Source organism: Terribacillus sp. AE2B 122 (assembly GCF_902497585.1).
Lineage (GTDB): Bacteria > Bacillota > Bacilli > Bacillales > Amphibacillaceae > Terribacillus > Terribacillus saccharophilus_A.
This window is the reverse complement of the sequence record NZ_LR700943.1, coordinates 143,539-201,209: the sequence shown is the minus strand read 5'-3', so window position 1 is coordinate 201,209 and position 57,671 is coordinate 143,539. Positions and strand designations below refer to the sequence as shown.

At 44.4% G+C, this 57,671-nt stretch carries 51 protein-coding genes, 1 riboswitch and 2 other annotated features (1 of these 54 running past the window's edge); of the genes, 19 read left to right on the top strand and 32 right to left on the bottom strand.

Translation table 11 applies throughout. From position 1 onward, the window contains the following. The 5 genes from AE2B122_RS19495 to topB form a co-directional block, all read right to left on the bottom strand. Positions 1-374, bottom strand: the 5' portion of a protein-coding gene (locus AE2B122_RS19495) for a DUF6320 domain-containing protein (RefSeq protein ID WP_095219248.1). Its footprint begins 340 nt before the window's first position; the window shows 374 of its 714 coding nt (coding positions 1-374); its start codon is at positions 372-374; the stop codon falls past the left edge of the window. Continuing rightward, complete coding sequence (locus tag AE2B122_RS06270; RefSeq protein WP_095219247.1) at positions 374-1,627, bottom strand: alcohol acetyltransferase; 1,254 nt, start codon at positions 1,625-1,627, stop codon at positions 374-376. The genes AE2B122_RS19495 and AE2B122_RS06270 overlap by 1 nt, the downstream gene beginning before the upstream one ends. Before the next feature lie 206 nt (positions 1,628-1,833). Beyond that, positions 1,834-3,075, bottom strand: a complete 1,242-nt coding sequence (locus tag AE2B122_RS06265; RefSeq protein WP_175073403.1) for a cytochrome P450 — start codon at positions 3,073-3,075, stop codon at positions 1,834-1,836. Between the two features lie 104 nt (positions 3,076-3,179). After that, a complete protein-coding gene (locus AE2B122_RS06260) occupies positions 3,180-3,584 on the bottom strand; it encodes an NUDIX hydrolase (RefSeq protein ID WP_095219245.1) in 405 nt (134 codons plus the stop codon). A gap of 197 nt (positions 3,585-3,781) precedes the next feature. Beyond that, positions 3,782-5,962, bottom strand: a complete 2,181-nt coding sequence (topB, locus tag AE2B122_RS06255; protein ID WP_175073402.1) for a DNA topoisomerase III — start codon at positions 5,960-5,962, stop codon at positions 3,782-3,784. 299 nt (positions 5,963-6,261) lie between these two features. On the opposite strand from topB, the gene AE2B122_RS06250 reads away from it, so the two are divergent. The 4 genes from AE2B122_RS06250 (at position 6,262) to AE2B122_RS06235 (ending at position 9,720) form a co-directional block, all read left to right on the top strand. Beyond that, positions 6,262-7,881 (top strand): ABC-F family ATP-binding cassette domain-containing protein, encoded by a 1,620-nt coding sequence (locus AE2B122_RS06250; protein ID WP_038563882.1) that lies wholly within the window; start codon positions 6,262-6,264, stop codon positions 7,879-7,881. Positions 7,882-7,934: 53 nt separating this feature from the next. Continuing rightward, complete coding sequence (locus AE2B122_RS06245; RefSeq protein ID WP_175073401.1) at positions 7,935-8,390, top strand: methylated-DNA--[protein]-cysteine S-methyltransferase; 456 nt, start codon at positions 7,935-7,937, stop codon at positions 8,388-8,390. A 3-nt stretch (positions 8,391-8,393) separates the two neighbouring features. Then, on the top strand, positions 8,394-9,158 hold the full coding sequence (locus AE2B122_RS06240) for an NAD(P)-dependent oxidoreductase (protein WP_175073400.1): 765 nt from the start codon (positions 8,394-8,396) through the stop codon (positions 9,156-9,158). Positions 9,159-9,291: 133 nt separating this feature from the next. After that, positions 9,292-9,720, top strand: a complete 429-nt coding sequence (locus AE2B122_RS06235; RefSeq protein ID WP_175073399.1) for a VOC family protein — start codon at positions 9,292-9,294, stop codon at positions 9,718-9,720. Positions 9,721-9,804: 84 nt separating this feature from the next. Here the strand turns inward: AE2B122_RS06235 and AE2B122_RS06230 are convergent, their stop codons facing one another. The 10 genes from AE2B122_RS06230 to AE2B122_RS06185 form a co-directional block, all read right to left on the bottom strand. Further along, complete coding sequence (locus AE2B122_RS06230) at positions 9,805-11,064, bottom strand: ABC transporter permease (protein ID WP_175073398.1); 1,260 nt, start codon at positions 11,062-11,064, stop codon at positions 9,805-9,807. Next, on the bottom strand, positions 11,057-11,956 hold the full coding sequence (locus AE2B122_RS06225; protein ID WP_175073746.1) for an ABC transporter ATP-binding protein: 900 nt from the start codon (positions 11,954-11,956) through the stop codon (positions 11,057-11,059). Before AE2B122_RS06225 ends, AE2B122_RS06230 begins: the two co-directional genes overlap by 8 nt. A gap of 200 nt (positions 11,957-12,156) precedes the next feature. Continuing rightward, positions 12,157-12,936: a tryptophan synthase subunit alpha gene (gene trpA, locus AE2B122_RS06220; RefSeq protein WP_175073397.1), complete on the bottom strand. Its 780-nt coding sequence runs from the start codon at positions 12,934-12,936 to the stop codon at positions 12,157-12,159. Beyond that, positions 12,929-14,134, bottom strand: coding sequence for a tryptophan synthase subunit beta (gene trpB, locus AE2B122_RS06215; RefSeq protein WP_095268254.1), 1,206 nt, complete (start codon positions 14,132-14,134; stop codon positions 12,929-12,931). The genes trpA and trpB overlap by 8 nt, the downstream gene beginning before the upstream one ends. Positions 14,135-14,139: 5 nt before the next feature. Then, complete coding sequence (locus AE2B122_RS06210) at positions 14,140-14,748, bottom strand: phosphoribosylanthranilate isomerase (protein ID WP_175073396.1); 609 nt, start codon at positions 14,746-14,748, stop codon at positions 14,140-14,142. Beyond that, a complete protein-coding gene (gene trpC, locus AE2B122_RS06205; RefSeq protein WP_175073395.1) occupies positions 14,745-15,527 on the bottom strand; it encodes an indole-3-glycerol phosphate synthase TrpC in 783 nt (260 codons plus the stop codon). The genes AE2B122_RS06210 and trpC overlap by 4 nt, the downstream gene beginning before the upstream one ends. Beyond that, a complete protein-coding gene (gene trpD, locus AE2B122_RS06200; RefSeq protein ID WP_175073394.1) occupies positions 15,524-16,543 on the bottom strand; it encodes an anthranilate phosphoribosyltransferase in 1,020 nt (339 codons plus the stop codon). The genes trpC and trpD overlap by 4 nt, the downstream gene beginning before the upstream one ends. Further along, positions 16,524-17,126, bottom strand: a complete 603-nt coding sequence (locus tag AE2B122_RS06195; RefSeq protein ID WP_175073393.1) for an aminodeoxychorismate/anthranilate synthase component II — start codon at positions 17,124-17,126, stop codon at positions 16,524-16,526. The genes trpD and AE2B122_RS06195 overlap by 20 nt, the downstream gene beginning before the upstream one ends. Beyond that, a complete protein-coding gene (trpE, locus tag AE2B122_RS06190; RefSeq protein WP_175073392.1) occupies positions 17,107-18,510 on the bottom strand; it encodes an anthranilate synthase component I in 1,404 nt (467 codons plus the stop codon). The genes AE2B122_RS06195 and trpE overlap by 20 nt, the downstream gene beginning before the upstream one ends. 65 nt (positions 18,511-18,575) lie before the next feature. Beyond that, positions 18,576-18,818 (bottom strand) — a binding site (T-box leader). Between the two features lie 26 nt (positions 18,819-18,844). Next, positions 18,845-19,056: a binding site (T-box leader), on the bottom strand. Positions 19,057-19,110: 54 nt separating this feature from the next. Next, on the bottom strand, positions 19,111-20,262 hold the full coding sequence (locus tag AE2B122_RS06185; protein ID WP_175073391.1) for a DEAD/DEAH box helicase: 1,152 nt from the start codon (positions 20,260-20,262) through the stop codon (positions 19,111-19,113). A 109-nt stretch (positions 20,263-20,371) separates the two neighbouring features. Here AE2B122_RS06185 and AE2B122_RS19365 point away from each other — a divergent pair, with 109 nt between their 5' ends. Then, positions 20,372-20,500 (top strand): hypothetical protein, encoded by a 129-nt coding sequence (locus AE2B122_RS19365; protein WP_255248129.1) that lies wholly within the window; start codon positions 20,372-20,374, stop codon positions 20,498-20,500. 95 nt (positions 20,501-20,595) lie between these two features. On the opposite strand, the gene AE2B122_RS06180 is transcribed toward AE2B122_RS19365, so the two are convergent. Together AE2B122_RS06180 and AE2B122_RS06175 are read right to left on the bottom strand one after the other, a co-directional pair. Continuing rightward, positions 20,596-21,438 carry a 3D domain-containing protein gene (locus AE2B122_RS06180; RefSeq protein WP_095219230.1) on the bottom strand — a complete coding sequence of 281 codons (843 nt, stop codon included), beginning with the start codon at positions 21,436-21,438 and terminating at the stop codon, positions 20,596-20,598. A gap of 375 nt (positions 21,439-21,813) precedes the next feature. Beyond that, positions 21,814-23,391 carry a bifunctional UDP-sugar hydrolase/5'-nucleotidase gene (locus AE2B122_RS06175; RefSeq protein WP_175073390.1) on the bottom strand — a complete coding sequence of 526 codons (1,578 nt, stop codon included), beginning with the start codon at positions 23,389-23,391 and terminating at the stop codon, positions 21,814-21,816. A gap of 172 nt (positions 23,392-23,563) precedes the next feature. On the opposite strand from AE2B122_RS06175, the gene AE2B122_RS06170 reads away from it, so the two are divergent. The 4 genes from AE2B122_RS06170 to phnE (AE2B122_RS06155) all read left to right on the top strand — a co-directional run bounded on the left by AE2B122_RS06170 (position 23,564) and on the right by phnE (AE2B122_RS06155) (position 27,009). Further along, positions 23,564-24,493: a phosphate/phosphite/phosphonate ABC transporter substrate-binding protein gene (locus tag AE2B122_RS06170; RefSeq protein WP_095219228.1), complete on the top strand. Its 930-nt coding sequence runs from the start codon at positions 23,564-23,566 to the stop codon at positions 24,491-24,493. Between the two features lie 136 nt (positions 24,494-24,629). After that, positions 24,630-25,412 carry a phosphonate ABC transporter ATP-binding protein gene (gene phnC / locus AE2B122_RS06165; RefSeq protein WP_175073389.1) on the top strand — a complete coding sequence of 261 codons (783 nt, stop codon included), beginning with the start codon at positions 24,630-24,632 and terminating at the stop codon, positions 25,410-25,412. Beyond that, positions 25,409-26,200: a phosphonate ABC transporter, permease protein PhnE gene (phnE, locus tag AE2B122_RS06160; RefSeq protein WP_095219226.1), complete on the top strand. Its 792-nt coding sequence runs from the start codon at positions 25,409-25,411 to the stop codon at positions 26,198-26,200. Before phnC ends, phnE (AE2B122_RS06160) begins: the two co-directional genes overlap by 4 nt. Further along, complete coding sequence (phnE, locus tag AE2B122_RS06155) at positions 26,197-27,009, top strand: phosphonate ABC transporter, permease protein PhnE (RefSeq protein WP_095219225.1); 813 nt, start codon at positions 26,197-26,199, stop codon at positions 27,007-27,009. The genes phnE (AE2B122_RS06160) and phnE (AE2B122_RS06155) overlap by 4 nt, the downstream gene beginning before the upstream one ends. A 39-nt stretch (positions 27,010-27,048) precedes the next feature. Here the strand turns inward: phnE (AE2B122_RS06155) and AE2B122_RS06150 are convergent, their stop codons facing one another. Then, on the bottom strand, positions 27,049-27,612 hold the full coding sequence (locus AE2B122_RS06150) for a nitroreductase (protein WP_095268229.1): 564 nt from the start codon (positions 27,610-27,612) through the stop codon (positions 27,049-27,051). 226 nt (positions 27,613-27,838) lie between these two features. Between AE2B122_RS06150 and AE2B122_RS06145 the strand changes: the two genes are divergently transcribed. After that, on the top strand, positions 27,839-28,672 hold the full coding sequence (locus AE2B122_RS06145) for an ABC transporter ATP-binding protein (RefSeq protein WP_095219223.1): 834 nt from the start codon (positions 27,839-27,841) through the stop codon (positions 28,670-28,672). Positions 28,673-28,704: 32 nt separating this feature from the next. Here the strand turns inward: AE2B122_RS06145 and AE2B122_RS06140 are convergent, their stop codons facing one another. After that, entirely contained in the window at positions 28,705-29,037 is a 333-nt protein-coding gene (locus AE2B122_RS06140; RefSeq protein ID WP_175073388.1) for a helix-turn-helix domain-containing protein, read from the bottom strand. Positions 29,038-29,196: 159 nt separating this feature from the next. On the opposite strand from AE2B122_RS06140, the gene AE2B122_RS06135 reads away from it, so the two are divergent. From AE2B122_RS06135 to nhaC, 3 genes are all read left to right on the top strand, one after another. Beyond that, positions 29,197-30,192, top strand: coding sequence for an asparaginase (locus AE2B122_RS06135; RefSeq protein ID WP_095219221.1), 996 nt, complete (start codon positions 29,197-29,199; stop codon positions 30,190-30,192). A gap of 25 nt (positions 30,193-30,217) precedes the next feature. Further along, complete coding sequence (aspA, locus tag AE2B122_RS06130; protein WP_095219220.1) at positions 30,218-31,645, top strand: aspartate ammonia-lyase; 1,428 nt, start codon at positions 30,218-30,220, stop codon at positions 31,643-31,645. Positions 31,646-31,751: 106 nt separating this feature from the next. Then, a complete protein-coding gene (nhaC, locus tag AE2B122_RS06125; RefSeq protein WP_095268227.1) occupies positions 31,752-33,149 on the top strand; it encodes a Na+/H+ antiporter NhaC in 1,398 nt (465 codons plus the stop codon). Between the two features lie 42 nt (positions 33,150-33,191). On the opposite strand, the gene AE2B122_RS06120 is transcribed toward nhaC, so the two are convergent. The 5 genes from AE2B122_RS06120 to AE2B122_RS06100 form a co-directional block, all read right to left on the bottom strand. Further along, on the bottom strand, positions 33,192-36,746 hold the full coding sequence (locus tag AE2B122_RS06120; protein WP_254593433.1) for a 5'-nucleotidase C-terminal domain-containing protein: 3,555 nt from the start codon (positions 36,744-36,746) through the stop codon (positions 33,192-33,194). A 182-nt stretch (positions 36,747-36,928) separates the two neighbouring features. Beyond that, positions 36,929-38,329 carry an amidase gene (locus tag AE2B122_RS06115; RefSeq protein ID WP_175073387.1) on the bottom strand — a complete coding sequence of 467 codons (1,401 nt, stop codon included), beginning with the start codon at positions 38,327-38,329 and terminating at the stop codon, positions 36,929-36,931. A gap of 62 nt (positions 38,330-38,391) precedes the next feature. Beyond that, a complete protein-coding gene (locus tag AE2B122_RS06110; RefSeq protein ID WP_175073386.1) occupies positions 38,392-39,714 on the bottom strand; it encodes a Na+/H+ antiporter family protein in 1,323 nt (440 codons plus the stop codon). 139 nt (positions 39,715-39,853) lie between these two features. Then, on the bottom strand, positions 39,854-41,647 hold the full coding sequence (gene ade / locus AE2B122_RS06105) for an adenine deaminase (RefSeq protein WP_371809502.1): 1,794 nt from the start codon (positions 41,645-41,647) through the stop codon (positions 39,854-39,856). 190 nt (positions 41,648-41,837) lie between these two features. Next, positions 41,838-42,803, bottom strand: coding sequence for a ring-cleaving dioxygenase (locus AE2B122_RS06100; protein WP_175073744.1), 966 nt, complete (start codon positions 42,801-42,803; stop codon positions 41,838-41,840). Positions 42,804-42,922: 119 nt separating this feature from the next. Here AE2B122_RS06100 and AE2B122_RS06095 point away from each other — a divergent pair, with 119 nt between their 5' ends. Beyond that, on the top strand, positions 42,923-43,471 hold the full coding sequence (locus AE2B122_RS06095) for a histidine phosphatase family protein (RefSeq protein ID WP_175073384.1): 549 nt from the start codon (positions 42,923-42,925) through the stop codon (positions 43,469-43,471). Positions 43,472-43,477: 6 nt separating this feature from the next. Here the strand turns inward: AE2B122_RS06095 and AE2B122_RS06090 are convergent, their stop codons facing one another. Together AE2B122_RS06090 and AE2B122_RS06085 are read right to left on the bottom strand one after the other, a co-directional pair. Continuing rightward, positions 43,478-43,987, bottom strand: coding sequence for a GNAT family N-acetyltransferase (locus tag AE2B122_RS06090; RefSeq protein WP_095268221.1), 510 nt, complete (start codon positions 43,985-43,987; stop codon positions 43,478-43,480). A 20-nt stretch (positions 43,988-44,007) separates the two neighbouring features. After that, positions 44,008-44,760 (bottom strand): 2OG-Fe dioxygenase family protein, encoded by a 753-nt coding sequence (locus AE2B122_RS06085; protein ID WP_095219212.1) that lies wholly within the window; start codon positions 44,758-44,760, stop codon positions 44,008-44,010. Positions 44,761-44,867: 107 nt separating this feature from the next. Here AE2B122_RS06085 and AE2B122_RS06080 point away from each other — a divergent pair, with 107 nt between their 5' ends. Both AE2B122_RS06080 and AE2B122_RS06075 read left to right on the top strand, forming a co-directional pair. Next, on the top strand, positions 44,868-45,374 hold the full coding sequence (locus AE2B122_RS06080; protein WP_175073383.1) for a hypothetical protein: 507 nt from the start codon (positions 44,868-44,870) through the stop codon (positions 45,372-45,374). A 52-nt stretch (positions 45,375-45,426) separates the two neighbouring features. Continuing rightward, positions 45,427-46,656 (top strand): aminopeptidase, encoded by a 1,230-nt coding sequence (locus AE2B122_RS06075; protein ID WP_095268219.1) that lies wholly within the window; start codon positions 45,427-45,429, stop codon positions 46,654-46,656. Positions 46,657-46,694: 38 nt separating this feature from the next. Here AE2B122_RS06075 and AE2B122_RS06070 read toward each other — a convergent pair whose 3' ends face one another. From AE2B122_RS06070 to AE2B122_RS06060, 3 genes are all read right to left on the bottom strand, one after another. Then, positions 46,695-47,285, bottom strand: coding sequence for an NUDIX domain-containing protein (locus tag AE2B122_RS06070; protein WP_095268218.1), 591 nt, complete (start codon positions 47,283-47,285; stop codon positions 46,695-46,697). Positions 47,286-47,359: 74 nt separating this feature from the next. After that, positions 47,360-48,379: an LLM class flavin-dependent oxidoreductase gene (locus AE2B122_RS06065; RefSeq protein ID WP_095268217.1), complete on the bottom strand. Its 1,020-nt coding sequence runs from the start codon at positions 48,377-48,379 to the stop codon at positions 47,360-47,362. 103 nt (positions 48,380-48,482) lie between these two features. Then, a riboswitch (SAM riboswitch) is annotated at positions 48,483-48,594 on the bottom strand. 63 nt (positions 48,595-48,657) lie between these two features. Then, positions 48,658-49,656 (bottom strand): LLM class flavin-dependent oxidoreductase, encoded by a 999-nt coding sequence (locus tag AE2B122_RS06060; protein WP_095219207.1) that lies wholly within the window; start codon positions 49,654-49,656, stop codon positions 48,658-48,660. A gap of 103 nt (positions 49,657-49,759) precedes the next feature. On the opposite strand from AE2B122_RS06060, the gene AE2B122_RS06055 reads away from it, so the two are divergent. Then, a complete protein-coding gene (locus AE2B122_RS06055; RefSeq protein ID WP_095268216.1) occupies positions 49,760-50,620 on the top strand; it encodes an NAD(P)-dependent oxidoreductase in 861 nt (286 codons plus the stop codon). A gap of 306 nt (positions 50,621-50,926) precedes the next feature. Then, positions 50,927-52,360, top strand: a complete 1,434-nt coding sequence (locus AE2B122_RS06050) for an anion permease (RefSeq protein WP_175073382.1) — start codon at positions 50,927-50,929, stop codon at positions 52,358-52,360. Positions 52,361-52,395: 35 nt separating this feature from the next. On the opposite strand, the gene helD is transcribed toward AE2B122_RS06050, so the two are convergent. Next, positions 52,396-54,705: an RNA polymerase recycling motor HelD gene (gene helD, locus AE2B122_RS06045; RefSeq protein ID WP_175073381.1), complete on the bottom strand. Its 2,310-nt coding sequence runs from the start codon at positions 54,703-54,705 to the stop codon at positions 52,396-52,398. A gap of 234 nt (positions 54,706-54,939) precedes the next feature. On the opposite strand from helD, the gene AE2B122_RS06040 reads away from it, so the two are divergent. Continuing rightward, positions 54,940-56,163: an MFS transporter gene (locus AE2B122_RS06040; RefSeq protein WP_095219203.1), complete on the top strand. Its 1,224-nt coding sequence runs from the start codon at positions 54,940-54,942 to the stop codon at positions 56,161-56,163. Positions 56,164-56,198: 35 nt separating this feature from the next. Here the strand turns inward: AE2B122_RS06040 and AE2B122_RS06035 are convergent, their stop codons facing one another. Then, positions 56,199-56,585, bottom strand: a complete 387-nt coding sequence (locus AE2B122_RS06035; protein WP_095219202.1) for a RidA family protein — start codon at positions 56,583-56,585, stop codon at positions 56,199-56,201. A gap of 15 nt (positions 56,586-56,600) precedes the next feature. Beyond that, a complete protein-coding gene (locus AE2B122_RS06030) occupies positions 56,601-57,512 on the bottom strand; it encodes a DUF1002 domain-containing protein (RefSeq protein ID WP_175073380.1) in 912 nt (303 codons plus the stop codon). Positions 57,513-57,671 lie beyond the last annotated feature (159 nt).

The window sequence follows — 57,671 nt, the reverse complement described above, 5'->3', positions numbered from 1 at the left end:
CCAAGACATATTGTTATCAATATGACGATAATCTTATCTCTTTTTCCTTTTACATAACCAAAAGCAACGTACAGGAAGCTCCAACTTATAAGGATAGATAAGTTGCTATATAAAGACCAGGTCAATGATTTATTCAATATGATATCTATGAGTGTAGGAATGAGGAAACCCAGGATCATCAAAACACAGAGAACACGATACACAACACGTATGAAAAAGTTAACTAGGTTCTCATATAAACTATAATATGTTGGAAACCCGTTCGTATCTAACAACTCTTCATCGCTTACTATTTTTGGTATATAGGTAAAGCATAGCGGACAAGGAACTTGGTCCTTTTCAACACTCACCCCGCACTTAGGACAGTAGGCCATTAATATGCACTCCTGTTGGTTTCAATTTTAATTTGTACGCCTTCTTTAACTAATTTTCTAAAGAACATTCTTTCTACTAGCCGATCATTCGACAGATTACCAAATGTAATATACATATCATCTTTGTAGCTTATTACTCCTGCTTTTATCTTGTTACCGATACTTGGCGGGGGATAAAATTCAAACCGCTCCACATGTTTTTCTAATTCTTCTTCAAGTGATATTACTCCTAAATTGGAGATTGAGCTTGTATACAAGTTTTCTCCGAACCTGGCATGCACCATTGGAGAAATCCAATCCTTCACAAACAAAGGCAGCGCCCGAAGCAGAAAGTTCCTTTCTCCCCTCACCCCGCGGGCAATTAACCTTTTTAACTGTTTATCATTTAAATATCTTTTTAGCTCTATACTAATCGTTTCAATGATATCCTCAAAACTATATGTACCTAGACGAGGATCGATCGTTACCGGAACACTGACAAAGAAATTTTTTAATGTATTCGTTTCAAAGAAATTACGCAAGTTGACAGGTACATTTATTGTAATAGGTTTTCTTGTTTTCGAATTTTGTGCTTGAATATCAATCAATATTTCAACATATAACGCCAACAAATAAGTAGTGATACTTGTTTGGTATTGCTTTGCTATGTTCTTTAATACTTTGATCTCTAACTTACCAGTTGTAACATGATACACGCCTCTTTTGTCCAATCTTAATGGAAGCTTATATGCTTTATCCAAAGTGTCCTGCCAGTTTGGAACCATCTTTTCGTAATGGTGAAAAAAGGCGTTATCAAAGTTAAAGTCACTTATTTTTTTTCTTATACAGGGAACAATGACGCCTTCTTTTTTCAAGTAGTTGCTTATTAATAGCTTTAAAAATTCTATTCCTCCAGTACCATCCGTCAACATATGGGAAAGTTCTAAAGAGATTTTTTTATTATAGTAAAGCACTCTGTAAGGAAATGTGTTGCGACCTCTGAAAAATAGATTGGAACAAGGGTAATAATGCTCTTCAGATACAGTAGGAATAGTTGATGTTTTTTCGAAGTAGTACCAAAATACGCCTCTTTTTACGATAACTTTAAAAGATGATATCTCTTCTAATGTTTCCTCTAAAGCCTCTTGAAGAAATGCAGGGTTGATCGATTTGTACATACTTACAGAAAGACGAAAGACAGTGGATACCCTGGAAGAAACAGTAGAAGCATAAAGCTTACCAGCACTATCTAGTTTGTACCACTCTGTTTCCATGCTAATATCCCCTCTTTATGCTTGGTTTCTCAATTTTGTTCCTGAGTTTATATTGCAAATAGGACGATCTCATTTTAAACATAACCATAAAATTGTACTATATTCTAGATCATAATGTTTTATCTATTTATTTCAGGTTACCTTATATGAAGTTTTTTACAAACTAAAAAAGAACTCCACTGACAAAATCAACGGAGTTCTTGCTTTCAATTAGACGTTTTCTGAACATCAGACAGTATCATCTGACTCTTCGGCATGCTTGGCATGGAGGAATGACTATAGCTATAATCCTGTTCAGATACATTATATTGCAGGCGGTTTACAAGAAAATCAACGCACACTTCCATCACTTGTATTGTAACCCATTCTCCTGCACAGCGATGTCCCATGTCAAAGTCCCCGCCGCCCTGCGGGATAAAGTCAAACGGGCTTTCTTTCCAGTCAAGGAACCGGTCGGGACGGAATAGATCCGGCTGTTCCCATAAATGCGGATCATGATTATTACCATACAAGTCCAGCAGAGTCAGAGTGCCTTCCTTGAATTGATAACCTTCCCACTCGAAGTCCTGTTTCACTTTCGCCATGGTAGCCGGGAAAAATGGGTAGAAGCGGCGAACTTCCTGTACGAACCGACGGATGCTGCCATCTCCTTTTTTCAGCCGTTCTCTTTCTCCCGGAAACTGATGCAGGGCAAGTGCAGCAAATGCAATATAAATGCTAATGGCTACAATCGGCCGCAGGATATTCAGCACTTCTACAGCAACTACCCGCACCGGAAGCAGTTTCCCGTCACTATCCCGATGCTCGGAAAAGACACGGAGTGCACCTTCCTTCGTCGCATGCAGATTCCCGTTCCTTACCTGCTCGACAAGTCCGGCAATCCAGTCCTCTGCTTTAGAACGAGAGGTTCGTCCTTTCCAGTGGGCAGGTCCTACGGCTGCTGGCGATTCGAATAGGCAACGCATTTGCTCTGTCCTTTTGTTCGCATCATCCAGCGGAACCCCTGCCCAATCACATGCCACCTTCATCAGGATCTTCTGCGATTCTTCATATAACGTTAACTGATCGATTTTTTCCCACTGCTCGCTGGTCTTCTCCCATTCCGATTCCAACAATTTATCGAGCTGTTGCAAATGTGTTTTTGTCATGATAGACATGAACATCGCCTTGCGGTTACGATGCTGTTCCCCATCTAATGTCTGCACGCCACCTTCACCGAACAGTGTTTTGACAAGCCGATTTGGAGCAGCTCCACCACGAATGAACTTATCTGGGTCATAAAAGAGTGCTGCACCTTCCTTCCCACCAAGACAAATAGCCTTTTTCCCGAGCAAGGTAGTCTCAAACACATTTGATTGAAAACTTTTTCTCCGATGCAGAATGAACTCATAACCTTCCTTTAAAAATGCAAGACTATGATCTAATCCTTCTTCCTTCGGCATGGACATACAACGTCACCCTTCCCTGTTTTGCTTGTCTATTTCCCTGGTATCAGAGCTTAAAAACGAAAAGCACCATGCTTATTTTTCCTAAGCAAGGTGCTTCCTATGTATTAAAACGCTACATAAAATGGGTGCTGCTTCTCATCGAGACAGCTCTCGATCCGTTCTAGAAAATTCCCCCAGGTAACCATTGTTTTGACTTGTTCAAGCGGAAAATAGCCAACTTCCAGACTTTCTTCCGAAGGCGTACAAACACCGCCAATCTGTTTACCAAGGAAAAGTGTATTGCAAATACTTTTCTCTGCATTCTGATAGATACCGCAAAACTTGTTCACTTCAATATCGATTCCGCTCTCTTCCTTCACTTCCCGAATCACTGCCTGGCTTAGTGATTCTCCTTCTTCGACTTGGCCTCCCGGCATTTCCCAGCCTCGCCTTGGTCCCTTGATCAATAGGATATCCCCCAGTTCATTCCGTACGATTGCCGCTGCGGAAACAATATGTTTTGGTGGCATCTTCGTTCCCTCCCTTCTTGTTTCATTCCATTAAAAAGCTGTTGGCTCCTGCCTCCATAAAGATTTTTTATGCGCATTCTTTCTCTAGAGCAATATCTACGGCGGAAAAATTGTCTGGGATGATGTGATACCTAAAATTAGTCTTTCTGCTCGCTTGCAATAAAAGAAGCCCTACCTACTGGCAGGGCTTCCTTCATTTACTGTTTTTTGAATTTCGCTAAAGCGTCCGCTAATGCAGTATTGGCGAAGCTATCATCTTGCTGATTCTTCTTCAAATACTTCTGTACATCACGCTTACTCGCTTTATTGGTTTTCTCTTTCTTGCGGCGGTCGTTGAACGTACTCAATTTTTCACGGTGTCCGCACTTACAGAAGAAGATCTGACCTTCCCCTTCACCGCGCAGTTCCAAACGTTTATGACAGTTCGGACAGCGGGCATTTGTCGTTTTGGCGATATTTTTCTTATGTCCGCATTCCCGGTCTTGACAGACGAGCATACGACCGCGTTTACCATTCACTTCAAGCATCAATTTGCCACAATCCGGACATTGCGTGCCAGTCATATTATCGTGCTTGTATTTATGTTCGCTGTTCTTGATTTCGGTGACGACTTCTTTCGCATACTGCTTCATTTCGGAAATGTATTGCTGCTGGTTCAGCTTGCCTTCTGCAATAGCACTTAGCTTCATTTCCCACTCTGCAGTCAATGCTGGTGATTTCAAGTCTTCCGGTACGAGCTCAAGCAGCTGTCGTCCTTTGGAAGTCATTTTTAGATGCTTGCCTTGTTTCTCAATATAGAATGTATTGAACAGTTTATCAATGATATCAGCACGTGTCGCAACTGTTCCAAGTCCGCCAGTCTGGCCGATCGTCTTGATAAGGTCTTTGTCCTCACCAGCCATGAAACGGACAGGATTTTCCATCGCATGAAGCAAGGTACCTTCTGTGAATCGTTCCGGCGGTTTTGTCTCGCCAGTCGTCATCCGGTACGCAAGCGACCACTCTTCGCCTTTTTCGACGTTCGGCAATGTTTGATCGTCGTCAACTTCCTCGTCATCAAAGCGGTTTGCATAGACTTCTTTCCAACCCTGCTTTTGTACGATTTTACCTTTGGCAGTGAAGGTTTCCCCAGCTGCTTCAACTGTCAATGTTGTTTGTTCATATTCAAATGGCGGGAACAGGACGGCGAAGAAACGCTTAATCACCAAATCATAGATTTTCCGTTCCTTATCGGAAAGATCAGCGCCATACGCATTTTGATCGGTTGGTATGATCGCGTGGTGATCGGATACTTTCTTATCGTCTACGAATGCCTTTGTCGCTTTGATTGGTGCATTCGTAATTTTAGTAGCCAGTCGGCCATAGCTTCCCACACCCGCAGCTTTTACTCTGTCCTTTAGCGTTGGGACGATATCAGAAGAAAGATAACGCGAGTCCGTACGCGGATATGTGAGTAGCTTATGACGCTCATACAGCTGCTGCATGATATTAAGTGTCTCCTTACCGCCAAATCCGAACAGACGGTTTGCATCGCGCTGAAGCTCTGTCAGATCATACAACTGAGGAGCATAACTCTTCTTCAGCTTTTTCTCTACTTCTTTCACTATACCCTTAACCTGATTCAGCTTCTGAAGTACCTGCTCCGCCTTATCTTTGGAGAACGTACGCGTACTGTTATGCTTCTGATCCTTCCAGATTAGACGCAACCCTTTTTGAGTCTTCGCTTCAATTCCGTAAAATGTCTCTGGCTTGAAGTTCTTGATCTCTTCTTCACGCTCATGAATCATCGCAAGTGTGGGCGTCTGCACGCGTCCGCTGGATAGCTGTGCATTGAACTTTGTTGTCAAAGCGCGTGTCGCATTTAATCCGACATACCAGTCAGCCTCAGAACGGGCTACTGCTGCTTTATACAGATTCTCAAACTGCTTGCCACTCTTAAGATTTTTGAAACCGTCCTTGATCGCCTTGTCAGTTACCGAGGAAATCCAAAGCCGTTTCACAGGCTTATTTACACGAGCTTTTTCTAAGATCCAGCGTGCTACCAGCTCCCCTTCACGTCCGGCATCTGTCGCAATGACAATCTCGCTAACATCACTTCTGTTCATTTGCGTTTTCACTGTACTGAACTGTTTGCCAGTCTGCTTGATCACAACAAGCTTCAGTTTTTCCGGCAGCATCGGCAAATCTTCAATCTTCCAAGTTTTATATTTATCGTCATATGTCTCAGGGTCCGCCAATGTCACTAAATGACCAAGCGCCCACGTTACAATATAGTCTTTTCCTTCCATATAGCTGTTCGTCTTCTTCGTACAACCCAGAACACGCGCTATATCGCGGCCGACAGAAGGCTTCTCTGCCAGTACAACCGTTTTACCCATGAAAACATCCTTTCTCGAATCACTTCCTATAGTGTAGCACATGGAGGCTTTTTTCGGGAGCGAGCGGCATGACAAAGGCAGTGCCAGCGCACTGTCTCAACTTACTGTTTGCAGTATTGTTTTGTTGATTTCTTAATAAAGTAACTATCCATATCGCATCTTACATTATTATCTAATCAAGCGAATTCCATATCCAGTATTTTGATTTTTCTACAAAATATCCAACATTGACTTACACCTAAAATTCCCGTAAGCTTAAGGCATGCGTGACATTTTTGATCATGGAGGAAAAGGTATACATGATAACGGTAAATAATGTAGGTCTACAATATGGCGACAAAAAACTATTTGAAGAAGTTAATATAAAGTTCATTCCAGGAAACTGCTACGGTGTTATCGGTGCGAACGGTGCCGGAAAATCTACTTTCTTGAAAGTACTTTCTGGTGATGTCGAGCCACAGGTTGGTAACGTGGCAATCGGCGACGGAGAACGTCTAGCCTTCCTGAAACAGAATCACTTTGGTTATGAAGAGCACCAAGTTTTGCAAACGGTCATGATGGGTCATGAGCGTCTCTTCAAAATCATTGAAGAAAAAGATGCACTATATGCAAAAGCTGACTTCTCTGAAGAAGACGGTATGCGTGCTGCTGAACTTGAAGGTGAATTTGCTGAGCTGAACGGTTGGGAAGCAGAATCTGATGCTGCAGTTCTATTGAAAGGTTTGGGTATTCCTGAATCTTTGCATGATAAAAAAATGGCTGAATTGACTGGTTCCGAGAAAGTGAAAGTGCTCCTTGCACAAGCTTTGTTCGGCAACCCTGATGTTTTGCTTCTGGATGAGCCTACCAACGGACTAGATTTACAGGCAATTCAATGGCTGGAAGAATTCTTGATCAATTTCGATAACACAGTTATCGTCGTATCCCACGACCGTCACTTCTTAAATAAGATTTGTACACATATCGCGGATGTTGACTTTGGTAAAATCCAGCTTTATGTCGGTAACTATGACTTCTGGTATGAGTCCAGCCAGTTAGCTACACAAATGGCACAGGATGAGAACAAGAAAAAAGAAGAAAAAATCAAGGAATTACAAGCCTTCGTCGCGCGATTCAGTGCGAATGCTTCCAAATCGAAGCAAGCGACTTCCCGTAAGAAGATGCTTGATAACATTACATTGGAAGACATCAAGCCTTCTTCTCGCCGCTATCCGTATGTAGGGTTCCAACAAGAGCGCGAAATCGGTAATGATGTGCTGACTGTTAAAGGCATTACGAAGACAATTGATGGTGTCAAAGTACTGGATAACGTCAGCTTCACAGTCGGTCGTGAAGATAAACTAGCTCTAGTTGGCCGCGATGAAATCGCGAAAACAACTTTGCTTAAAATCATCATGGGTGAAATGGAGCCTGACGCTGGTGAGTACAAATGGGGTATCACATCTTCCCAATCGTACTTCCCGAAAGACAACTCCAAATACTTTGATGGCGTGAACTTAACTTTGGTTGAATGGCTTCGTCAATACTCTCCTGAGGATCAGACAGAGACGTTCTTGCGCGGTTTCTTAGGCCGTATGCTTTTCAGTGGTGAAGATGCACTGAAAGAAGCGAACGTGCTTTCCGGAGGAGAAAAAGTACGCTGTATGCTATCTAAGATGATGCTGAGCAAATCGAACGTTTTGGTAATGGATGAACCAACGAACCACTTGGATCTTGAATCTATCCAGTCTTTGAACGAAGGTTTGATTAAATTCAAGGGTGTGCTTCTATTCACTTCCCATGACCAACAGTTTGTGAACAGTATCGCTAACCGCCTGATCGAGATCACTCCGACAGGTATTGTGGATAAAGAAATGACGTATGATGAATATGTTTCTGACAAAAAGCTGCAAAAAGAAATTGCAGCAATGTACAGCTAATCAATCAAGCTCCAAGGCTTTCTGCTTTGGAGCTTGTTTCTTAGGAGGCAATAATGTCTTATTCAAGTAATATAGAGACGCCTTTAGGTAATGTACAGATCACAGCAACAGATCAATTTATAACAAGTATCTTATTCGGCGAGACGCTGCCAAATAATAACAATTCACTTACAGAACTGGCTCAAACACAACTAGAAGCCTACTTTTCTGGTAATATCACCAGTTTCCAGCTTCCGTTAGCAACCAATGGTACTGCCTTTCAGCAGCGCGTCTGGGAACAGGTCAATCAGATACCATATGGCAGTTCGGCTTTTTATAGTACTATTGCCGAAGATGCAGGAAATGGACGAGCCGTTCGGGCAGCAGCCAGTGCTGTTGGACGAAATACATTCGCCATTGTCGTCCCCTGCCATCGAGTGGTCGGCAGGAATGGGATTGTAACAGGTTACCGCTGGGAGCCGTGGCGTAAGAACTGGCTGTTGGATTTCGAACAACAAAGGAGCAGATGAAAGATGAAAGTACTTGTAACAGGAGCTGCCGGTCATATCGGCAAAAATCTGGTAAAAGCTATCCACCAGGATTACGAATTGGTTTTGACGGACATCAAACAGGATGAAGAGCTAGATAAACTCGGATTGTTTCAGCAAGCTGACCTCGCTGTCTTAGAAGAAGTCGAACAGCTGGCAAAAGGTGTGGATGCCATCGTCCATTTAGGCGGTATTGCCACAGAGAGCACGTATGAACAAATCAACCGAAACAACTTTAACGGAACCTACCATATATATGAAGCAGCCCGAAAGCACGGCATTAAACGTATCGTTTTCGCGAGCAGCAACCACGCTGTCGGCTTCCAACCTATCAACCAATCGATTGGTCCAGATGCGTCTCATTTGCCTGATACATACTACGGTTCCAGCAAGGCATTCGGCGAGAACCTGGCAAATATGTATCATAAGAAACACGGCATTGAAACTGCCAGCCTGCGTATCGGCAGCTATTTGGAGAAACCTTCTGAACACCGCAACCTGAACACATGGATCAGTGTCCGGGACATGAATCAGCTGATCGTCTGTTCTCTAGAAGCTAAGCAAATCGGTACGAGTGTCTTTTATGGCGTGTCTTCCCTGCATAATGATTACTTTGATAATCGGGACGCGGCGAAAATCGGATATGATCCGGAAGACAACCCTGAGGATTACCGTGAAGAAATTGAAAATGTGAAGATGGAAAATGTGACCGATTATATCGGTGGTATGTTCACCAACTTTGGAAGATAAGTTGAACTATCCTGCCAGTCTAATTGACAGACTGACAGGATAGTTCTTTTTTTTACATTGATAGTAAAGGAATCTTGTAACTTACAGCGAAATTCATACGAGAGCAAAATAAACAATAGATAGGATGTTGAAGATGGTACACGGAATCAATTCTTATATCGTTACAAATGGCAATGGACAAGAAGCAGTTAAATTATATGAGAATGCTTTGGGAGCTCAAGTACTAAGCGTAAAAACTTTCGGAGATATGCCGGAAGACCCTAACCATCCAGTACCGGCTGAAGGGAAAGATCTTGTTTTGCATGCACATTTAAAAGTGGGAGATAACGATTTGATGCTGTCTGATACATTCCCAGGTCAGCCTCTCGAGCTAGGCGATCAAGTAGGAATCGCTGTTCTTACCAGCACTCCGGAGGAAACAAAGGATGTGTTTGAAAAACTATCAGTCGGTGGTCAAGTAATTATGGAACTACAGCAGACTTTTTGGAGTACTTCGTATGGGCAGGTTAAAGATAAATTTGGTGTAACGTGGCAGATTAACACACAATCTGAACACAATTGAGCATGAGCTATTCTCTTATACAAAAAGGCTGTCGGAACTATTCCCGACAGCCTTTTTAAAATGTGGTACATTCACCTGAAGATGTTATTTACTCTTATTCTTTATATTTCCAGATAGTTTCAACGCTTCCTTCAGCTGATTGAACGAACCACCCTTACCATACATCAGAACACCTCCGCGATACACTTTGGCTGATATCCAGGCAATGAGAAGAATTGTTGCTACAAGGATGGCTATTGATAAAGCTATTTCCCAAGAAGGTACACCCAGCATGCCGATACGCAGGAACATGATCATCGGCGTAAAGAATGGAATGTAGGAGGCAACAACGATGATTGTCGAGTCTGGTGCGTTAAGTCCGTACATAGCAAGGAAGAAAGCACCCATCACCAAGAAGATAATCGGACTTACAAGCTGCTGGACATCCTCCATCCTGCTTACCACCGAACCGAGCCCGGCACAGATGATAGCGTATAGGAAGTATCCCAAAATAAAGAAGATCAATGCAAACGTTAATGTAACTGGCGAAGCATTCGCTATACCAATAAAATCGAAGAAACCTCCGCTTAATTCCTGACCACGAATCTGGACCATCACATACACAGCAACTGCAATCAATGCCAATTGAGTGAGCCCCATCATGCCAATGGCAAGAATCTTAGCGAACATTTGACTTACTGGTGAAGAACTAGAGATTAAAATCTCCATTACTCTAGATGATTTTTCATTTGTGATATCTGTTGCAATCATCATACCGTAAGTGATGACACTTATATAAAGCGCGAAGACTAAAATATAGACAAGTCCATATGATCCTGCCAGCTCTTCTTCTGTCTTCGCTTCTTTATCAAGCGACTGACGTTCAAAAGAAACCGGCGCATAAATTTCCTGCATGGCAGCTTCGTCCACACCGGCCTGCGAAGCAGCCTGGGCAACTTTGATCTGCTGCAACTGTGCTTCCATATCATCGCTAGTGCTGTTTGTCAGCTGCATACCGTAAAAGATGGCCTCCGGCAAGTTCTGTTCTGACTGATTCAGGACGAGCAGCCCTTCATATTCTTCATTTTCAACAGCCTGCTTGGCTTCGTCTTCATTACCATCGAAAAGAATAGGCTGATAGTCTTCAGCACCACTGCTCAATGCTTCGTAAAGCTGCTGGTTTTCTGTTTCATCAATTACCGCGACCACTGGTTCTTCACCTTCACCGGTAAAGCGTTCAATGATATCCGGTATATAAAAAATGCCGCAAATGATAAGCAAAAAGATCGCGCTGGATATAATGTAACCTTTTGTTTTCACGCGGGATAAATAAGTATGTGAGAATACAATCCAAAATTTACGCATATGATTCACCTGCCTTCTCGATGAAGATGTCATTCAAAGTAGGTTCTTCCACTTCAAATTTATTGACAAATCCCTTCTCCGTCAGCAGTTTCCATACGACAGGTGCATCCTCAGAAGAAGCAATCTGAAGTTTGCATCCCTGCTGCGTCTCCTGATATTTCACAACCCCTGCTGTTTCTGACAAGAAGGTCAAGTCATAGTCTGCTGAAATAGTTATATTCTTCTTGCGGAAAGAACGCTTGATCTCAGTCAAATCTCCCTCTACGACTGGTTTGCCATGCTTCATGATGCAAAGGAAGCGGCATAATTCTTCTACATGCTCCATGCGGTGGGAAGAAAAAATTATGGAAGTTCCAGATTGTTTTAATTCGATAACGGCTTTTTTCAGCATTTCCACGTTAACTGGATCCAGGCCAGAAAAAGGTTCATCCAATATCAAAAGCCGCGGATTATGCAAAACAGCAGATATGAACTGTATCTTTTGCTGATTCCCTTTGGACAGCTCTTCCACTTTTTTATTTTCGTACTCTGTTATGTTGAATCGCTCCAGCCAGCTTTTAAGGGCTTTAACACTGTCTGCCTTCGCCATGCCTCTAAGCTTGGCAAGATAGACGAGCTGATCCTTTACGGTAAGCTTTGGATAAAGGCCGCGCTCCTCCGGAAGATATCCTATCTCATTACTTTGTGCGTATGTAATCTTTTTGCCATGCCAAAATATCTCCCCCTCCGTATTCTCCAATAAATTAAGAATCATTCGGAAAGTAGTCGTTTTACCAGCTCCATTAGCACCTAAGAAGCCAAACATCTCCCCTTCTGGTATTGTCAGCGTCAGCTGATCCACTGCAGTATGTTTGCCGAACCTTTTGGTCACATTTTTCAATTGAAGCACCAGAACCATCCTTTCTTTCTCCTCTTATCTACATGTACGGATGGGAACTGGAAATGTTTCACTATATCTCAAGAATGAAACAAGTCGATATGATAGGCTTAACAGACCTATTATCTTTTTTAATGTTTTCCTAAGAAGCCAATAGAAAAGAGTGCAGAGAAATCGTGAATTTCTCTGCACTCCACATATAAGAAACAAGTGATTTATGCTTGCTTTCTTGACCTAATCAACTCTGCAACTTGCTTTCTGTCTCCTTGATGCAAAGCATCTACGATCTTACTTCCGACGACCACTCCATCACAATACTGGCTTAATTCCTTCACATGCTCTGGCGTAGATACTCCAAAACCGGCCAGCACGGGCGCCTTGCTAATTTCCTTCAGTTCCTGCAGATGCGTGCCCAGCTGATCGACGAAGGTTGCTCTCTCCCCTGTTGTACCTGCTACTGTAACCGCATAAAGGAAGCCTTCTGCGCGCTCAGCGAGTGCCCGAATTCTATCAGGCGTGCTTGTCAAAGCGACCAAACGGATCAGCGCTATTTCGTGCTTCTGAAGGGCTTCGACAACAAGTCCTTCCTCTTCAAGCGGCAGGTCAGGCAGGATAAGACCGGATATTCCTGCTGCTGCACATGCAGAAGCGAAGGCTTCCACCCCATAAGCGAAGACTGGATTCAAGTAAGTCATAATAACAAGCGGCACATTGCGGCTGGCTTTTTCCTTTGCAACCTCATCCAGTACTGCCTGAACAGTCGTGCCAGCTTCCAATGCGCGAATTCCGGCTGCTTGGATAGTCGGCCCGTCTGCGACTGGATCCGAAAAAGGCAGCCCCAGCTCGATAGCCGTTGCGCCGCTGTCCGCTAGAAAACGAATGCGTTCATTCAAGCTTTCCAAGCCACCATCACCTGCCATTATATATGGTACGAAAGCTTTCTCCCCAGCTTCAGATACTGTTAGAAATGCAGCATCGAGTTGCGCTTTAGTCATGAAGATTCCCTCCTGTTTCATGTGCTTCCCTGATCGTGTTCACGTCTTTATCACCGCGCCCTGATAAACAGACGACCAGCACATCCTCTTTATCCATCACTGGTGCCAGTTTTTTGCAGTATGCTACTGCATGCGCACTTTCCAAAGCAGGTATGATTCCTTCTGTCCTGGATAATAGACGTACAGCCTCCAGTGCTTCTTCATCGGTAACGGCATCATATGTTACTCGTCCAGCATCTTTTAAATAGCTGTGCTCTGGACCGACACCAGGATAATCCAATCCGGCTGAAATCGAATGTGCTTCCTGCACCTGACCATCGTCATTTTGCAGCAGGTAAGACAATGATCCATGTAATATTCCAGCTTTCCCTTCCGTAAGAGAAGCAGCATGCTTACCTGTCGGCAACCCCATACCTCCAGCTTCCACACCGTACATTTTTACATCACGATCATCAACGAACGGGTAGAACATGCCGATTGCGTTACTTCCGCCTCCAACACAAGCAACAATCGCTTCTGGCAGCTTGCCTTCTGCCTCGATAATCTGCTTACGCGTTTCATCGCCGATGATCCGCTGGAAATCTCGGACAATTTGCGGGAATGGATGCGGACCTGCAGCTGTACCAAAGATATAATGCGTATCTTCTACATTCGCTGTCCAGTAACGCATTGCTTCGTTCACTGCATCCTTCAATGTGCCGTTACCTTGATCGACTGAGACGACCTGTGCGCCCAATAGCTCCATCCGATAAACATTCAATGCCTGCCGTCTGACATCTTCTTTCCCCATGAAGATAATGCATTCCAATCCAAGCAATGCACTGACCGTTGCAGTAGCCACTCCGTGCTGGCCAGCGCCTGTTTCGGCAACTACCTTTTTCTTTCCCATTCGCTGCGTCAGCAATGCTTGCCCGATTGTGTTGTTGATCTTATGCGCACCTGTATGGTTAAGGTCTTCCCGCTTTAAATAGATTTTTGGTCCTCCAAGAATCGCAGTTAAACGTTCTGCATAATAAAGTGGTGTCTCCCGTCCTACATACTGTTTCAAGTAATAGCGCATCTCTTCTTGGAATGCAGGATCCTCTTTTGATTCTATGAATGCTTTTTCTAGTTCCAAGATAGCTGGCATTAATGTTTCGGGTACGAAACGGCCGCCAAAGCTTCCGTAATGTCCGGTTTCTGTCGGATATATTGCCATGTTTTTCACTGTCCTCTCTTTGCCGCTGTAATGAATTGTTTTATTTTAATTGGATCTTTTTGTCCCTCTGTCTCTACACCACTACTGACATCGACGCCGACAGGGCTTACTTCCCCAATTGCTTGCTGTACATTTCCGCTATGCAAACCACCTGCAAGAAAAAGCTTTTCTCTCGGAATTGTTTCTGAGTTAGCCAGGGACCAGTCGAATGCTGTGCCGTTGCCTCCCCTATACGCTTCTGCTGGACTATCCAGCAGATAGTATTCACATGTGTAATCACTCAGTTGCTTTAGGTCATCCTCTGAAGCTACAGAAAAAGCCTTAATGACAGGCTTGCCGATAGCTTTGATGTAGTCTGTTGTTTCATCACCATGCAGCTGAATGTAATCCAGTCCAGCCGTCTCAGCTATGTTCAGCAAGCTCTCGATTGGCTCGTTGACAAACACGCCTACTTTCTTCACCTGAGACGGAAGTTCTTTTCCGATTCCGGCTGCTTGCTCAGGCGATACCTTACGTCTGCTGTCCGCAAAAACGAATCCAATCATGTCAGCTCCTGCATCTACTGCTATCTGCCCAGCCTCCACCGACTGGATTCCGCAAATCTTGACGATCATGACTGCTCCGCTCCTACTGGGACCCGGAGTGTTTCCAATACTGCTCCTACATCGGTAGCTCGCATGAGCGTTTCACCTACAAGGATACCCTTTGCCCCTGCTTTCGCTACACGTGACGCATCAGATGGTACCGTTATGCCGCTTTCACTAATGACAAGCGTTGCGGAGGTATCAATCTTTTCTATTAATCGTTCCGTTACACCTAAATCCACCTCAAAGGTTTTTAGATTCCGATTATTGATCCCGATGATATTCGCACCAAGTTCTTGTGCTTGTTCTAATTCTTCTTCATTGTGAACCTCTACCAGCACATCCATCTCTTTGGATTTTGCATAGTGATAGAGAGCGTGCAATCGATCTTTCTCCAATGCTGCAACAATCAACAAAATCACATCAGCACCATAATCAGCTGCTCTATCGATTTGGATTTCATCTAAGATAAAATCTTTATTTACTATCGGCAGCTCCACTGCCTCCCGGACAGCTGCCAAATCATCCATCGTGCCTTTGAAGAACGGTGTGTCTGTCAGAACTGAAATGGCCCCAGCTCCTGCTGCTTCATATATATTTGCTTGGTCCGCAGGTACAACATCGGGATTGATTATTCCTTTGGAAGGAGAAGCACGTTTGATTTCTGCGATAACCTGCAGCTGTTTTTGTTGTTGAAATCGTTCATATAATGATATCGGATTACGCTGTGCTGCTGTCGGCCGGTATGTTTGTTTAAGTGTAGCAATTTCCGTCCGTTTTTCTTCTAGTATCCTTGCTAAGAATGTCATGAGGTCACTTCCCTTTGCTTATAATCGATCAAGTATTGCAGTTTCTGTCTAGCAGCTCCGCTATCGATGCTTTCCTTCGCAAGCTGGATGCCTTCATGGATAGAGGCTGCTTTTCCGTTAGCAAATATACCAAGACCTGCATTCAATACGACTGTATCTCTATGGACACCGCTCTCCCCATTCAATACCCGTAACAGAATGTCTGCATTCTCGGCAGCATCACCGCCCTTGATTGCTTCCAGCGGATAAACCGGCAGTCCGACCTCTTCTGGATGGAGAGTGAAGGCTGATTGTTTTCCGTTCTCCAGCAGGACAAGGTGATTCTCTCCTGCAAGGGATGCTTCATCCATAAACCCAGCCCCATTAATGACAATCGCCCTTTTGCGTCCCAATTTATGGAGTGCTTCAGTCATCATTTCGAGCATATCGCGTCGATAGATGCCGAGCAGCTGAGAATCAAGCTGGACTGGATTCGTCAATGGCCCAATTAAATTAAATATGGTTGGGATACGAAGCACTTTACGCAGCTGCATTACCTGCTTCAGACCAGGATGGACATGAGGTGCAAATAAAAAGGCGATGCCATTCTCCTCAAGCAAATGCGTCATCTCGGCTGCTGGCAGATACAAGGGGATACCCAGCTTCTCCAGGACATCCGCACTGCCTGTTCTGCTGGATACACTGCGATTACCATGCTTCGCAATCGTAATACCTGCCCCAGCAATTACAAAAGCTGCTGTCGTACTGATGTTGAAGCTTTGTGACCCATCTCCCCCAGTTCCACAGTTATCCATCACATTTGCTGCCTGAAGGGGAATCGTCTGGGCTTTTTCGCGAATTGCAGCCACCATACCTGCTACTTCATCCGCTGTTTCTCCACGGGTTTGCAGCATGGAAAGAAATGCTCCCGCCACAGCATCTGGCATACTGCCTTCCAGTAATTCCCGGGATGCCTGCAACGCCTCTGAATAAGTCAAAGCCTGCGTATTTGTAAGCTTAGCCAACAATGGTTCCATGACTTTCCCCTTCTTTCATGATTTGAATATAATGCTTCACAATTTCCTTACCAGCTTCTGTTCCAATCGATTCAGGGTGAAACTGTAGTCCATAAACTGGGTAACGGATATGCTGAACAGCCATGATTTCCTCATCATCTTCTGAATAAGCGGTAACTTCCAAATCATTTGGAACACTGCGCTTATCAATGACAAGAGAATGATAACGCATGATTGGCAGGTCCTTAATGATTCCTTCTATTACCGGTTCTCCCACATAGCGAAGTGTTGATGTCTTCCCATGCTTGATTTGTCCCGCTCGGATAATACTCGCGCCAAAGGCTGTACCGATTGCCTGGTGGCCGAGACAAATGCCGAGAATCGGAATATTGCCAGCAAAGTGACGGATTGCCTCAACGCATATTCCCGCATCTTCCGGTCTGCCAGGACCTGGGGAAACGATGATTGCATCTGGTTTCATCGCTTCCATGTCCTGGATGGAGATAGCGTCATTGCGGACAACCTGGACTTCTTCTCCAAGCTCCGCTGTATATTGGAACAGATTATACGTAAATGAATCATAATTATCGATCAGCAGAATCATGTAACCCAACCTCCGTTAACGATTTCGCTTTATGCAGCGTCTCGTGATATTCTGTCTCGGGATCCGAGTCATACACCAATCCGGCTCCCGCCTGTACATATGCTTTTTTGTCTTTTATGATCATCGTTCTGATAGCCAGTGCCAAATCAAGATCACCGTTCATATTTATATAGCCAACTGCGCCGGCATAGAGCCCTCGTTTTTTCTTTTCAAATAGATTGATCAATTCCATTGCACGTATTTTCGGGGCACCGGAAACTGTACCTGCCGGAAGAGCTGCAATCAGTGCATCCAATCCAGTCATATTATCTGCCAGTTCTCCTTGTACTTCAGAGACAATGTGCATAATGTGCTGGTACTTTTCTACTGTCATATACTTTGTCAGCTCGACCGTACCTACCTTACACACACGGCCCAAATCATTACGGCTTAAATCGACAAGCATCCGATGCTCCGCCAATTCCTTTTGATCTGCCAGCAGTTCAGTCGTCAGCTGTTCATCTTGCGCTAGTGTTTTACCGCGCGGTCTCGATCCAGCGATTGGGTTAGCCGTCACTTTATTGCCGCTTGCTTTGATCAAGCTTTCTGGGGAAGCTCCCAGTACTGTATAGTCCTCAAAATCGAGGAAGAACATATACGGCGAAGGATTGCTCGCCCGCAGCTTTCGGTAGAAGCTGAAAGCATCTCCGTTGAAGTTTGCTGTCAATCGCTGCGAAAGTACAATTTGAAAAACATCACCCGCTTTGATGTACGCCTTGGCGTCCTCCACCATCTGCATAAATGCTGCTTGATCCGTCTCAGGCTGGAAATGAACTGGCGGCAATACAGCATCAGGTATGTCCTTGAAAGATGTTATCTCCTGCTCCATTTCATCCAAACGGGCTTGGAGCATTTCTGCTGATCGTATTCCCGCGCCATCAAGGGCTAGTAAAGTGATCTGCTGATGCTTATGGTCGTAAACGATAATATCCTCATAGAACATAAAATGAACTTCTGGCATACCGATCGGATCCTCTGGCATCTCTCCAATTACTTCATACTGCCGAATTGAATCATATGCCATATAGCCGACGGCTCCGCCATAGAAAGGAAAATCGAGCGGTAATTCGACTCCGCTTATCTGTTTCTTCAAAACCTCTAATGGTTTTTCCTCCAGCTCCTCTTCCTTCTCTGGGAACTTCAGCAATGTTTTGCTTCCCTTACCGATCAATTCCTTGTAAGGATTAGCTCCAATGATGGAATAGCGGCCCTTTCCTGTATGGTGTACCGAACTCTCCAGTAAAAACTTCTTTTCACCTGCCAGCCGCTTGTAAATAACGACAGGTGTGAGCGTATCTCCGTTCAATTGTTTCTTCTGAAATCGTATGCTATCCGTTACCGCCATCTTTCTCGCTCCCTTTTCTTTGTAATAAAAAAACCGTCCCCTATGCACATGATTGGTTCATGTGCATAGGGGACGGTTTTACACCGCGGTGCCACCTCTATTGAAAGCTCTCGCTTTCCTCTCATTCGGATACGAAAGCTTTAGCCTTGATATCCTATCCCGGTAACGGAGGAAACCGGATTCCCCTACTATGTTTCAAGGAATCTCTCTGAAGTCCATTCCATGCTGCCGATTTGACCTGGATCTCACCACACCAGGCTCTCTGTACAAATCAATCAGCACGTACTCCTCTTCATCAACGATTTATGTGTATAAAAAAAGGGCAATCTCTCCAATAAAGGACGAGATTACCCGTGGTACCACCTTTGTTAGCTAGCGCACTAGCTCACTTTGCTCCTGCTATCGGGGGAGTTACCGCCACAGCCTACTACTAATTTCAGCTATGGTGCTCAGAAGTCCATTCACGTATGTGTCACACCGGTTTCCACCATCCACCGGCTCTCTGAAGTGACCACATAAGCTACTACTCTTCGTCTTCGCTCACGTATCAGTTATGTTGGATTCATTGTAGTACCCTTGTTTTCGTTTGTCAAGAGGTATTTATTCTGCATCTATTAAATCAGGCTTACCATTTTCCCCGAATACAAGTTCTTTTCGCGGCAGACGCTGTTTCGTTTCTCTTTCGATTTGTTTGATTTGATGGCTGTCCCGAGGAGTTACGAAGGCTACTGTTAGACCAGTGCTGCCCGCCCTGCCTGTACGGCCAATACGGTGGATATAGCTCTCTGTATCTTCTGGCAGATCATAATTGAATACGTGAGTCACACCTTCAACATCCAAGCCTCGAGCTGCCACATCAGTCGCAACAAGGAACTGTGTCTTGTACTCCCGGAAGTTCTTCATAGCACGTTCTCGTTTTGCCTGTGACAAATCTCCATGCAGTTCATCCGATTCAAAACCCTGCGCATGCAAATATCCATGCAGCTCAGAAGCACGTCTTCTTGTCCTGCAGAAAATAATCGCAGCAAACGGACGATACATCTGCAATAACACCTTCAATGCATTCCGCTTCTCACGGTCAGACATTTCTAGGACAATCTGCTTGATTTCCTTTAATGTCACATTGGTTGTTTGAATCGTGATTTCCTTCGGCCTCTGCATTTGGGTAGAAGCAAGCTGGCGAATTTCCTTCGGCATTGTAGCAGAAAACAGCAATGTTTGTTTCGAATTCGGCAAAGCATTTGCAACGTCCTTTACATCATGCCAAAAACCCATATGCAGCATCTGATCTGCCTCATCCAAAACGAAAGTCCGTACATGGGAAAGATCTACCGTGCCGCGGCGCATGTGGTCGAGCAGACGACCCGGCGTAGCGACAACGATGTCCACTCTGCCTTCGAGTTTTTTAAGCTGCTTTACAATATCCTGACCGCCATAAACGGCTAAGATGCCGATTTCTTCTTCCGAATGAATCAGCTTCGCTAGTTCATCATAAATCTGGATAGCCAGTTCCCGCGTTGGACTAAGTATAAGCGCCTGAATACCGTCGCTATCCATTTTTAGCATCTCCAATATTGGCAGCAAGAAAGCAAGTGTCTTACCGGTACCTGTTTGCGCTTTTGCAATCACGTCTTTTCCAGCCAGAATTTCGGGAATTGCTTGCTTCTGAACAGGCGTAGGTTCTGTCAAACCTAATTTATGTAGTATTTCCAAACGGTTATTTTGTAAGTTCAAATCATCGAACACATTCATGTTGTTCCCTCTTTCATACTTTTTCCATAATTATTATGTGAAGTTTCCATAGAAGTACGCGTCAAAAGTTTGTAAGATACTAGTATACACATAAAAAGGGGGAAATTATATGCAAAAATGGCTGATCGGCATTTTTGTCTTGCTGATCATCAGTTTCAGCGTTATCGGACTTTTTCGAGGTGGAGGAAATATCCAAAGCATCAACGAGACAAGCGAATCGTCTGTAAATTTAAAATAATATGCGTTTATACTGCACACACGTGGGTAAATAATAATATAAATAAAAACAGGCAGAGCAAACCGCCATTTGCTCCACCTGTTACGCTTTTTATATTAGTCTAGTACTTTTACTGTTACAGTTTTACGTCCCCAGTTCAATGCAGTTCCTTGATCTGGTACGTGTACATCGATTTTATTACCTTTGATTGCACCGCCAGTATCGCCTGCAATTGCTTCTCCATAGCCTTCAACCCATACTTTTGATCCTAAAGGAATAACACTAGGGTCTACTGCAATAACTTTCGCATTCGGATTAGCATTCAAATCGATACCAGTAGCTGTTACACCAGAGCATCCTTCACATTGACCAGTATATGCAGTTGCAGATACTGACAATTCTTTCGTTGCTTCTTGGCTAGTACTTGTAGCTGCTTTTTCTTCTTTGGCAGGAGCTGCTGCTTCTTTAGCAGGTTCTGCTTTTTGTTCTGTTTGTGCAGGTGCTTCCTGCTTTTCTTCTTGCTTAGGTGCTTCTTGTTTCGGAGCTTCTGTTTGAGCCGCTTCCTGCTTCACTGGTGCTGTTTCAGTTACAGCTCCGCCAGTCACCGCCAGTTGCTGACCTATTACAATCAAATCGGAGTTAAGGCTGTTCCAAGATTTCAACTCGCCTACCGATATATTGAACTTCCCTGCGATCTTAGAAAGAGAATCGCCTTTTTGTACTGTGTATGAGTCTGTTTGGTTTGTTTCTTTATCTATAGTTAATTTTTGATTAGGAAAGATTAGGTCAGAATCAAGTTGGTTAAGCTCTTTAAGCTGATCTACACTCACTTCGTATTTGTCTGCGATTTTCCAAAGAGAGTCCCCTGTTTGAACATTATATTCAGCAGCTGATGCTGTTGTACTGAATGCCCCCGCAATTACTAGTCCTGTAGCTAAAGATACGACTGTTTTTTTCATACGTCGTCTACCTCCTTAAATTTCTAACAGGACTTATGGTATCACATGGGCTTAGCCCAGTGGGTTACAGGAAGTTTAAGGTTATATTACAGCCCGTGCTCACAGCAATATTATTGTTACACTGTAATCTTTCTGTAACAAAACGAGTGATAACCAAGCTTAAAGGGGCTTTTTTGTAACAAAAGGGCTTGTTTTATTCCATTAATTGTAAGTTATTAAAGTTGAATTTCTTGTTGACTTTGTTTGCATTCGCTTTTTCTCATTCGATTTTTGTCGTTTTTCCGGCTTTATTAGGACAAATGTTACAAAACGAGCTCATGAATTCCCTTTTATATTCCAATTATATAAAAAAACAGGAGCAGCAGCTCCTGTTTTTCACTTCTTTACTCTCCAATTATGGTTGCAAGTTGCTTCAATTACACTACGCTCGCTGATGTAATCTGCAATCAGCTCTGTCATATCTGTTGTGATCTCCTTGACCACTTGCTTTCCTTTAAACATGACGTAGTCTCCCCCGCCAGCAGCCCGATAATTATTCATTACTACCTCATACATCTCACCTGCAATGACAGGGTTGCCCTTGATGGTTAATTCTTGTACTCGGTCTCCGACCTCACGGCTGATATCTAATGTATAGTCGATACCTTCCCACATATCGTAATTATAATGCTGTGGCTTAGGTTCCAGGAAGGAGCGGCTCACCTCAAGTTCACCCTCTTGGTCCAAATTGAAGTAAGTGGCAGAGAGTTCGAGTGCATGCTTCATATCTGCTCCAGAAATCTCAATCACCTTCAACGTGTTTGGATAGATATAATTGGAGACGATATCTCGCATCGTAATATTCTGTGGGAATCCAGGTGACGCATTATGAAACAATGCTGTACTGGAGATAGCAACATTCGCTGCATCCATCTGTACTTTATTGATAAATTCGATAAATGGTGTCTCCTTCACCCTCGTTTCAAATGCATCATGGATGATCATATCTCCATCTATTTTTCCGATCGGCTGGTCCAGCCATTTCTGTGTTTCTTCTTCATAGGAAGAAACTAGTCTCAAAATCGTTTTATCGGGCTCGATTTCATTCGTGATTGTATGTAATTTCGCCTCTGATATGACATGTTTCCTACTATTATATAGATGCTCGACAGTAATTGAAACTTCTCCAAGGAATGCACCATTGGATCCAGGCTGCACAACGGTCACATTATTCACTTTTTCAGCGAGTGATCGGTGCTGGTGACCAGTGACCAAAATATCAATTCCTTCTATTGAATGGCAAATTTCATAGCCTACATTTTCACCAGTGAGTGATTCTGTCGGCTCTCCTGTATCAAGGTCCCGTTCGAACCCGCCATGATAAGCGACAATTAGGACATCAGGCTGTTCTTTCTCCCGAACTTCCTTCACCCATCTCCTTGTCGATTCCAGGACATGCTCGAATGCAAGCCCCTCAATGTGATTCGGATCTTCCCAGTTTGGTATGAAATGAGTAGTAATACCGATGATTGCTAATTTAACACCATCTATCTGTTTGATTTCATACGGTCTGCCGAGTATAGGTTCCTTTTTCGTCTTATCAAGGATATTACCGCAAAGATACGGAAAGTCTGCAAGCTGAATTGCCGATTGCAGATACGGCATGCCATAGTTAAACTCGTGATTGCCTATTACCGCAGCATCATATTTTAGCTCATTCATACAGCGAATCAGCGGATTATCTTTACCTGCTTGGTATTTTGCATGGTGATACGTTAGCGGAGTACCTTGTATCATATCCCCATTATCAAGCAGAAGAACATGCTTCTTTTCTTCTCTTATTCTTTTAATTAAGGTAGCTACCCGTGCCAGTCCCTGGGGAGCTGGTTCGTGATCCCGGTATGTAGTAGGAAAGATATTTCCATGCACATCACTAGTAACGAGCATGGTGATATTTGTCACTTTATCAGACATACTTATGATTCCTCCGACCTCTTTTTCAGAATTAAAACAGTTTTTGCTATTATCTATCATAACATGCCAAATCTATCTTTACATTCTTATTACAGTAAGTTAACATAAATTGGAACAAGTCGTGATATAGTTGTTCATGCAGTGCAAATTAAACAATTTTTGGGGGTATATCATGTTTAAGAAAATTGCAGGTGTTGGTGCGACTCTATTTCTTGCAGCAGGGTTGCTAAGTGCGTGCGGATCTGATGATTCAAGCGCAGAAGGCGAAGGCAGCAACGGAGATTTGAAAGAATTGCGTGTGCAATTCGTTCCTTCTCAGAATGCAGAAACACTTGAAGCAAAAGCAGAGCCGCTTGCAGATCTTCTGGAAGAAGAACTGGACATTCCTGTTGAAGTAAGTGTATCTACTAACTACAACACTATCATTGAGGCGATGGCTTCCGGCCAAGTAGATGTCGGCTTCCTACCGCCTACAGCATATGTATTGGCACATGACAAAGATGCTGCAGAAGTTATCCTTCAGTCTCAGCGTTATGGTGTTAATCCAGAAGACGGTTCACCAACTGACGAACTAGTAGATTTCTACTTAGCTCAATTCGTCGTGAAGAGCGATTCTGGAATAGACTCTCTTGAGGACTTGAAAGACAAGACCATTGCAGTTCAGGATGTAACATCCTCTGCAGGTTATGTATGGCCTGCTGGTGCACTTGATGCTGCTGGTTTGGACATCCAGTCCGACTTGACTCCAACAACTGTAAAAGGTCATGATGCTGGTATCATCAGCGTATTGAACGGTGACACAGATGCAGCTGTAACATTCCAAGATGCACGTAACGTCGTTAAAGGTGACTACCCAACTGTCTTCGAGGATACGAAAGTAATTGCTACTACTGAAAAAATCCCGAATGATACAATTGCAGTTACTCCTGAAATCAATGACGAATGGAAAGAAAAAATCACTGATGCCTTCATCAACATCGGTAAAGATCCGGAAGGTTTGGAAATCATCCGTGATGTTTACACACATGAAGGTTACGTAAAATCTGATGACAGTAAATTCGAAGTTGTTCGCGAGTATTCCGAGAAATTTGCACAAGAATAATAGAATAAACTAGCTATCAATCCAGCCAGCCTGAGATTTCCTTAGACTGGCTGGGCTTTTGTCTGTAACTATATCTTTTCTTAACTGTATTTTTTCTGCTTTACTATTAAACTACATAAAAAGGTTGGTATAGAAAGTGATAGAATTTCGCAATGTTTCGAAAACATATCCGAACGGCGTCAAAGGTTTGAAAAACATCAACTTAACTATCGAAAAAGGCGAGTTTATTGTCATTGTCGGTCTTTCCGGTGCCGGTAAGTCTACATTGCTGCGCTCGATTAATAGATTGCATGAAATTTCCGAAGGCGAAATTATGATTGATAATGAATCCATTACAGCTGCTAAAGGAAAGAATTTGCGCCATATCCGTCGTGATATTGGAATGATTTTCCAAAACTTCAATCTCGTCAAACGTTCTACTGTTCTGCGGAATGTCCTTTCCGGCCGTGTTGCTTACCATAACACGCTGCGGACTGTATTCGGCTTATTCCCGAAAGAGGATGTCAACTTGGCTCTCAATGCACTAGATCGTGTGAATATTGTCGAGAAGGCCTATACGCGTTCTGACCAGCTTTCTGGCGGACAGCAGCAGCGTGTATCGATTGCCAGAGCTTTGGCACAGGAAGCGAAAATCATCCTTGCTGATGAGCCAGTAGCTTCTCTTGATCCGCTGACAACGAAACAAGTAATGGATGATTTGAAAAAGATTAACCAAGAGCTTGGTATTACGACTGTCGTCAACCTTCACTTCATCGATATCGCACGTCAATATGCTACACGCATCATCGGTTTGAATGCGGGAGAAGTTGTGTTCGACGGACCAGTGGAAGAAGCGACTGATGAGAAATTCCAGGAAATCTACGGACAGCAGCTGGAAAAAGAACAGCAGCGAGGTCCAATTGGAGAGGGTGCCGAATGAGCCAGCCTCCGAAAAAGACGATTCCAAAACCGCCTACCAGAATCAAACATTATCTGACAGCGGCAATCGTACTGGTCCTGCTTGCCCTAAGTTATATTCAGACAGGCTCCAGCTTTATGGATTTGATAACGAACCGCGATCAAATGGCCAGCCTTGTCATCGATATGTTCCCGCCGGATTGGGCCTACTTTGAGAAAATCATCGAACCGATGCTTGAGACAATCCGCATGGCTGTCATCGGAACGACATTCGGAGCTATCATATCCGTTCCAGTCATTCTGCTTTGTGCAAACAACGTGAACCGGATACCTTGGATCTCTTATCCAGCACGATTTGTACTGAACTTGATCAGAACAGTTCCGGAGCTATTGCTTGCAGCTATTTTCGTAGCAATTTTTGGTTTAGGTATGATTCCTGGTATCTTTGCTTTGACGATCTTCTCCGTGGGGATTATCGCAAAATTGACATATGAATCCGTCGAAGGAATCGACAAAGGGCCAATGGAAGCTATGACAGCGGTTGGTGCGAACAAAGTCCAGTGGATAACTTTCGCTATCATCCCTCAGGCTGCTGCCTATTTCGTTTCGTATGTGCTGTATACATTCGAGGTAAATATTCGTGCCGCTGCCATCCTTGGCCTCGTAGGTGCAGGCGGTATCGGTCTTTATTATGACAGCAACCTTGGTTTCTTAAATTATCCACGTGTCAATACCTTGATTATTGCAACCCTTGCCGTTGTATTAATCATCGATTTTGTGAGTAACAAACTACGGGAGAAATTACTATGAGCCAATTACCTACACATACTGTCGATAAACCAAAAGGCCGCGGTAAAAAGGTCTTCAACCGTGTGTTGATCCTAGTCATCCTGGCTGCTATCTATGTTTGGGCTTTTGCTGGAATAGAAGAATTTGAAATCAAGGAGACTGCTGGTCAGATTTCCAAGGCGATTTTCGATGGTATCATCCATCCGGATTGGGCTTTCGTAAATGAAGAAGAAGGTCTTATCTTCGGATTGATTGATACACTGGCTATCTCTATCCTTGGTACGTTCATTTCAGCTATTCTTACCATACCATTCGGTTTCTGGGCCGCGAGCCGCAAAGATAAGTCCGGCTTTTTCGTTACCGGTTTGGGCCGATTCGTACTTAGCTTCATTCGGGTATTCCCAGAGGTTGTTCTGGCGATTATCTTCATTAAAGCGGTCGGTCCTGGATCATTTGCTGGGGTACTCGCATTGGGCCTGCATTCCATCGGGATGTTAGGTAAACTATTTGCTGAAGAAGTAGAAGCAATCGATCACGGTCCACGTGAAGCCTTGATTGCTACAGGAGCTAACCGCATCCAAGTACTCGTCTATTCCGTATTGCCGCAAGTACTGCCTGGATTCATCTCCTATACACTCTACCGTTTCGAGCTGAATGTCCGGGGAGCTTCCATCCTCGGTATTATCGGTGCAGGCGGTATTGGAGCTCCGCTTATTTTCGCTTTGACTTCTCGTAACTGGCCGCGCGTTGGTGTCATTCTACTTGGTATCATTGTATTGGTATCGGCGATTGACTTAATTTCTGGCTATTTGCGTAAAAAGATTGTATAAAGGAAACAGCGATTCTGCTTTAAGCAGAATCGCTGTTTTTTAGTTCAATACAGTTGTACGTTCGCTTGCAGGTACTCTTGGCTTCACTTTCGGTTCTTTACCGATAAACCCGACCTGCAGGAGTCCGATATTACGCTCACCTGGTCTGATTTGAAGTAATTCTCTCGCATCTGCATTCTCTAGCAATGTATTCGTCTTCCAGATTGTTCCGATTCCTTTTTCCCATGCAAGCAGGCTGAAGTTCTGGATTAGCATACTAGCAGATGCATAGTCTTCTTCCCGGAATTTCATTTGCGTATTTTCCTCTAAAACGACAGCAATCCAAAGCGGAACATCAGTAATCTTCTTTTTTAATGCCTCTGCTTTTTTCTCTTTTTCTTCAGCTGTTGCGACACCTTTCGCCCCTTGCTTCGAATTGATTTCACCCAGCTTTTGTTTCGTCTCACCATCAATTAAAATAAAACGCCAAGGTTGCGTCATTTTATGGTTTGGTACCCACACTGCTATATCAAGTAATTCCTGTATCTCCTCGTAAGAGATTCTTTTACTAGTATCATAATTCGTAATGGATCTTCTATCTTTTATCAGCTGCTCTAATTGCATCTGTCACACTCCTCTTCCATTCTCCGTGCTTTTCTTTAATTGAAAATCATTATCATTATCATATCTGAATATTCCATACAATGTCAATGTGCTATCTATCTGGAAAAAATCTTACTTTTTTATGAAAGTTTCTGAATAACGCTTGAACAGACCTTTATTTTGTGACAATATAAATGATAACGAATCTCATTCTCACATCAAAGAGAAGAGGAAAGGGGTACCAGTAATGGGACGTTTACAAACGGAATTACTTGAAGTAGCCTATGGAGATAAATCAATCGTAAAAGATTTAACTATAGAAATTCCTAAAGGAAAGATTACAGCTCTTGTTGGAGCTAATGGTTCCGGCAAATCCACTATACTTAAGACAATGGCGCGTGTCATGAAGCCGAAAAACGGCACGGTACTATTGGACGGGAAAAGCATTCATAAACAATCAACGAAAGCTGTCGCGAAGCAGCTTGCCATCCTTCCTCAGAATCCTGTTGCACCCGAGGGTTTGACAGTGTCTGAGCTTGTAGCATATGGCCGCTATCCACATCAGAAAGGGTTCGGCACTCTTACTCCTTATGATAAGGAAGTAATTGCATGGGCAATTGAAGTGACAGCGATGGAGGATTTCGCACAGCGTGCGGTCGACCAGCTTTCCGGCGGACAGCGTCAGCGCGCTTGGATTGCAATGGCATTGGCACAAGAAACGGAAACACTCTTCCTTGATGAGCCGACGACATTCCTCGATATGGCACATCAGCTGGAAGTGCTTATGCTATTGCATAAACTGAATCGTGAAGAAAACCGTACGATCGTCATGGTTGTACACGATCTCAATCATGCTACACGTTATGCAGATCACATGATTGCTATCAAAAAAGGACAGGTAATTTGCGAAGGTTCACCTGTTGATACTGTTACTGCAGAGAACCTGAGGGAAGTATTCAACATCGAAGCTGATGTGATTATCGACCCGCGTTCAGGAGTGCCTCTCTGCTTGCCTTATAATATTCTTGGAAGTGCAGCTCCTGTTGCGCAAGAGCGTATCATCGAAAAAACTTTGGCATAAACTAAACGCGTTGCAGCTATCTGCAACGCGTTTTATAATACCTGTTTTTCTTCCATTTGCCTCGTTACCCGGATAAACGCAACTGCCCCGCTTATCTCCTTTTCGGTTAGCTCCCTTTGATCGACAGTCAGCTTCGTACTCCCCCGCTCCGTCAGCTCCATTTGCTTATCAAAATGACGCCCCAGCAAATCGTCACAGCTTGTACCAAATAAGTCTGCCAGCATAATCAATGCCTCAAATGACGGACGCCGATATCCGGATTCGTAGCCTGCATAAGTGCTTTTTGCTATACCGAGACGGTCTGCGGTATCTTGCAGCGACCAATTTTTCTTTTTCCTTAATTCTGATAGCCGATCCAGATTCATCTTACTTCCCCCGCTCTATTATCTTCCTATTATTATAGCATCGTTTCGTACGCGATACGAATAATATATTCTTGATTAACCCTAATTCCTTCTCTATAATTAAGTTTAAAGTACGCAATTAGCGAATTACATTTGAGATAGATAGAAGAGGTGCAGGGAATGAAGAAGCTATTATTACTTACCACCGGCGGCACCATTGCATCAGTCGAAGGAGCAAACGGCCTATCACCGGCTGTAGATGCGAATGAATTGTTAAGCTTTGTTTCCAACATGGATAATGATTATACAATGGAAACAGTCTCACTTATGAATCTGGACAGCACAAACATGCAACCGGAAGATTGGGTGTCGATGGCTGAGGCAGTCAAAGATCATTATGATGCTTACGATGGCTTTGTCATCACGCACGGAACCGACACGATGGCTTATACGGCAGCGGCTCTGTCCTATATGCTGCAGAATGCGAGTAAACCAATTGTGATTACCGGCTCGCAAATACCGATTACATTTCAAAAAACAGATGCCAAGAAAAATATCAAAGATGCCATCCGGTTTGCCTGTGAAGAAATCGGGGGTGTCTACGTTGTATTCGATGGCCGCGTTATACAAGGAACACGGGCAATCAAGCTGCGGACGAAAAGCTATGATGCATTCGAAAGCATCAATTACCCTTACATCGCCTTCATCCATGAAGATGAGGTTGAATATAACAAAAAAATTCAAAGCGAAAAACTGCCGTTTACCGTTGATACTTCCCTCTGTACTGATGTACTCTTATTAAGGCTGTATCCGGGTCTCAAGCCCGAGATATTGGATGCTTTAGCGAGCATGTATAAAGGTATCGTAATTGAGAGCTATGGCAGCGGCGGTATTCCATTCGAAGGACGCGACCTTCTGGAAAAGATAAACGAATTGGTTGAAAGAGGTATTGTAGTCGTTATCACTACACAATGCTTAGAGGAAGGCGAAGACATGAGTATTTACGAAGTCGGCCGCCGCATCAATCAAGAGTTGGTGACTCGTTCAAGCAATATGAACACAGAGGCCATCGTTCCGAAGCTCATGTGGGCGCTCGGCCAATCCACTGATCCGAAGGAAGTTAAACGCATGATGGAAAGACCGATCGCTGAAGATATTACTATATGGCCCTCTTAAATAAGTGAAAAGGAAGGTTCAGGTCATGGCAGACTTACAAGAGAACTATCGGATTGAGAAAGACTTTCTGGGAGAAAAACAAATTATAAAAGATGCGTATTACGGAATTCAGACGCTGCGAGCGTCAGAGAATTTCCCGATAACTGGTTATCGCATCCATGAAGAAATGATCAAAGCGCTTGGTATTGTGAAAAAATCAGCTGCCCTTGCTAATATGGATGTAAAACGGTTGTATGAAGGGCTAGGCAATGCAATTGTTCAAGCATCAGATGAACTAATAAACGGCCAATGGCATGACCAGTTCATCGTGGATCCAATTCAAGGCGGTGCTGGTACTTCCATCAATATGAATGCTAATGAAGTCATCACGAATCGCGCCCTAGAGATCCTAGGTCATGAAAAAGGCGACTACCAGCATTTGAGCCCTAATACACATGTAAATATGTCTCAATCGACGAATGATGTATTTCCGACAGCAATTCATATTTCAACATTGAACATGCTCGAAAGATTGCTCGATACAATGGAATATATGCAAGGAGAATTCAAGAAGAAAGCAATACAGTTCGATTCTGTCATCAAAATGGGACGTACGCATCTTCAGGATGCGGTACCAATTCGTTTAGGTCAGGAATTCGAAGCTTACAGCCGTGTGCTGGAAAGAGATATTAAACGTATCAAACAGTCACGCCAGCACTTGTATGAGGTCAATATGGGAGCAACAGCCGTCGGTACAGGTTTGAATGCAAACCCGAAATATATTGAGGAAGTCGTAAAGCATTTGGCTGCCAACAGTGGTTTGCCGCTTGTAACTGCTGAGAATCTTGTGGATGCAACACAAAATACAGATGCCTATACTGAGGTTTCTGCTGCTCTGAAGGTTTGTATGATGAACATGTCCAAAATTGCGAATGACCTTCGCTTGATGGCTTCTGGTCCAAGAGCTGGACTGAATGAAATCAACCTGCCAGCACGGCAGCCGGGTTCGTCCATCATGCCCGGGAAAGTGAATCCAGTCATGGCTGAGCTAATCAACCAGATTGCATTCCAAGTAATCGGCAATGATAACACGATCTGCTTGGCCTCCGAAGCTGGGCAGCTTGAATTGAATGTCATGGAACCTGTACTCGTTTTCAACCTTTTACAGTCCATCAGCATCATGAATAATGGCTTCCGATCCTTCACAGATAACTGCCTGATCGGTATCGAAGCGAATGAAGCGTTGCTGAAGGAATATGTAGATAAAAGTGTTGGTTTGCTAACTGCAGTAAACCCGCATTTGGGATATGAAGTTGCTGCGCGGATTGCACGTGAAGCGATCCTTACGGGCAAATCCATCCGTGAGCTTTGCCTGCAACATGATGTATTAACCGAAGAAGAGCTTGATATTATCTTAAATCCTTACGAAATGACGAAACCGGGTATTGCAGGTGAGGAGCTTTTTGATAGATAATAGGAGGATGTGCGTGCGTTCCGATTTTTAAAAAACGGTATGCGCTGCACATTTTTATCCGTTTTCATATGTAAGCGGGTTCAATATCTTTTTAGGAGGACTGGACTTGAAAGAAGTAAGATTACCATCAATAACTCAAATCATCATCGTACTAGGCATCTTTCTAGCACTAGTATTATCTTTTACAGTCTATCTTGACCTGCCAATTCAGTTGGCTCTCTTCATCTCCTGGTTTGTTGTCATCATTTTGGGCATACGGCTTGGACATAAGTATCAAGATTTGCAAAAGTCAATTATGGGTGGAATATCAAATGGACTGGAAGCTATATTAATCCTTGTAGCCGTGGGAACACTGATCGGTACCTGGATTGCTGGCGGAGTTGTGCCGACATTGATTTACTATGGTCTTGAATTTATTCATCCAAGTATCTTCCTGCTTGCAACATTGATCATTTGTGCTGTCATGTCTATTGCAACTGGAACATCTTGGGGAACAGCAGGAACAGCTGGTATTGCCATGATGGCAATTGGAGAAGGACTTGGTATGCCGCTGCCGCTCGTAGCCGGCGCTGTCCTATCTGGAGCATACTTTGGGGACAAGTTATCTCCGCTATCAGATAGTACGGTACTTGCATCTTCTTTATCCAAAGTTGATGTGCTTGAGCACGTGCGGGCTATGCTTTTCCTTTCCGTTCCGGCGTTTATCATCACTGCTATTCTGTTTACAGGGGCCGGTTTCATCTACGGTGGAGAAGATATCGATCAAGCAAGGGTTGATTCGCTGAAAACCGCACTGATGGATAATTTTGATATTGGCATTCTCATGCTAATTCCAGCTGTAGTGGTACTTGTGTTGCTGGCAATGAAGAAACCATCTTTGCCAGTCATAGTGACAGGTGCACTTCTTGGTGCAATCTGGGCATCCCTGTTCCAGGGAATGAATTTTGCAGAAGCTCTAGGAACCGCTTATAGCGGCTTCTCAATTGACACAGGCGTTAATTTCATCGATGGCATCCTCAACCGGGGTGGTGTGTTGGGTATGCTCGATACCTTGATGGTTATCATCTTCGGTCTTGGTTTTGGGGGGCTTTTGGAGAAGCTCGGTGTCCTGCAAGTGATTGTTTCCACTTTCGAAAAGAAACTTGTATCAGCAGGTAATACAACAGTTGCAACCTTAATCGTAGCATTCTTAGGCAATGTCCTCGGCTGTGCAATGTATGTTGCATTAATTCTGACACCTAAAATGATGGAAAAAACGTACGATAGGCAGCAGCTTGATCGTCGTGTCCTATCCCGTAACACAGAAGTCGGGGGCACATTGACTTCCGGGATGGTGCCTTGGTCGGATAACGGTATTTACATGGCCGGTATTCTGGGCGTTTCCACTTTCTCTTATTTACCTTTCATGTGGCTGAGTTTTGTAGCTATCGGACTGGCTATCATCTACGGCTATACTGGGAAGTTCATCTGGTACAACAAAGAAAAAACAGCAGTCGAAAGCTAAAAAAACACCTTCAAGCAATTATTGCTTGAAGGTGTTTTTGCATTACCAGCGCCAGAACAGGTTCTTCACCCAATTCCACACAGTTCCGATTATGTCTTTGACTAAATCAACAATCGGATGATTCGGCTTATCATCTTCATCCGGCTGATCAGGATCAGTCGGTGGTTCTTCCGGATCTACTGGCGGCTCCTCTGGTTCTACAGGAGGCTCAGTTGGTGTATCCCCGCTCACTTCGGAAATACGTCCCTCTGCTTCATAGCTGATGGGCTCCATTTCGAAGCTGCGTACATATGCCACAGTTGCCTCCAGATCTTCTGGTCCCATTACAGGATTACGGCCGAGTTCGCTGATTGGACGATACTTATCACCTAATGATGTACCCATGAAGTTATTCACTGTCAGTGTGTATACTTTATCTTCTTCAATAGGTGAACCATCAGGAAGCTTGATATCCACAACCTGATTTGTTTCTCCATTCCATGTATACGTAAATCCGCTTATGCTGTAATCCGGACCGTAGGAAGTGATTTGAGCATTCAATATAGGCGCTAGATCTGCTCCATCGATTTCGAATGTCATGAGCGTATTATTGAAAGGCTGGATATTGAAGAGCTCACCCCAGGTGATATCACCTTCCAACAGGTCATCCCTGATTCCTCCGCCATTCATCATAGCAAAATCACTATTCATTGCTGCATTCATACCATCAGCAAGCAAGTTGCCAAGTGCATTATCACCTATTTCTCCTTTTACAGCATAACCGCCAGTCATCGTATTAGCAGCGACACCGACAACCTCGTTCATGATAGGTGCAACTTCTTCAGCATATTTAGCCAATATAGCTCCCACTGTCGGATCTGGCGTGTAGGAGGATTGATCTGCCCACGCAATTTCAGCTTGCTTGGATACGATATCGCCTGTTTCGCGATCGATTTCCACATCCACATCAGAGAAGGCTTTTCCATACTCAGATGCTTGAACGATTAGTTTATTATCTACAGTCGCATTCACAACAGCGTGGTTATGGGCTGCGAAGATGATATCTACCTCATCATCAACTGCGTTCGCCATGTCGGCTGCATCACCTGTAGCGCTGTTTCCACTCTGCTCAGCTGGCATATGGGACAGGACAACAATAGCCTTAACGCCTTGTTCCTTCAGTTCTGCTGTTGCTTTATTGACTGCTTCCACTTCATCCGTAATGGTGATGTCCTGAATTCCTTCAGGCATGACCATACCAAGTGATGCTGTCGTATTCACTCCGATGAATCCGATTTTCTCTCCATCCACTTCCTGAATGCTGTAAGGAGGAAGAATCGTTTCACCGCTGTCTTTGTATACACAGTTGGCACAAAGTGTGGCAAAGTTTGTACCATCATAGCCAGGAGTTCCATTCGGATGCTCCCCGCCTTCCACGATACGCAAAAGCTCATCTGTTCCTTCATCCAGTTCATGGTTTCCGATTGTACCGACATCAAAGCCCATCGCTTCCATGATCTCAATCGTCGGCTCATCCTGGAGCAGAGCTGATACAGGTGAGCTGCCGCCAATCATATCTCCAGCATGTACTAGCAAACTATTCGGATTTTCTGCTTCCCGCTGTTTGATAGCCGCGGCAGTATAATCCATACGGCCGAATGTACCATCCATCGTACCATCTTCGTTTGTATCGAGTTCGTATTGCTGATCAATCTTGCCATGAAGGTCGTTCATACCAAGCAGCTGTACGGCCAGGTTATCTTCATTTGCCGGAGGCTCCGTACCGTCTGCTGCTGTATAGCCTTCCGCAATAGCATCCTCTTCTGTCCAGAAGAAGATTCGCTTCTCGACAGGAATAGATTCCCATTCAGCTGGAACTACGTATTCCTTTGTATCTGAGTTTCCAACATATTTATCCAAACCACCGCCATCATAGCGGGCCCGGAACTCAAACGGCAATTCCTCCAGTGGCGATTCAGGATTCCATATTCCTTTTTCCTGCTCTTTTGCATCCGCAACAGCTTGCTGGAATGTGTCATATTCGTTTGTATCTCCGATTGGAGAGATGAAATAAGTAACTGCTAGTCCTTCTTTCACCAATTCGAGATTCATATTTTCGCCTTCATCTGTGATAACCTGTGCTAGCAAACGACCATAATTATCTGTCGGCTCTTCTCCCACTTTAAGGGTAATCTCTTCGCCGGCAGATAGCTTGGACTTCAGATAATCTGACGCAGCTTTTCCATGATCCATTTGGTTCTGGTCTAAATCATTTTTGATCGCATGAAATGTCTCCGGTGTATCCGCATTTACAAAACGCACACGATCCGATCCTAAAACAGAGTCTTGGAGACGGATTGTATCTCCGTCAGTGACAGATTCTACAACTGCTTTGTACGTACCTTCCGTCCTAGGTGCTTCTGGCTGTTCTGCTGCTACCTGCATATCCTCTTGCTTACGAGGCAGGATCTGATAGCTATCGTATTGGCTTAGGATACCGGTAACGGTGTACCATTTCCCTTCTTCAATAGCCGAAACATCCAAAGCAGATTCCATGATACGCAATGTCACAGATTCATAGTTTTCATTGATGAACTGAACATTGTACCCACCGCCAGCTGGATTATCCGGAATATCCTTGATGTATCCTGCTACCTGGACAAGCTCTCCTTCTGCTGGTTCGGCTGTTGTTTCATCCTGAAGCTGACTGATCGTCATCTCTTCAGCTGAAGGTATGTCATTGTCAGCAGAAACGATTGTAATACCATCTTCTGCTGGTTCTATTTCGGTCAAACCTTTATAGCTCGTAATTTCCCCTGTAACGCGAATAAGGTCGCCTTCTTTAATGTCAGGAAAAGCACTTGCATCCGTATGATAGATATTGATACCAGCTGTATCGTCTTGAAGGAATGTTGATAATTTCCCTCCGCCGATACTTGCATTATCTGCTGTAGCAATTCCTTCCACTGTTACCGTTTCACCAGTCTTGCCCTTCACTTCCGCAACTGGCTGGACTGTACCTGCTTCTGGCTCTTCTTCAGGTTCCTCACCAGGCTGCTCTTGTCCATGAGAGCCGATTGTATCGAATGTATCTTTCTCCGTTACCTCCCACTGCTCTGAAACGAAGACTGTGCTGCCTTCGGTTACGTCAGTAGATCGGATGAGTCCGATATCCTTGGCTGTGTCCTGATCATTCCCGATTTCGCCAACCACATCCAGAACGGCGCCATCCTGCTGGAGAGCGATTGCATCATTTCCATTGAAGTTAATGACACTGCCGTTCGTCTGATCTGCTGCTGCAAGCAATGCTTCGTCCGCACGCGGGTTGGCAATCACATATGTATCACCAGCCTCCAATGTTCCCGACAAGGTCAATGTAGAAGTTGCTTCCGTATTACCATTGAAATATCCTGCCAGCTCGAATTGACTAAGATCAATTGGCTCGTTTGTCGGATTATAAAGCTCAATGGCTTTATTATAAGAGCTTCCTTCTACGTATTCCGATACTATTGGTGCCGCAGCACGTTCTGCAGCTTGTACGCCAGAAGAGAAGCTCGGCAAAATCCCAGAACAAATAAGTGTGACTATTGCAAAAACAGATATTACCTTTTTGCCCATCTACATGATTCCCCCAAAATATTAGTAAGTTCGGCAAATACTGGCGAACTCCGTCATCTACCATACTAGCGGGAATCTAGTTTTCCTGATATAGGAGGATAGGCATGATTCTGGTAAATTTTCTGTAAAGCAACTGGGATATTTGAAGCAAAAAAGAAAAAAAAGCAGCCGAAGCTGCTTTTTTAACGTAGTGGATAGGCATCCATATAGGCCTTAGCTGCACGAAGGACACGCGCATCCTGGAATCGGTTAGCAGCTAGCTGCATGCCGATCGGCAAGCGTCCTTGTGAAAGTCCCGCTGGCAGGGATGCCGCCGGAAGACCAGTCACATTATAAGCATGTGTCATCATCCAGTCTGCATCTTCTTTCACTTGCTGCCCATCAATAACAGACGGTCCTAACAATTGATAATCGAAAGCTGGAACCGCCAGAGTCGGTGACAGCACCAAGTCATAATCCTGCAGCACCGTCTGCATCCTGTTCCAGACTGTCGAGCGATTTCGTTCATACGCACGATAATCCGAAGCCATCAACGGCTTGCCCTTTTCGATCATATCGCGATAAGAATCAGACACCCATTCTGGATTGGTTTCTAGCAATTTAGCGCTGCCTGCCGCGGAAGACGCATACCACATGCTTGTAAAGAATCCATTGAATTCATGTCTATCCATATCAAAATTAAGATCTACTATCTCAACGGACATTCCGAGTGCCCGCCAATTATCGAATGTTGCTTCGATAACGTTTCTTACTTCCGGGTCAACAGCATACATTCCGAAATCAGGTGTATAGGCGATACGCAAACCTTGGGCTTGTTCCTCTAAGTAAGAAGAACCTATATGACTGTCTAAAAGCGGCAGACTGAAAGGATCCGTCGTGGACGGGCCTTGGACAGCCTCAAGGAAAAGCGCACTATCATCTGGATTATTCGAGAGCGGTCCATGATTGACGAACGGAGAACTGGATCCGAATACATTCCCCAAATTGTTATCCATCGGAATTCGGCCATATGTCGGCTTAAAGCCGAAAACGCCGCATAAGCTTGCTGGAATACGAATGGAACCTCCTCCATCGCTTCCCTCTGCCAGCGGCACCATTCCTGCAGCAACAGCTGCGGCGGCTCCGCCGCTGGATCCCCCTGCTGTCTTGGAATGATCCCAAGGATTCACAGTCGCACCGAATACCATATTATCCGTCGTGCCTTTATGACCGAATTCAGGCGTGTTCGTCTTGCCCATGATCAAAGCACCAGCTTGGCGTAGACGCTTGACGATCGTAGCGTCCCGATCAGCGATATGATCCTTATAAGCTGGTGAGCCAAAAGTGGTACGCATACCTTTTACCGGTGTAAGATCTTTGATCCCGACTGGAATACCATGCAGCAGTCCTGTCTCTTCCCCGCGCATGACTGCCGCTTCTGCCTCTTTCGCTTCTGCTAGCAACTTATCATTCATGGTAACGAACGCATTGATATCTCCATTTTTACTCTCTGTCTGATCCAAATAATAGGAAGCTACCTCAACTGGTGAGATTTCCTTATATTTGATAGCCGTCACTAAATCACGTACTGTTTTGCCTTCCACTGTCATCGCCCCTTTTTATCCTCTACACGTATCATAACGCTAGCATGTCCAGCCTTCAACTGTCAGAGAATCATTGCTGCAATCCAGCCAAGTGCGATAACCGGCAAATTATAATGCAAGAAGGTTGGAACAACACTGTCCCAAATGTGATTGTGCTGACCATCTGCGTTCAAGCCTGCAGTAGGACCGAGTGTAGAATCTGATGCTGGAGAACCAGCATCACCAAGCGCGCCTGCTGTTCCAACTAAGGCAATAATGGCAAGCGGACTGAAGCCTAACTCTGCTGCCAATGGAACAAAAATAGTTGCGATAACAGGTATAGTTGAAAAAGAAGATCCGATACCCATAGTTACAAGAAGACCGACCACTAGCATCAATAGGGCACCTAAAGCTTGGCTGCCGTTAATCGCATTCGCCGCACTCTTCACTAGTCCTTCGACATCGCCAGTCTCCCCAATGACATTCGCAAAACCAGATGCAGCAATCATGACGAAGCCGATAAATGCCATAAGCCGCATACCATTTGTCAAGATTGCATCTGCTTCCTTCCATTTCACAGTACCCGTTGCATACAAGATAATGATACCTGCAAGTGCACCGAAGATCATGGAGTCCGTCCAAATCTGAACAGACAATGCGGCAACGATAGCCAAAATGGAAAAGATTAATGTCCGTACTTTAAATTGAGACTTATCTTTTACTTCTTCTGGAACAGGCAGCTCACGTTTTTCGTAGACACGTGGCTTTCGATAGGTAATGAGTGCAATCAATAATCCGACTACCATACCGCATGCAGGCAGAATCATCGCCTTCGTAACTTGATTTGCTGTTACTTCCAAACCATTTGAAGCAATATTACTGGCTACGAGACCCTGGAATATTTCCCCGTAACCGATAGGCAATGCCATATACGGCGTCACCAGCCCAAATGTAAGAATAGTCGCTGTCAGCCGACGGTCAATTTGCAAATCATTCAAGATAGACAACAAAGGCGGAATCAGCAACGGTATAAATGCAATATGCACCGGAATAGCATTCTGAGACAAACATGCCATGATCAAAATCAAAATTAAGACAAGCGCCCTGGAACGCTTCTTGGAATAGTCAGTATCTTTTTTGCCGCTAATAGAAATAATGCCGCGAACCATTGCCTCGGGCAAACCGGTGCTTGCGATTGCGACAGCAAACCCGCCAAGCATCGCATAACTGAGGGCTACTTCAGCACCTCCGCCAACTCCGTCAGTAAAGGCGGTTAATGTGCCATCCATCCCGAGACCGCCGACAAGACCGCCGAAGAGGGCACCGCATATGAGGGAAAATACTACATTGACTCGTAATAAACTTAGTATAAGTACTAAAACAACACCGATCACAACTGCGTTCACTTCAAATTCCTCCATCGCTTTATTATGGTAAAGTATTAAAGTACAATAACAGATGTTTCAACTTTTTGTCAATGAATTCGAGAGTAATCGGAAAATTCTCGACATAAGAAAAACCAGCATTGCTGCTGGTTTCCTCTCATTAATCCGTTATAACTACATCAATCAATTCGAATGTGGTGACATCTGCAAGACCTCGGTTTGTTATTCGAATTTCCGGAATAACTGCTAAGGCAATCAAGGAGAATGTCATAATCGGATCTGTTATGCTGCACCCGAGGTTTTCCCAGGCTTTCACGAGATTACTTACTTGTTCAACGACTGTTTCCAATGGCTGGTCAGACATGAGCCCGGCAATCGGCATTGGTAATTCTGCTAAAACTTTGCCATTCCGTACAGCAACAAGTCCGCCGCCGATTTCTGCCAAACGGTTCGCTGCAATAGCCATATCTTCGCGATCTACACCCATGACAAGCAGATTATGACTATCATGCGCCACTGTCGAAGCTACTGCTCCATGCTGGAATTGGAAGCCATGGACAAAAACATTGGATATTTGTCCGGTTCCTTTATGCCGCTCGATACACGCTAAATGGATAATATCCTGTTCCTTATCAATCTGTACTGCTCCATCCTGCACCTGCAAAGTGGCTGTCATCTTCTCTGTCCGCGCACTTCCTTCAATTGCTTTGACGACATTTACCTTCACATCGCCATCAGGACGATCTGTACGGTGAAGAAAATCGTCGGCTTTCATATCACGCGCCAGATGAACGGAACTTCGCACAGCATCCGGATATATGTACGCAGGGAACGCTTGCTGCAGCTCTCCATTTTCAAACTGGATGCTTCCGTCTGCGATAACAAGGGATGCTTCCATCTGCTGCAAATCTTCTATAAGAAGCAAGTCTGCGAATTTACCGGCACTGATGCTGCCGATGTCATTTTCCATATGAAAATATCGAGCTGAGTTAATCGTAGCCAGTTGGATTGCTGTTACAGGATCAAGCCCTTCCTCTATTGCTCGGCGGACAACGTGGTTCATATGTCCTTTTGTAATCAACGTTTCCGGATAAACGTCATCCGTCACTAACGAAATATTGCGTGTGTCTACTTTATACTCCGTGATTACCTTAATAACTTCTTTCACATCTCGCCATGCTGATCCCTCGCGAATCTGTACATGTAAACCTGCACGAAGTTTAGCTAATGCATCTTCTTTGGCGATCGTTTCATGATCTGATGTAACACCTGCTGCGATATATGCTTGCAGCGCATATGGATCCTCTGAAGGGAAATGACCGGTAACTGTCTTCCCTGCTTTAATCGTCTCAGCTATTTCGCCATGCATTTTACTGTCTCCATGCACTACACCAGGAAAGTTCATCACTTCTCCCAGTCCTTGAACATTTTCCCACGTTAGACCTTCCTGTATATCCTTCACAGTCAGGCTTGCCCCGGCATCTTCCAAATCATCAGTAGCCGGTACACATGACGGGAAGGTCGTATACACTTTCAAAGGCAGCTGCTGCCCTTCCTCGTGCATATAACGAACGCCCTCAATACCGAATACGTTCGCAATCTCATGGGGATCCATGAATACCGTCGTTGTCCCTTTTGCAAGTGCTGCTTTGGAAAATTCCGTCACGGAAAGCATCGTACTCTCCACATGCATATGGCCGTCGATAAGACCAGGTACGATGTGCTGTCCATTTGCTTCTATCACTTTTGTGTCCGGTCCTTCATGCTCTTTCACTGCTTTACCGACTAATGCTATCCGATCACCTGAAACGACAACATCGGTATGCTCCAGCAGCTCTCCTGTGAATACGTTGACTAGCACTCCATCTCGGATAATTAAATCAGCGGGACGCTTTCCTAATGCAACCTCACCCAATCGTTTTGCCGCTTCAAATAATTTCGTTCTTTTCCCCACTGTGTTCAACTCCTATTATCCTTATACGTTATGCCCATAAACGTGTAAAAAAATGCCCGGCACCATGGAACTCAGGCTCGGGAAACTCTCTTTCCTATACGCATTTATTTCTATATATAGAATCATACATCAGCTATACGCGTCAACCCTGATACCAAAAGAAACCGCCTTCAGAGGCGGTTTCCGGTTGTTATCTCTTTTTCGTATCAAGCGGTGTCAGTCTTGCTTCAATACTCTCCCGCTCATCTTCGAGAAACGGCGGAAGTGCCAGCGTCTCACCTAAGGCATCCGGATTTTCATCCGTAGCAAATCCAGGTCCATCTGTTGCAAGCTCAAACAAAATACCATTCGGTTCCCGGAAATATAGTGATTGGAAGTAATAACGGTCTACCAGTCCAGAATTCGGCAAGTGAGCTGCATAAAGGATTTTCTTCGCTCGCTCCAATTCTTCCCTGTCTTTCACACGGAAAGCTACATGGTGTACACTTCCGCGTCCGGGGCGCTCTCGCTGTAATCCAGGTACTACTTCTACCATTATTTCAGCGCCTGTGCCGCCTTGGCCAACTTCGTAGATATGTAGATTCGTACCATCAGTAAGCATGGCCTCTGTTTTTTTGCGGAATCCCATTAATTCAAGCAAGACCCGCTCTGTCGGTGCAAGTTCTGGTACAGTCAGCTTAACTGGTCCAAGTCCAATGATGGCAAATTCCGCCGGAACATTGGTACCTTCCCAAGGAACGCCTGCTGTTACGCCTTCGTTCTGTTCATCAGAAACGAGCATAAGCCGCTGCTTTTCTGGATCCTCAAAGAAAAGAACCTTTCGTCCCTGCAGTTCAATTTCTTGTGACTGGATAGCATATTCTTCTAAGCGCTCTGCCCAATAATGAATTGCTTTATCTGATGCGACACGCAAAGATGTAAGGGAAATGCTGTTATTCCCAGTATACGTGCGACCAGCACGGTGAATTTCGAAGAAGGTCAAATCCGTTCCCGGACTGCCAAGTTTGTCAGCATAAAAAAGGTGATACATTGACGTATCGTCCTGGTTGACTGTCTTTTTGACAAGGCGCATCCCCATTATTCTTGTATAAAAATCATAGTTATTCGCTGCGTTTGCTGTTATGGCTGAAACGTGGTGAATACCGTGAAGCTCCATCATCTGCTTCGCCCCCTAAACATACAATTTATTAGTTACTTACAAAATGTAACTTAGTTCAAACAAAAATGCAAATCGCCCCTTCCATTATTGGTAGAATAAAATGAAGGAGGAGAATTATGCTGACAACACTTTATCTTGTGCGTCATGCGCATACCATTTATACACCTGATGAACGAAATCGGACATTATCTAAAAAGGGTTACAGTGATGCGAAGATAGTTCAGAAGTTATTAGCAGCTGAACAAGTAGACTCATATATCTCAAGTCCCTATCGGCGCGCTTGGGAAACAATTGTGAGTGATGCTTCTACTGCTATGCTGGATGAAAGACTGCGAGAGCGGCAAATTGCTGCTGATCCGGTTGATGATTTTCAGGAAGCTATGGATCGATTATGGTCATACGAAGAATATCAGTTTCCAGGTGGAGAATCGAACAAAGCTGCGAGAAAAAGAGGTCTTGATGCCCTCCAAGATATACTCACTGCTTATCCTGGTAAACGGGTCGCCATCGGAACGCATGGAAATCTGATGGTGCTGACGATGGGTCATTATGACAATCAATTCGATTATGCTTTCTGGAAACAGCTGCCGATGCCGGCTATTTGGAAGCTTACCTTTGATGGGCAGCAATACATACAAGCCGAGCCTTTATCCATACAAAAATAGCGGACATCATCTGTCCGCTATTTTCCATCCATATGCGATTTCAGGATAAGAGGCTCCATTAATCTGAAGTTTATCTTCGGCAATTTTCTTTCCGCCTAAGCCTTCATAAAAATGCCGCGCCTCATTGCCGACAAGCATCCAAGCGACGACACCCGTCATCCCTTCCGCTGTAAGCCGCTTCTCCAATGATTGCATAAGCAGCTTTCCAATCCCGCGCTTCGTATAATTGGGATCAAGATAAATTGCGTATACCTCTCCATCGTAATCAGGATGAACACTTTCCCGGCATCTGCCTCCGCTGATAAAGCCGACAATCGTTTCCTCTGCTACTGCTACAAGAAGTAAGGATCCGGATGCAAGCACCCTTTCAAATCGATTTGCTCTATCTTCCTGAGAAATTGCTGCCAAATAGTCAGCCGGTAATATATGCTTATAGGAAGACTGCCAACTGAGCATACTGATCTCTCCGATTCTCTTACAGTCAGCTTTTCCTGCTTCACGTATGGTAACTGTCATCTTGATCCCCCCTTTTGGAATTAAGCTAATACAGTTGGCTGGAAATCAATCAATAGAATCGCACGTACACCTGGGCGATCCGCTTCCCCTTTTTTGATTGGGCTGACATAATGACTGACTGCCTCGTCATGTACTCCGTAGGATTCCAATGGCTTATGGATTTCAAAGCTTTCATGGAATTGACTGGAGTCTGCATCTTTCGGCAGCTTTCCTGCACAAGCGGGAGTCGCAATGATGTTAAGACCTCCAACAACGTTATCGCGCTTAATAAGATGAGCAAATGTAAATGGTTCGCCATCCTGATGAATCAGGTTAGGCGAAGATACGCCCTCTTGTCCATCTTCTGTCACTTCCAGCTTTACGAAATGAATGCCTGCATGTACTGGCAGAATTAGATCTTCTTTACGCCAGAAAGTTTCGTGATAATCGTGCATGATGATTTTCTGTAATAATTTATTTTCCAGGATATGATCCGGAAGGGATGGAAATTCACGGTAGGAATCGACGTACTCTGGATTGAAGCGTCCTTGGAAATACTGCGCCATGCTTCCGTTTTCACGTTCAATACCAGGCAGCCATTCTAAACGGCCATCTTTGTCGAATATGATTGCCCGTGAATAGCGGCGGTAACGATTTAAATCCAAGGCATAGCTGTCTGCCGGCAGTGTATCGAAAACAGCCTGTATTTCAGCTAAATCCTGTTCCATCCCCTCATACGCCAAATCCTTTTGTAAGTCATATATGCTGTACCCTTGTTTCTCTAATGCGTTCATGCTTAAACCTCCACAAATCTTTAATCTTTCTCTATCATAATACATGCAGAGATAAAGGAACATGCTTTCGTTTGCGATTTTGCGACATTTGAACAGGAGTGACCTAAATGAGAAAATCCAAAGCAGAATTTGAGAAGCTCTTTCAGACAGCTTCTACTATTCAGAAGCTGCTGCAGGCCGGTGATGTACTATACAGCTCGATCGGTCCTTCCACCTACTTCTTCAGTCATGTCGGTATCGTCGGAAGCGATGGACGAATTTTTCATGCACATCCATCTGGCGGTATCACCGAATCATTGAGATCATACCTGTCCCGTCACCATCATGGCGGTACAATCACGCTGCTCCGGCCAAAAATAGATCCGTCTGGTGCAGCAGAGTGGGCTGAACGTTCCATTAGCTTGATGAAAGGATACCGTTTTAGCCGCGCCTTGGCAGACCCTGCTTGGAATTATTGCACAAAGTTTGTATGGCAGGCATTCTGGAGCGGTGCCAGAACCGATTTGACCAGTGCCCGGAAACAGCTATCCAGACGCTGGATCTTCCCTCGCCATATCAAGCATTCGGCCCATTTTGAGCCGATCGCAAAATTCTCGCTCGAGTATCGGCTCTAGTCATAATTTTCTGGTAAAATATGAAGATAGTATGATTAAAGGGGGATTTTGAATGCAATTCGAACAGAAATTAGAAAAATACGCCGAGCTACTGCTGCATATCGGCTTGAAAGTAAAGCAAGGACAGGATTTGATGATTGTAGCCGATCTAGCTGCTGCTCCTTTTACAAAGGTGGTAGCTCAGAAAGCATACGAAGCTGGCTTACGTGATGTTATTGTCGATTATCAGGATGATAACATTACAAAAGCAAAAGTGAAGCTTGCAAAAGAAGATGATTTGGATTACTTCACTCCATTCCGCGGCCGTGTGTATGAAGAACTAGCAGCAGCCGATACTGCTTTCCTGGAGCTCAAAACACCGAATCCATCTCTCTTTGAGGGAATCGATTCTGCTAGAGTTGCCCGTTATACGAAAGCAATGGGCGCTGCCAGACAAGGCTATCAAGCCCACAAAACGAATGGCCGTGTGAACTGGCTAATTGCATCGGTGCCAACTGTAGAATGGGCCGAATCTGTTTTCCCTGATTCACAAGGCCAGTCAGCTATCGACAAGCTATGGGATGCTATCTTCTTCACAACTCGCTCTGATAAGGAAAATACAGTTGAGCTGTGGGAACAGCATGTTACAGCTATGAAAAAGAATGCTGACCATTTAAATGCACGTAACTATCGCAAGCTGCATTATAAGGGACCTGGAACAGATTTGACAATTGAACTGCATCCTGATTCCTTCTGGACTTGCGCCGAATTTATGAAAGAAGATGGCTCTACATATATCCCGAATCTCCCTACAGAAGAAGTATTTACCATTCCTGTAAAGACAGGAGTAAACGGAACAGTTAGCAGCACAAAACCATTGAATTATGCAGGAACTTTGCTAGAGAACTTCTCCCTTACCTTTGAGAAAGGAAAAGTGGTAGACTTCACAGCGGAAAAAGGCTATGAAACATTGAAGAATTTGCTTGAAACAGACGAAGGGGCACAATTCCTTGGAGAGGTTGCGCTAGTACCGCACCAGTCGCCTATTTCTCAGTCTGGGATCGTGTTCAATAATACTTTATTCGATGAGAATGCTTCCTGTCATTTGGCTCTTGGCCAAGCGATTGGCATGTGCGTAAAGGATGCTCGCAATAAATCAAAAGAAGAATTTATGGAAATAGGCTTTAACTACAGTCTGACCCATGTTGATTTCATGGTTGGTTCCGGAGAATTATCCATCACAGGCGAAACGCCAGATGGAACAACTGAAGCTATCTTCGAAAATGGAAACTGGGCTTTTTAAAGACACAGAAAAGGAGCAGCGTAACGCTGCTCCTTTTGCTATGTACGGCAAATCATGAGTACTTCTCGGTAATAGCCAAGCTGATGAGGACACAGTTCATCATTCGCTACATCGATCCGCTGACGTGGAGCTCCTGCAACAACTTCCGCTTCTACGCTTGCCGCTTTTCCCTCGACGAGCTTTTCCAAATCATTTACACGCATCCGTACGATTTGTAGCACTTCTTCGTTTAAAAGAATATCTGGCAGTTCCTCTAAGTAGTAGAAGAATTGGTGACAGAACTCCCGATCGACTAAATTTTTGGCGAATAATTCTTCTTGAATGATTCCTTTATAAAAAAGATCGCTCTCTTGAAGCATAACACCCAATTCTTCCTGCACTTCACGTAAGCCTCCGACCACAGGCGTTTCGCCGCTTTCCAGATGACCAGCTGCGGTAATGTCGTATTTCCCGGGAAATTCACTTTTATTGAAAGAACGTTGCTGTAGATAAATGTATAGTTCTGTACCATCATGTTCTATAAACCAGCAGTGGAAAGTCTCATGCCAGTCTCCATCACGATGGACTTCCTCTCTTTCTTTCACCCCAAGCTCCCGATGCTGCTCATCGAAAATCGTCAATAGCTCCATGTTTTGCCCCCATACTTATTCCTTTTTTACTAATGTAAGCGATATCTTCAGGCTTGTCTACCGTATATTTCCAATCAGATCGAGTTATCGCGCATTTCCTCGACTAGTGGCATGATTTCGTTCGCGAACCGCACCATCTCCTGCATATGCGGCGAAAACTGAAGCAGCAAAAGACTGACACCAGCGTGCTCGTATGCAAGTATCCGCTGTGCAATTTGTAACGGGGTACCAACCAGATGCGGCCGAAGCCCTCTTGCAGAAACAGCATCATCGCTAATTTTGCTTTTTTGTGCCAGCTCTTCCTCTGTTACATATGATTCGTAATCTCCGCCGGTAATTCTTTCCCATTCCTGGTAGGCTTCTTCCTCCGTTTCACGGCAAATGACATAAGCTGTCATACCGAATTCGGTAAATGGAGATTTGCCAGCTGCCTCACGACGAATCTGCATATCAGCGATCATACTGGCCACTTCCTGTACAGAGCCGCCTTTCATTACATATGCATCACATGTCTCGGCAATTGTCTGCCGTAAATAGTCGCTTTCTCCACCAGCATATAATGGCGAAATCTCTTTGGTCTTGCCTGCCGGTAAATAATCGACATGCTGTACTTGATAGTACAAGCCATCATATGTGTAACTGCTAGCTGTCCAAACTCCGCGCAGCACTTCAAAGAATTCCTCTGTTTGCATATAGAAATCCTCTGATCCTGCAATATCACCATCTAGGCGTTTTTGCTCCTCTTCACGTAAGAAAGAAACGACCGCTAGTGAAAAACGGCTATTACTAATCTGATCAATCATTACTGCCTGTCTCGCTGCTTCCACAGGCTGATCGATGCTTGGCCGGACTGCTGCCATAATGTGCAATTTATCGGTTGCCTCCGCAATAGCGCCAGCAGCTTCCCAAAAGTTCAGCTGCTGACCGGCATTTTTTCCTTGGTATAGGTAGGTGTCTGGCAGGAAGACCGCATCGAATCCTAAGTTTTCAGCCGTATGCGCAGTTTCCTTCACATCTGACAGGCTAAGCGGTCCTCCATCTTCCACATGACGCAGCCAGCTGCTTGAAACTGGCTGCCAGTATGCATATTTCATTGTTATTACTCCTTTTGCACATAGGAAATCCTACCGAACGACACATCGATTCTACTAAAAAAGCTTCTTCGATGAGAAGAAGCTCTGTATTGCAGCCGTCGTCATCTTATCACGCAGCTTTTGCTGCAGGTCGTAGCACCTTCCTGCAGGACTGCCCTCCTACAGTGGGTTGCCGGGCTTCATCGGGCCTTTCCCTCCACCACTCGTTATAAGATTTCTTATGAATTGTACTTCCTACTATACCAGATTAGCAGTGTCTGATTCAAACAGAATAACTGCTATTGCTTACGCTGATGTGCCTCCATCAAAAGACGGTACCCATCTTGTCTTGCTTTCTCTTCATAAACTGGACTGGTGAGCATGAACTCAACTTCCCCGCCGTAATAGTCTTCCAGCTCTTCAAGCTGCTGCAGCACCTCAGTTGGTGTCCCAATTACCATGGTAGGACGATTGTCCTCAAGACGCTCTTTTTCATAAGGAGACATTTTGTAGTCTGCTGCCTTATCCGGGCGCAGCATCCCTTTGACTGGTCTCCCTTGTTCCTGAAGCAGCGATGCAACTTCATGACTTTTCGCCAGCGCTTGTGCAGCTGCTGTCGTCTCCGCACAGAATAAAAACAGACTTACCATCATTTGCGGCTGATGCTTCCCTTCTTGGAAGGCTTTCTGATACACATCCAGCACTGCTGCATCTTTATCTCCACGTATGAATTGGGCATAAGCAAACCCGATTCCATGATATGCAGCAAGACCAGCGCTGCCTGCGCTTCCGCCAAGGAGCCAGACAGACGGAGCAGTGTTAATGTTCGGCATCGCTACCAGATCTCCGAAGCGATGCTTTTCTTCTTTTCTTATATCCAAATAATGAAGCAAATCACGTATTTGCCGATCATACCAATCCTCCGGTACAGCCTTATGCTCCTGCAGTGCCCTTTTTGCGGCTGGCATACCGCCAGGAGCCCTCCCGATCCCAAGGTCGATCCTTCCTGGATGAAGTGCTTCGAGCAATCTTGCATTTTCAGCCACTTTATACGCACTATAATGAGGCAGCATAACACCGCCTGATCCGATACGGATGCGGGATGTTTTGGCAGCAAGATGCCCCATCAGAAGCTCTGGACTGCTATGAGCCAAGCTGCCAGCGTGATGTTCGGACACCCAAAAGCGCGTATACCCAAGCTGATCAGCGAGCTCTGCCAGCCGCACTGTTTCTTCCAATGCATCTGCCGCATTGCCATCTTCTTTGATTCGGGATTGATCCAATATACTAAGCTTCATTCTACCCACTCCTTCTTTGTATCATATCCTGTGCGAAAGACTTTTAAAAACAATCCGTTTTTCTGTATGCTAGAAATGACCGAATAAAAAGGATGGTGCTCAAATGATCGGATTTATCGGATTAGGAATCATGGGACAAAACATGGCAGCAAACCTGCTCGAAAAAGGCGAACAATTAGTAGTCTTTAATCGCACAAAAGAAAAAGCCCAAGCACTATTGGATAAAGGTGCTAACTGGGCAGAATCGCCACGGCAAGTCGGGGAACAAGCTGATATCGTATTTACGATGCTGACAGACCCAGCTGCTGTCCAAGCAGTTGCTTATGGGGAAGATGGACTTTTCAGCGGCATGAAGGAAAATAGTTTGTGGGTGGATGTCAGTACCGTAAAACCTGCGTTCACAAAAGAGATGGCTGAAGCTGCTCGTGCGCATCATATCCGTTTTGTTGATGCACCCGTATCAGGTTCAAAGGCTCCGGCGCAGCAAGGTAAACTGCACTTTCTAGTTGGCGGAGACGAACAAGATGTTAAAGAGATCACCCCGCTGCTTGAGAAAATGGGACAAAGCATCCAGCATATGGGCGTCAATGGTAATGGCTCATCTACTAAGCTTGCAGTGAATATGCTGCTTGTTCAGTCTCTGACTGGTTTATCTGAAGCAATCAGCTTTGGGGAAGCAGTCGGTCTTGATCGGGAGCATCTGATGGATGTATTGCTCGCCCTGCCTGTGACAAGTGATATCCAAGCTGGGAAACGGGATACGATTCTCCAGCAGAACTTTGATCCGCAATTTCCTCTGGAGCATGCATACAAAGACTTGCAGCAGATTTCCGAAACAGCTTATGAAGCAGGCGCTCCTCTTCCGATGACAAACAGTGTTAAAGAACTGTATGCATTAGCGAAAAAGAACGGCTATGGCAAACAGGATGTCGCTGCCGTTTATGCACTTTTAGCAAGAGATTGACACATATTAGACAAAGAATCCGAATTTTTTCGGATTCTTTTTTTATTCTCATCTATTATTTTTAATTAACATTGGCATATTAACAATATGTACAGGGTATGTAGGCATAAGGTACTTAATTCATGTGAAGTAATTTTTTTGCATATTTTCACCAAATTATAATCATTATCATCTGTTTGGTTTATTAAATTTTTTTAATCAGTTAGAAACAGGCACTCTACTAGCAGAATACTTTCATATCAATATTTTTATGCTAAGATAATTATGGTTTTATTAATTTAATAACTTTCTAAAGGGGTCTTCATCATGGCTGATTCATCTAACAAACCAAAACGGGAGGTCAAATGGATTCCGCTCCTAATCACTGTATTGATCGGCGTAATTCTTTGGTTCGTCCCTTCACCAGATGGTGTACAAGCAGAAGCATGGCATTTATTTGCTATCTTCGTCGCTACGATCATCGGTCTGATCATTAAACCGATGCCAATGGGCAGTGTCGCTATCCTTTCGCTGACGGCTATCGTTTTGACGAAGACACTCGGACTAGAAGAAGCGTTGAGCGGATTCCAGAATAGTACAATCTGGCTCATCGTCATTGCGTTCTTTATTTCCAGAGGTTTCATCAAAACTGGTCTCGGGTCCAGAATTGCCTATTTGTTCGTGCGTCTATTCGGTAAAAAGACTTTAGGCTTGTCTTACTCGTTGATCGGCAGTGACTTGATTCTGTCACCGGCCATGCCATCTAATACTGCTCGTGCCGGCGGTATCATTTTCCCAATCATCCAGTCATTATCAAGTTCATATGGTTCTAAAAGCGGTGATGGTACAGAGCGCAAAATTGGTTCTTTCCTGACTTTTGCATCCTACCAAGGAAACGGGATCACTTCAGCAATGTTCCTGACAGCAATGGCAGCAAACCCATTGGCAGCCATTGCTGCTGAGAGTGTTACTGGTCAATCAATCTCATGGGGAAGCTGGATTCTTGCTTCCATCGTGCCTGGTATCATCAGTTTGATTGTTATTCCTTTCGTCATCTTCAAGCTGTATTCTCCAGAAATCAAGGAAACACCGAAGGCGACTGAAATGGCGACAGAGAAATTACAAAGCATGGGTAAACTAAAGCGTTCTGAATGGTATATGATCGGCGTGTTCCTGCTTCTCCTTGTATTGTGGATTTTCGGCGAAAGCTTCGGAATCGGCTCTACGACAGCAGCATTCATCGGACTTGTCGTTCTATTGCTGACAGAAGTATTGACTTGGTCTGATATCAAACAAGAGCAAGGTGCATGGGATACACTCGTATGGTTCGCTGTACTTGTTATGATGGCGAATTACTTGAACGAACTTGGCCTTGTACCTTGGTTCAGTGATATTATGGGGAATGTTGTAAGTACACTTTCATGGCCTGTCGCATTGCTTGTATTGGCTATCGTGTATTTCTACTCTCATTATTTCTTTGCGAGTAACACAGCACATGTGAGCGCCATGTACGCAGCCTTTCTTTCAGTAGTTGTTGCAGCTGGTGCGCCGCCATTATTGTCAGCCCTATTGTTAGCTTTCTTCAGTAACTTGTTCGGCTGTCTGACACACTACGGCAGTGGTCCTGCACCGGTATTCTTTGGCGCAGGCTTCGTCACCCAGCAAAAATGGTGGGGGCTCGGCTTCCTCATCTCCATCATTCACTTGATCGTCTGGATCGGTATCGGCGGACTATGGTGGAAACTGATTGGTCTATGGTAAAAAAAAAAGGAATCCTTATGGATTCCTTTTTTTTATTAGCTTGTATAAGTAGCAGAATCTGCTGCTTCGATAAACGGACTCAAGTTGCCAACGCTGTACATATGCAATTCATGCATCGCTCGTGTACAAGCTGTATAAAGTAAAGTGCGTTCCGATTCATGGCCATACGCCTCATCTGAGACATCATACAGTATAACCGCATCGAACTCGATACCTTTGGCCAAATAAGCCGGAATAACCGATAAACCTTTTTTGTATTGGGAAGTTGTCTCAGTAATCAGATCAGCTTCCATTTCTTCCTTGATCCAGTTATGCGCTTCTTTGCTCTCTTTGCTTGTCTTAGCGATAACTGCAATTGTTTCATAACCTGATTCCTGCAAAGAACGGATTTTCTCCAGGACTAGCCGGCGTCTTTCCGTTTCACCATTCGCTTTCGTCAGCGTCGGAAGATCTCCATCCCGGTTGAATGGCTGGATTTGCTTGGCATGGTCCAGGAGTTCCTTCGTGAAGTCGACTATCTGTCTTGTCGAACGATAGCTGCGCCATAGCTCGATCCGATGGCTGTCAGCTGTATTACCAGAGAGTACATTCTCCCCTGTCAGAGCATGCGCCTGAATCGCTTGGTTGATATCACCAAGCAATGTCATTCTCGCATTAGGGAAGGCCTGTTGTAAATAAGCGAATTGGAAAGCAGAATAATCCTGCGCTTCATCAATAAGCACATAACGAATTGTTTTATCCGAACGATCACCAAGCACCTTATCACGGAAATAGACAAATGGCGTCACATCTTCCCAATTCATGTACTTGCGAATAAGATTTTTCTTGGTTGTTTCATAAAGATCCGTCCATGATGCTGGCATTTCCGGTCGTCTTTCAGCTGTCAGCATACGCAGGTAAGACTTTTTCACATTGATGAAAGCATGCTTACGTACTTTCTTGATCAACGGGCGAAGCTTCCTTTCGACAACCCACTTGCGAAGGATCTCTTCTTCCTGCTTGTTCTCCTCAAAGTCATCTGTATCTGTGCGGTCTTTCTTTTGAAGCTCGGAAAAGGCTTGGACATAGTCTTCCTTCTCCATCAGCTCTACTTCTTCCCGCACCCAATCTTTCCTTGTTTCCCACTCACCCCAAAGCTGCAGCTTTTCTACGATCCAAGCTGCGGTCAGCTCTGCTCGATTCGAAATTGGTAAAGAATTGGATAGACTATAGAAATGAGATTGGATTTCCTGTTTACTCACGATGCGCTGCTTACGGAAGCTGACATCTTTGAAGATAAGCCCAGCTTGTTTGAATTCTTCCAGCTTGTCATCGATATACCGTTTGAAATCAAGACTTGCTTTATACTGAATCCCAGCCAGTCGCTGCTCTTTTTCCTCTCCGGAAGCAAGCAGCATATACTCCATTTGTTCGAATGGTGTCTCGATTGTCTCTCTGCCTTCCAGCTGAGCATCCATATGTGCATAAAAAGTGGCTTGCTTCATATTATCTTCGCCAAGCTCTGGCAGGACATTGGAGACATAGCTGTTGAACAGCGGGTTCGGCGACAACAGCACAATATTTTCAGCTGTGATGCGATCACGATAATGATAGAGCAAGTACGCAACACGCTGCAGTGCAGCCGATGTTTTTCCGCTGCCTGCTGCTCCTTGTACAATTAAATTAGCAGCCGACTCATTGCGGATGATTTGATTCTGCTCTTTCTGAATCGTAGCTACGATACTTTTCATCTCCGTACTTGCGTTACCGCCTAGAACGTACTGCAGCAGGCTATCGCCAATCGTTACTCCAGTATCGAACAAGGCTTCTAGCTTTCCGTTACGGATGATGAACTGGCGTTTAAGTGTCATGTCCCCTTGTATCTTACCTTCGATCGTTTCATATGAAGCACCACCAGGTGAGAAATCATAATACATACTGGAGATTGGTGCACGCCAATCGTAAATAAGGAAATCCTCTTCTTTCTCATCCATCAGACTCGCTAAGCCTACGTAGATTTCTTCGTCGTGATCAGCGCCCTCTTCCCTGAAATCAATACGACCAAAGTAAGGGTTGCGCTGCAATCGATCCAGCGTCTTCACTTCATTATGAATCTGCTGATGTGTCCGCTCTCGTTCACCTAAAAGCTCTGCTTGCTGCTTCAAGCTAGCCTGTGTTTCATTCACATCATCCGCTTCATCCAGGTTTACCGTTACATCCTCCCAGAAGTTCTTACGCAGATCGATTACTTTTTCTCTCAGACCTTGTATTAACCCTGCTGTTTTTTCTCGTTTCTTTTCAATCGTCTCTTGAACGCTGGCCACACGGGCTTGTTCGTCCTTCAAATCCTTTTCATCTTCTGTCATAGCGAAGTCCCTCCAAAACAATTGACATTTATATATAAATATTGTATAATTTTAAATGGTTTGCTAAATTATGTTATATTAGCAGAACATCCTCTATTTTACCATGTTCATTGTTCCCCTGCAATTTTTCTCTATCCGGTTATTTCCAGGCTATCCCTTTGCATATCCTTTCTATTCGTGTGTATAATTAGTTAGGGAATCGAAATATTAACGCGAAAGAAGTGTTTTTCATTCATGACAGACGAACAGCTCGCAAAGCGTAATTTGTTTATCATGTGGTTTGCCAACTTCTTCATTTCGGCGAGCCTGAGTATGATCATGCCATTTCTGTCCTTATATATTTCATCATTCGGCACATTATCTGAACGGGAGGTTCAGAGTTGGTCAGGTATCATTTTCGGGGTAACTTTTGTTACCGCATTCATCTGTTCGCCCTTCTGGGGGAAACTCGGCGACCGGCATGGACGAAAGTTGATTCTGATCATATCTTCCTTCGGCATGGGGGTTTCCATTCTCCTGCTCGGATTCACCGAAAATGTTTGGCAGCTATTCATGCTTCGTGTATTCATGGGAATCTTTACAGGCTTTATCGGTATATCTCAAGCATTCATATCGACACAAACACCTAGCCACATTGCAGGAAGAGTACTTGGCACCTTACAAACCGGTAGTATCACTGGTATGCTTTTTGGCCCGCTGATTGGCGGAATTCTTGCAGACAGTATCGGCTTCCATGGCACTTTCCTGCTTGTATCGATAAGTGTCTTCACCTCTGCCATCTTGGTCACTTTCGGCACAAAGGAATATCCGGTCAAGATTCAAAAAGGCGAAAAGTCACACTACACCTCAAGAGAAGTGCTGGCGCATATTCTGCGTGACCCGATTTTATTAGTTGTACTCATCTTAAGTTCATTGATTCAGATTGCCAACTTCAGTGTTCAGCCGATACTTTCTTTGTATGTACAAGAGCTACACGGACCTGAGAATATCGCATTCTACTCTGGTATCGCATTTTCAGCGGCCGGTCTCGGCAATCTGCTCATGACAAGGACTTGGGGGAAGCTTGGCGACCGTATCGGGTATGTGAAGATTCTGATTGGACTTATTTTTGCTGCTGGGATCGTTTATATACCTGGCGCTTTGGTTGGTTCTGTTTGGGAACTCGCTGTCGTCCGCCTGCTCCTCGGCATGGCGATCGGTGGAATCATTCCTTTACGAGTAGCCTATATCCGACAAGCAGCTCCGCTTACGATGCAAGGAGAAGTACTCGGATATAATAACAGCCTCCGGTTCCTCGGAAACTTCATCGGTCCGATACTTGGCGGTATGATGGCTGGTTACTTCGGGTTTTCAGCAGTATTTTACATGACAAGTGCGCTGCTCATTATCTGCGGCATTACCTTGCTCACTGCTCACATCCGGAATGCTCGTGCAAAAACACGAACCTCTTCCATTTAAAAAAGATTGCCGATATGTTCGGCAATCTTTTTTTCTTACATATTAAAGCTTCGGACGGCAATCGCTTCGATTTCAACATTCGCCCCTTTAGGCAGTTTGGAAATCTCTACTGTTGCACGTGCCGGGAATGGCTCGGACAAATGACGTCCGTATACTTCATTCACAGCTGTAAAGTCATCCAGGGATGTAAGGAAGATCGTTGTCTTGACAACTTGATCGAATGATAATCCGGCTTCATCCAAGATTGCAGCCAGGTTTTTCATCACTTGATCTGTTTGTTCCTCAATCGTCTGTGCCATTTCTCCTGTTGCCGGATCCAATGGAATTTGACCGGAAATATAGACAGTTCCTGCAGTTTCAACCGCTTGGGAATAAGGTCCGATTGCTTGTGGTGCTTTGTCAGTTTGAATGATATTGCGCATACATATCTCTCCTATTTAAAACAGATTTTTGAAGAAGTCACCTATCGACTTGAAGAAATCCTTCACACTTTGCCAGAAACCATCATTACCGGCCACTTCATCGATCTTGTCCTGGATTGTAGTAGCGATGTCATCAAGCTGTGATTTCACGCCATCGAAATTGATATCCAGTTCCCGCATTTTATCGAAGAGGTCAATAAGCAGCTGACGATCTTCATCGCTCAGGCTGATTTCCAGCTTGCTCAGCTGATCTGTTACAATCTGCTCGACATCTTCCCGAGTTGCAGGATTTTGCTCGGCAATTTCCTGTTTGATATCCGTTAAGAGCTGGGTAACCTTCTCGTTATCCAAGCCTTCCTTCTGCGCTAAATCTGTCGCAAGATCCAGCTCGTCATTGGCTACCTCTGTCCGTTCCGGATCGAGGTTACCGTCTGCTGTATCGTACGCTTTGTAAATGCCTGTCAAAGCAGAATGGCCGCTAACCTTTACCGGGGAAGCTACCTCTACTGTCGCATCCTCAATACCAGCTGTCAGCAAAGCATTTTTGTACATATCTACCGTCACCTGCGTAATATTGTCAGGTGTAACGATTTGGACATCCAACCCATGTCCCTCATCTTCTCTTGTGATCATCGCCGAAGAATACATTCTGGAATTAGCATCTCCATTTATGTATTTCACGATATCATCGGCTGTAACCGGAATTTCTTCTATATTATCCGTATTTGTAACACCTAGGTCTTCTCTGACTTGTTCTTTTTGTGCTTCTGATAATGAATCTCCAACTACAACAATCGGCAAACCGAATTTTTCATTGATACTATCCGTGTTCTTTCCTGTACTTGCGGATACAACATCGGAAAAGGTAAAGCTGAACATCAAAGCAACTGCGAAACAAGCCGCTATGCATTTGGTTAACCCTCTCATGGAAATGATCCACCTTTTCTTCATTATGGTCTTGCTTTCCCCATTATAAGCTTTTCCAGGAATAAATAAAGCATTATCCTAACAAGCAGAAAAGGCGGACATACAAAAAAAGGCTAGAACATAACTAAAATCCCCTTACTTAACCGAATGTGATTCTTT

Excerpts from the sequence above, each read along its gene's own strand:
- AE2B122_RS06270 (WP_095219247.1), bottom strand. The coding sequence starts at position 1,627 with ATGGAAACAGAGTGGTACAAACTAGATAGTGCTGGTAAGCTTTATGCT.
- AE2B122_RS06265 (WP_175073403.1), bottom strand. The coding sequence starts at position 3,075 with ATGTCCATGCCGAAGGAAGAAGGATTAGATCATAGTCTTGCATTTTTA.
- AE2B122_RS06260 (WP_095219245.1), bottom strand. The coding sequence starts at position 3,584 with ATGCCACCAAAACATATTGTTTCCGCAGCGGCAATCGTACGGAATGAA.
- topB (WP_175073402.1), bottom strand. The coding sequence starts at position 5,962 with ATGGGTAAAACGGTTGTACTGGCAGAGAAGCCTTCTGTCGGCCGCGAT.
- AE2B122_RS06250 (WP_038563882.1), top strand. The coding sequence starts at position 6,262 with ATGATAACGGTAAATAATGTAGGTCTACAATATGGCGACAAAAAACTA.
- AE2B122_RS06245 (WP_175073401.1), top strand. The coding sequence starts at position 7,935 with ATGTCTTATTCAAGTAATATAGAGACGCCTTTAGGTAATGTACAGATC.
- AE2B122_RS06240 (WP_175073400.1), top strand. The coding sequence starts at position 8,394 with ATGAAAGTACTTGTAACAGGAGCTGCCGGTCATATCGGCAAAAATCTG.
- AE2B122_RS06235 (WP_175073399.1), top strand. The coding sequence starts at position 9,292 with ATGGTACACGGAATCAATTCTTATATCGTTACAAATGGCAATGGACAA.
- AE2B122_RS06230 (WP_175073398.1), bottom strand. The coding sequence starts at position 11,064 with ATGCGTAAATTTTGGATTGTATTCTCACATACTTATTTATCCCGCGTG.
- trpA (WP_175073397.1), bottom strand. The coding sequence starts at position 12,936 with ATGACTAAAGCGCAACTCGATGCTGCATTTCTAACAGTATCTGAAGCT.
- trpB (WP_095268254.1), bottom strand. The coding sequence starts at position 14,134 with ATGGCAATATATCCGACAGAAACCGGACATTACGGAAGCTTTGGCGGC.
- AE2B122_RS06210 (WP_175073396.1), bottom strand. The coding sequence starts at position 14,748 with ATGATCGTCAAGATTTGCGGAATCCAGTCGGTGGAGGCTGGGCAGATA.
- trpC (WP_175073395.1), bottom strand. The coding sequence starts at position 15,527 with ATGACATTCTTAGCAAGGATACTAGAAGAAAAACGGACGGAAATTGCT.
- trpD (WP_175073394.1), bottom strand. The coding sequence starts at position 16,543 with ATGGAACCATTGTTGGCTAAGCTTACAAATACGCAGGCTTTGACTTAT.
- AE2B122_RS06195 (WP_175073393.1), bottom strand. The coding sequence starts at position 17,126 with ATGATTCTGCTGATCGATAATTATGATTCATTTACGTATAATCTGTTC.
- trpE (WP_175073392.1), bottom strand. The coding sequence starts at position 18,510 with ATGGCGGTAACGGATAGCATACGATTTCAGAAGAAACAATTGAACGGA.
- AE2B122_RS06185 (WP_175073391.1), bottom strand. The coding sequence starts at position 20,262 with ATGAATGTGTTCGATGATTTGAACTTACAAAATAACCGTTTGGAAATA.
- AE2B122_RS19365 (WP_255248129.1), top strand. The coding sequence starts at position 20,372 with ATGCAAAAATGGCTGATCGGCATTTTTGTCTTGCTGATCATCAGTTTC.
- AE2B122_RS06180 (WP_095219230.1), bottom strand. The coding sequence starts at position 21,438 with ATGAAAAAAACAGTCGTATCTTTAGCTACAGGACTAGTAATTGCGGGG.
- AE2B122_RS06175 (WP_175073390.1), bottom strand. The coding sequence starts at position 23,391 with ATGTCTGATAAAGTGACAAATATCACCATGCTCGTTACTAGTGATGTG.
- AE2B122_RS06170 (WP_095219228.1), top strand. The coding sequence starts at position 23,564 with ATGTTTAAGAAAATTGCAGGTGTTGGTGCGACTCTATTTCTTGCAGCA.
- phnE (WP_095219226.1), top strand. The coding sequence starts at position 25,409 with ATGAGCCAGCCTCCGAAAAAGACGATTCCAAAACCGCCTACCAGAATC.
- phnE (WP_095219225.1), top strand. The coding sequence starts at position 26,197 with ATGAGCCAATTACCTACACATACTGTCGATAAACCAAAAGGCCGCGGT.
- AE2B122_RS06150 (WP_095268229.1), bottom strand. The coding sequence starts at position 27,612 with ATGCAATTAGAGCAGCTGATAAAAGATAGAAGATCCATTACGAATTAT.
- AE2B122_RS06145 (WP_095219223.1), top strand. The coding sequence starts at position 27,839 with ATGGGACGTTTACAAACGGAATTACTTGAAGTAGCCTATGGAGATAAA.
- AE2B122_RS06140 (WP_175073388.1), bottom strand. The coding sequence starts at position 29,037 with ATGAATCTGGATCGGCTATCAGAATTAAGGAAAAAGAAAAATTGGTCG.
- AE2B122_RS06135 (WP_095219221.1), top strand. The coding sequence starts at position 29,197 with ATGAAGAAGCTATTATTACTTACCACCGGCGGCACCATTGCATCAGTC.
- aspA (WP_095219220.1), top strand. The coding sequence starts at position 30,218 with ATGGCAGACTTACAAGAGAACTATCGGATTGAGAAAGACTTTCTGGGA.
- AE2B122_RS06120 (WP_254593433.1), bottom strand. The coding sequence starts at position 36,746 with ATGGGCAAAAAGGTAATATCTGTTTTTGCAATAGTCACACTTATTTGT.
- AE2B122_RS06100 (WP_175073744.1), bottom strand. The coding sequence starts at position 42,803 with ATGGAGCTTCACGGTATTCACCACGTTTCAGCCATAACAGCAAACGCA.
- AE2B122_RS06095 (WP_175073384.1), top strand. The coding sequence starts at position 42,923 with ATGCTGACAACACTTTATCTTGTGCGTCATGCGCATACCATTTATACA.
- AE2B122_RS06090 (WP_095268221.1), bottom strand. The coding sequence starts at position 43,987 with ATGACAGTTACCATACGTGAAGCAGGAAAAGCTGACTGTAAGAGAATC.
- AE2B122_RS06085 (WP_095219212.1), bottom strand. The coding sequence starts at position 44,760 with ATGAACGCATTAGAGAAACAAGGGTACAGCATATATGACTTACAAAAG.
- AE2B122_RS06080 (WP_175073383.1), top strand. The coding sequence starts at position 44,868 with ATGAGAAAATCCAAAGCAGAATTTGAGAAGCTCTTTCAGACAGCTTCT.
- AE2B122_RS06075 (WP_095268219.1), top strand. The coding sequence starts at position 45,427 with ATGCAATTCGAACAGAAATTAGAAAAATACGCCGAGCTACTGCTGCAT.
- AE2B122_RS06070 (WP_095268218.1), bottom strand. The coding sequence starts at position 47,285 with ATGGAGCTATTGACGATTTTCGATGAGCAGCATCGGGAGCTTGGGGTG.
- AE2B122_RS06065 (WP_095268217.1), bottom strand. The coding sequence starts at position 48,379 with ATGAAATATGCATACTGGCAGCCAGTTTCAAGCAGCTGGCTGCGTCAT.
- AE2B122_RS06060 (WP_095219207.1), bottom strand. The coding sequence starts at position 49,656 with ATGAAGCTTAGTATATTGGATCAATCCCGAATCAAAGAAGATGGCAAT.
- AE2B122_RS06055 (WP_095268216.1), top strand. The coding sequence starts at position 49,760 with ATGATCGGATTTATCGGATTAGGAATCATGGGACAAAACATGGCAGCA.
- AE2B122_RS06050 (WP_175073382.1), top strand. The coding sequence starts at position 50,927 with ATGGCTGATTCATCTAACAAACCAAAACGGGAGGTCAAATGGATTCCG.
- helD (WP_175073381.1), bottom strand. The coding sequence starts at position 54,705 with ATGACAGAAGATGAAAAGGATTTGAAGGACGAACAAGCCCGTGTGGCC.
- AE2B122_RS06040 (WP_095219203.1), top strand. The coding sequence starts at position 54,940 with ATGACAGACGAACAGCTCGCAAAGCGTAATTTGTTTATCATGTGGTTT.
- AE2B122_RS06035 (WP_095219202.1), bottom strand. The coding sequence starts at position 56,585 with ATGCGCAATATCATTCAAACTGACAAAGCACCACAAGCAATCGGACCT.
- AE2B122_RS06030 (WP_175073380.1), bottom strand. The coding sequence starts at position 57,512 with ATGAGAGGGTTAACCAAATGCATAGCGGCTTGTTTCGCAGTTGCTTTG.